41 protein-coding genes and 1 pseudogene (1 of these 42 only partly in view) are annotated in these 57,671 nt (G+C 69.3%); 7 read left to right on the top strand and 35 right to left on the bottom strand.

Annotated elements, in window-relative coordinates:
• The 29 genes and pseudogenes from rplC to ACQG07_RS04170 all read right to left on the bottom strand — a co-directional run.
• On the bottom strand, positions 1-120 hold the beginning of the coding sequence (rplC, locus tag ACQG07_RS04030; RefSeq protein WP_056008154.1) for a 50S ribosomal protein L3. It extends 534 nt beyond the left edge of the window; 120 of the gene's 654 nt are visible here — the first part of the coding sequence; it begins with the start codon at positions 118-120; its stop codon lies off the left edge, out of view.
• A gap of 24 nt (positions 121-144) precedes the next feature.
• Positions 145-453, bottom strand: coding sequence for a 30S ribosomal protein S10 (gene rpsJ, locus ACQG07_RS04035; RefSeq protein ID WP_005050520.1), 309 nt, complete (start codon positions 451-453; stop codon positions 145-147).
• A gap of 469 nt (positions 454-922) precedes the next feature.
• A complete protein-coding gene (locus ACQG07_RS04040) occupies positions 923-2,743 on the bottom strand; it encodes a DUF4012 domain-containing protein (protein WP_426737262.1) in 1,821 nt (606 codons plus the stop codon).
• Between the two features lie 170 nt (positions 2,744-2,913).
• Entirely contained in the window at positions 2,914-4,104 is a 1,191-nt protein-coding gene (gene tuf, locus ACQG07_RS04045; protein WP_064296705.1) for an elongation factor Tu, read from the bottom strand.
• 141 nt (positions 4,105-4,245) lie between these two features.
• Positions 4,246-6,360 carry an elongation factor G gene (gene fusA / locus ACQG07_RS04050; protein ID WP_079705261.1) on the bottom strand — a complete coding sequence of 705 codons (2,115 nt, stop codon included), beginning with the start codon at positions 6,358-6,360 and terminating at the stop codon, positions 4,246-4,248.
• Positions 6,361-6,447: 87 nt separating this feature from the next.
• Positions 6,448-6,918 (bottom strand): 30S ribosomal protein S7, encoded by a 471-nt coding sequence (gene rpsG, locus ACQG07_RS04055; RefSeq protein WP_064296707.1) that lies wholly within the window; start codon positions 6,916-6,918, stop codon positions 6,448-6,450.
• Positions 6,918-7,292, bottom strand: coding sequence for a 30S ribosomal protein S12 (gene rpsL / locus ACQG07_RS04060; RefSeq protein WP_056008169.1), 375 nt, complete (start codon positions 7,290-7,292; stop codon positions 6,918-6,920). The genes rpsG and rpsL overlap by 1 nt, the downstream gene beginning before the upstream one ends.
• A 347-nt stretch (positions 7,293-7,639) precedes the next feature.
• Entirely contained in the window at positions 7,640-9,115 is a 1,476-nt protein-coding gene (locus ACQG07_RS04065) for a hypothetical protein (protein WP_426737266.1), read from the bottom strand.
• A 120-nt stretch (positions 9,116-9,235) separates the two neighbouring features.
• Positions 9,236-9,877: a spermidine/putrescine ABC transporter substrate-binding protein gene (locus ACQG07_RS04070; protein WP_192004665.1), complete on the bottom strand. Its 642-nt coding sequence runs from the start codon at positions 9,875-9,877 to the stop codon at positions 9,236-9,238.
• 37 nt (positions 9,878-9,914) lie between these two features.
• The gene (locus ACQG07_RS04075; protein ID WP_426737268.1) at positions 9,915-12,368 is read right to left on the bottom strand and encodes a transglutaminase domain-containing protein; all 2,454 of its coding nucleotides are present in this window, start codon (positions 12,366-12,368) and stop codon (positions 9,915-9,917) included.
• Positions 12,365-13,744, bottom strand: a complete 1,380-nt coding sequence (locus ACQG07_RS04080; protein WP_426737270.1) for a DUF58 domain-containing protein — start codon at positions 13,742-13,744, stop codon at positions 12,365-12,367. Before ACQG07_RS04080 ends, ACQG07_RS04075 begins: the two co-directional genes overlap by 4 nt.
• On the bottom strand, positions 13,741-14,709 hold the full coding sequence (locus tag ACQG07_RS04085) for an AAA family ATPase (RefSeq protein ID WP_085510244.1): 969 nt from the start codon (positions 14,707-14,709) through the stop codon (positions 13,741-13,743). Before ACQG07_RS04085 ends, ACQG07_RS04080 begins: the two co-directional genes overlap by 4 nt.
• A gap of 50 nt (positions 14,710-14,759) precedes the next feature.
• Complete coding sequence (locus ACQG07_RS04090; protein ID WP_426737272.1) at positions 14,760-20,018, bottom strand: Ig-like domain-containing protein; 5,259 nt, start codon at positions 20,016-20,018, stop codon at positions 14,760-14,762.
• Between the two features lie 102 nt (positions 20,019-20,120).
• Positions 20,121-20,882 carry a hypothetical protein gene (locus tag ACQG07_RS04095; protein WP_079705255.1) on the bottom strand — a complete coding sequence of 254 codons (762 nt, stop codon included), beginning with the start codon at positions 20,880-20,882 and terminating at the stop codon, positions 20,121-20,123.
• Between the two features lie 39 nt (positions 20,883-20,921).
• Positions 20,922-22,565 carry a serine/threonine-protein kinase gene (locus ACQG07_RS04100; RefSeq protein WP_159877943.1) on the bottom strand — a complete coding sequence of 548 codons (1,644 nt, stop codon included), beginning with the start codon at positions 22,563-22,565 and terminating at the stop codon, positions 20,922-20,924.
• Between the two features lies 1 nt (position 22,566).
• On the bottom strand, positions 22,567-23,925 hold the full coding sequence (locus tag ACQG07_RS04105) for an FHA domain-containing protein (RefSeq protein ID WP_426737275.1): 1,359 nt from the start codon (positions 23,923-23,925) through the stop codon (positions 22,567-22,569).
• Between the two features lie 10 nt (positions 23,926-23,935).
• Positions 23,936-24,757 carry a PP2C family protein-serine/threonine phosphatase gene (locus ACQG07_RS04110; RefSeq protein ID WP_192004658.1) on the bottom strand — a complete coding sequence of 274 codons (822 nt, stop codon included), beginning with the start codon at positions 24,755-24,757 and terminating at the stop codon, positions 23,936-23,938.
• Positions 24,754-25,155 (bottom strand): hypothetical protein, encoded by a 402-nt coding sequence (locus ACQG07_RS04115; RefSeq protein ID WP_164486925.1) that lies wholly within the window; start codon positions 25,153-25,155, stop codon positions 24,754-24,756. The genes ACQG07_RS04110 and ACQG07_RS04115 overlap by 4 nt, the downstream gene beginning before the upstream one ends.
• Before the next feature lie 140 nt (positions 25,156-25,295).
• The gene (locus ACQG07_RS04120) at positions 25,296-26,954 is read right to left on the bottom strand and encodes a hypothetical protein (RefSeq protein ID WP_124768807.1); all 1,659 of its coding nucleotides are present in this window, start codon (positions 26,952-26,954) and stop codon (positions 25,296-25,298) included.
• Entirely contained in the window at positions 26,951-27,895 is a 945-nt protein-coding gene (locus ACQG07_RS04125) for a hypothetical protein (protein ID WP_426737279.1), read from the bottom strand. The genes ACQG07_RS04120 and ACQG07_RS04125 overlap by 4 nt, the downstream gene beginning before the upstream one ends.
• A pseudogene (locus ACQG07_RS04130) lies at positions 27,895-28,392 on the bottom strand (putative T7SS-secreted protein); the annotation flags it as partial. The gene ACQG07_RS04125 and the pseudogene ACQG07_RS04130, both read right to left, overlap by 1 nt.
• Before the next feature lie 119 nt (positions 28,393-28,511).
• A complete protein-coding gene (locus tag ACQG07_RS04135; protein ID WP_056008215.1) occupies positions 28,512-28,808 on the bottom strand; it encodes a WXG100 family type VII secretion target in 297 nt (98 codons plus the stop codon).
• A 121-nt stretch (positions 28,809-28,929) separates the two neighbouring features.
• Positions 28,930-33,450, bottom strand: coding sequence for an FtsK/SpoIIIE domain-containing protein (locus tag ACQG07_RS04140; protein ID WP_426737281.1), 4,521 nt, complete (start codon positions 33,448-33,450; stop codon positions 28,930-28,932).
• A gap of 92 nt (positions 33,451-33,542) precedes the next feature.
• Positions 33,543-34,151 (bottom strand): hypothetical protein, encoded by a 609-nt coding sequence (locus ACQG07_RS04145; RefSeq protein ID WP_426737283.1) that lies wholly within the window; start codon positions 34,149-34,151, stop codon positions 33,543-33,545.
• 7 nt (positions 34,152-34,158) lie between these two features.
• Complete coding sequence (locus tag ACQG07_RS04150; protein ID WP_426737285.1) at positions 34,159-36,552, bottom strand: hypothetical protein; 2,394 nt, start codon at positions 36,550-36,552, stop codon at positions 34,159-34,161.
• Entirely contained in the window at positions 36,552-36,830 is a 279-nt protein-coding gene (locus tag ACQG07_RS04155; RefSeq protein ID WP_124768801.1) for a hypothetical protein, read from the bottom strand. Before ACQG07_RS04155 ends, ACQG07_RS04150 begins: the two co-directional genes overlap by 1 nt.
• Before the next feature lie 132 nt (positions 36,831-36,962).
• Positions 36,963-38,291 (bottom strand): FHA domain-containing protein, encoded by a 1,329-nt coding sequence (locus ACQG07_RS04160; protein ID WP_426737286.1) that lies wholly within the window; start codon positions 38,289-38,291, stop codon positions 36,963-36,965.
• 129 nt (positions 38,292-38,420) lie between these two features.
• Positions 38,421-38,909 (bottom strand): DUF6121 family protein, encoded by a 489-nt coding sequence (locus ACQG07_RS04165; RefSeq protein ID WP_124768799.1) that lies wholly within the window; start codon positions 38,907-38,909, stop codon positions 38,421-38,423.
• Between the two features lie 2 nt (positions 38,910-38,911).
• Entirely contained in the window at positions 38,912-39,946 is a 1,035-nt protein-coding gene (locus ACQG07_RS04170) for a hypothetical protein (RefSeq protein ID WP_426737289.1), read from the bottom strand.
• A gap of 259 nt (positions 39,947-40,205) precedes the next feature.
• On the opposite strand from ACQG07_RS04170, the gene ACQG07_RS04175 reads away from it, so the two are divergent.
• On the top strand, positions 40,206-41,201 hold the full coding sequence (locus tag ACQG07_RS04175) for an amidase domain-containing protein (protein ID WP_426737291.1): 996 nt from the start codon (positions 40,206-40,208) through the stop codon (positions 41,199-41,201).
• A 62-nt stretch (positions 41,202-41,263) separates the two neighbouring features.
• Positions 41,264-42,496 (top strand): hypothetical protein, encoded by a 1,233-nt coding sequence (locus ACQG07_RS04180; protein ID WP_426737293.1) that lies wholly within the window; start codon positions 41,264-41,266, stop codon positions 42,494-42,496.
• Between the two features lie 2 nt (positions 42,497-42,498).
• Here the strand turns inward: ACQG07_RS04180 and ACQG07_RS04185 are convergent, their stop codons facing one another.
• The 6 genes from ACQG07_RS04185 to ACQG07_RS04210 all read right to left on the bottom strand — a co-directional run bounded on the left by ACQG07_RS04185 (position 42,499) and on the right by ACQG07_RS04210 (position 53,440).
• On the bottom strand, positions 42,499-43,269 hold the full coding sequence (locus tag ACQG07_RS04185; protein WP_426737295.1) for a hypothetical protein: 771 nt from the start codon (positions 43,267-43,269) through the stop codon (positions 42,499-42,501).
• 172 nt (positions 43,270-43,441) lie between these two features.
• Positions 43,442-47,323: a DNA-directed RNA polymerase subunit beta' gene (locus tag ACQG07_RS04190; RefSeq protein WP_079705238.1), complete on the bottom strand. Its 3,882-nt coding sequence runs from the start codon at positions 47,321-47,323 to the stop codon at positions 43,442-43,444.
• Positions 47,324-47,368: 45 nt separating this feature from the next.
• Positions 47,369-50,860 carry a DNA-directed RNA polymerase subunit beta gene (rpoB, locus tag ACQG07_RS04195; protein ID WP_079705237.1) on the bottom strand — a complete coding sequence of 1,164 codons (3,492 nt, stop codon included), beginning with the start codon at positions 50,858-50,860 and terminating at the stop codon, positions 47,369-47,371.
• Positions 50,861-51,096: 236 nt separating this feature from the next.
• Positions 51,097-51,963 carry a biotin-dependent carboxyltransferase family protein gene (locus tag ACQG07_RS04200; protein WP_426737299.1) on the bottom strand — a complete coding sequence of 289 codons (867 nt, stop codon included), beginning with the start codon at positions 51,961-51,963 and terminating at the stop codon, positions 51,097-51,099.
• On the bottom strand, positions 51,963-52,655 hold the full coding sequence (locus tag ACQG07_RS04205; protein ID WP_426737301.1) for a 5-oxoprolinase subunit B family protein: 693 nt from the start codon (positions 52,653-52,655) through the stop codon (positions 51,963-51,965). Before ACQG07_RS04205 ends, ACQG07_RS04200 begins: the two co-directional genes overlap by 1 nt.
• Positions 52,652-53,440, bottom strand: a complete 789-nt coding sequence (locus ACQG07_RS04210; protein ID WP_426737303.1) for a LamB/YcsF family protein — start codon at positions 53,438-53,440, stop codon at positions 52,652-52,654. Before ACQG07_RS04210 ends, ACQG07_RS04205 begins: the two co-directional genes overlap by 4 nt.
• Positions 53,441-53,496: 56 nt before the next feature.
• Between ACQG07_RS04210 and ACQG07_RS04215 the strand changes: the two genes are divergently transcribed.
• From ACQG07_RS04215 to ACQG07_RS04235, 5 genes are all read left to right on the top strand, one after another.
• Complete coding sequence (locus tag ACQG07_RS04215) at positions 53,497-54,351, top strand: spermidine synthase (RefSeq protein WP_071259566.1); 855 nt, start codon at positions 53,497-53,499, stop codon at positions 54,349-54,351.
• A gap of 2 nt (positions 54,352-54,353) precedes the next feature.
• Positions 54,354-55,586, top strand: coding sequence for a PQQ-dependent sugar dehydrogenase (locus ACQG07_RS04220; RefSeq protein ID WP_426737306.1), 1,233 nt, complete (start codon positions 54,354-54,356; stop codon positions 55,584-55,586).
• Between the two features lie 73 nt (positions 55,587-55,659).
• A complete protein-coding gene (locus tag ACQG07_RS04225; RefSeq protein ID WP_079705233.1) occupies positions 55,660-56,184 on the top strand; it encodes a SprT-like domain-containing protein in 525 nt (174 codons plus the stop codon).
• Positions 56,181-56,747 carry a DUF1697 domain-containing protein gene (locus tag ACQG07_RS04230; RefSeq protein ID WP_274499501.1) on the top strand — a complete coding sequence of 189 codons (567 nt, stop codon included), beginning with the start codon at positions 56,181-56,183 and terminating at the stop codon, positions 56,745-56,747. The genes ACQG07_RS04225 and ACQG07_RS04230 overlap by 4 nt, the downstream gene beginning before the upstream one ends.
• Positions 56,748-56,847: 100 nt before the next feature.
• A complete protein-coding gene (locus tag ACQG07_RS04235) occupies positions 56,848-57,669 on the top strand; it encodes a TspO/MBR family protein (protein WP_426737308.1) in 822 nt (273 codons plus the stop codon).
• The last annotated feature ends 2 nt before the right edge of the window (positions 57,670-57,671 follow it).

A 57,671-nucleotide genomic window follows, 5' to 3' on the forward strand; every position in this document is an offset into this window, starting at 1 on the left:
GACCACGTTGGGCGTGATCTCGATGACGGTGACGGGAACGAGCTTGTTGTTCTCGTCCCACACCTGGGTCATGCCGAGCTTGGTGCCGAGCAGACCCTTGCTGGTCTTCGTGTTAGACATGTCTTCCTTCCGTCTCTACCGAGCTCAGAGCTTGATCTCGATGTTGACGTCCGCCGGCAGGTCGAGACGCATGAGCGAGTCGACGGCCTTCGGGGTCGGGTCGATGATGTCGATCAGACGCTTGTGGGTGCGCATTTCGAAGTGCTCCCGGCTGTCCTTGTACTTGTGCGGCGAACGGATCACGCAGACCACGTTCTTCTCCGTCGGAAGCGGCACGGGGCCGACGACGGTTGCGCCTGCACGGGTGACCGTGTCGACGATCTTGCGCGCCGAAGTATCGATGACCTCATGGTCATACGACTTCAGTCGGATGCGGATCTTCTGTCCCGCCATGTGTGACTCACTCTCTGTCTCGCGTCGTGCGGATCGCTCCGTATTGGACGCATATCGTGCGCTTTGCAACGTTCGGTTGCTCCGCGCCATTGGCACTACTGGTGTCGCACCACTGTTCTGCTGTCAACGACCACTCGTGTCTTGCGACCCTCGTGGTCATCCACCGGCATCCACCCCGACTCGTGGTCGGCGCTGGGCGTAGCACTGCTACGACCTGGATTGCGATGAAGTGATTGGTGTTCTGCTACCCGCGGCCTAGGCTCGATCCCTGTCGCGTTGCCGCGTCTGGGAGCTCCTATGCACTACCTGGCAGTGATCCGCCGGAGCGCGCACGGGCACGCTCGTCCGAAATACTGAACTGGACTAGTTTGCCACGGATCCACCATGCGTGCAACCCGGGCGTGTCGCGCGCGGCGGATGGTCAGGATCCGCCCAGTCTCGGGCGTCGAGAGCACCGAGGCGCTGCTGCTCAGCAGGGCTCGACGACGTTGTCGACCTCGACCGGACGCACCCCCGGGGTGCCCTCGAACCGCACCGCGTCGACCGTCGCGCCGGACACGTCCGCATCGACGTCGAGCGTCACCGTCGCGCCCGGCGCGATCGCCACCACCACGTAGGCCACCGGGCGTCCGTCGTCCGATCCGGCAGTGTACGGGACCTCGACGCCGTCAACCCGGACCGAGCGGATGTCGGCGCCGTCGGGCGAGTAGGCCATGACCCGCAGGCGCATCCAACCACGTGGGAGTCCCTCACGCTCGTGGAACCCCGCGATGTAGTCGAACGCCCCCATGTCGAGGTCCGGCTCCGTGTCGATCGTGTTGGAGAGTTCCGACGTGACCATCACCGTGCGGGCTCCGTCGACGTCGCACGACCCCGCACGGACACGGACCTGCTGTCGGAGGTAGTACTCGAGTTTGGACCCGACCGCGTCCGAGAGGTACAGCCCGAACGGCACCGAACGAGACGAACGCTCGGGCAGGGCGCCGCCGACCCCGGCGAGCACCAGCGCCCGCTCCTCGACGCGGTCGGGACTCCAGGCGAGCAGACGCCGCTCGTCGACCGCCTGGACCCAGCCGTCGATCGCCCGGGGCACCTCCATGGACCCCGCCTGCAGCTGCGACGTGAGCGCCTGCACGACGGCGGTGAAGGTCGCGTCCTGGGCCCGGTTCGCCTCGTCGCTGAGACCGGGGTGGTCTCGGTACACGCTGTTCAGGAGCTCGTCGACCACCGTCTCGCTCGACACCTCCGTGCCGTCGGCCAGCTCCACGGGGCCGGTCGCTCGCAGCAGGTGGGACAACGCGACCGGATCCACGGCCAGCACCAGGTCCGGCACGACGCCCTGGCTCTCCTCCCACAGCCGCGAGGCCACCTGCGCACCGTACGGGAAGTCCGGCCGCGCCGTCACCTCATGGATGGAGGTGCCTGCTGCAGCGTAGCCCTCGGTCCGGTAGAGCGCGTCGGCATCGGCCGGCAGGGGCACCACCGGATCGGCGTGCGACACGAAGTCCGCGCCGCCGAGGGTCCTGGTCACGCTGAGCACCCCCTCCTCGATGTGCACGAGCACCGAAGCTCCTGCGATGCCGCCGAGGGCCCGGCTCTCCGCCGAGTTCTGGAACAGCACGACAACGTCTCGCGGACCCTCCTCCCCCAGGAACCCGGGCAGCGCCCGAAGCACCGGTGCGAGCCGCGCGGCGAGCGATGAGGCCTCGCGCAGCGGTCCGTCGAGTCCACCCAGCGCCGACACCACCTGCGGCAGGAGCACCGAACGGTCGAGACGGTCGAGGCGCGCCACCTGCTCCTCGAGTCGCTCGAGCGCACGCGCCGAGCTCCGGGCAAGTCTCCCCACTCGCTCCGTGTCCAGTCGCCCGTCGACCGCCAGTCCGTCGAGGGACAGGGCGAGGACCGGCTCGACGACCTCGTGGACGACCACGTGCGCCGCCTCGACGGCCGTGCGCACCGCCTCGAAGTTCGCCCCGGAGACGGGCACGCGTTCCGCAAGCCACCAGTCAGGCCGCTGCGTCGACGCCAGTGCCCGCTCGACCGCATCTCCTGCACGCTCCACGGCGGCAGGATCGATCGCGTCGGTGCCGCCGCCATCGCCGCCCGCCCGGATCGTCTCGAGCTCCGGCAGGACCGACTCGAGCTCCTCCCGGACGGACATGGCCTCCACCGCCGCCGACACGGAGGCTCCAGCGATGCCGAGCAGGACGGACAGGGCGACGGCGCTCGGGATCAGGACACGTGGGCGCGACAGACGACGCGGGCGAATGGAGGAACGGGACACGGTCACCTCGGGCGGCTCGATGCTGAATGGGTCGACCGATATCTTACATATGAGTTGCCCGGTTGCCGATCGGCCGACAGCGCGCACGACGAAGGGCCCGGAGCGAAATGCTCCGGGCCCTTCGTGTGGAACCGTGCCGACCCTGAGGTCGATCAGGGGTTCGCGTCAGCGGATGCTTACGCGAGCACCTTGGTGACGGTGCCGGCGCCGACGGTGCGGCCACCCTCGCGGATGGCGTAGCCGAGGCCGACCTCCATGGCGATGGGCTGGATCAGCTCAACGGTCATGTCGGTGGTGTCGCCGGGCATGACCATCTCGGTGCCCTCGGGCAGCGTGATGACGCCGGTGACGTCGGTGGTGCGGAAGTAGAACTGCGGACGGTAGTTCGCGTAGAACGGGTTGTGACGCCCACCCTCATCCTTGGACAGGATGTACGCGGTGCCCTCGAAGTTCGTGTGCGGCGTGACCGAACCCGGCTTCACGACGACCTGGCCGCGCTCGACGTCTTCACGCTTCGTGCCACGGAGCAGGAGACCACAGTTCTCGCCGGCCCATGCCTCGTCGAGCTGCTTGTGGAACATCTCGATACCCGTGACGATCGTCTTCTGCGTCGGGCGGATGCCGACGATCTCGACCTCGGAGTTGATCGCGAGCGTGCCACGCTCGGCGCGGCCCGTGACGACGGTTCCACGACCGGTGATCGTGAAGACGTCCTCGATCGGCATGAGGAAGGGCTTGTCCTTGTCGCGCACGGGGTCGGGGACGTTGGCGTCCACGGCGTCCATGAGGTCGAGGATGCTCTGCACCCACTTCTCGTCGCCCTCGAGCGCCTTGAGGCCCGAGACGCGGACGACCGGTGCGTCCTCAGCGAAGCCCTGCGAGGCGAGGAGCTCGGAGACCTCGAGCTCGACGAGCTCCAGGATCTCCTCGTCGTCGACCATGTCGGACTTGTTCAGCGCGACGAGCAGGTAGGGGACGCCGACCTGCTTGGCGAGCAGCACGTGCTCACGCGTCTGAGCCATCGGGCCGTCAGTGGCGGCGACGACCAGGATCGCGCCGTCCATCTGCGCAGCACCGGTGATCATGTTCTTGATGTAGTCAGCGTGACCGGGGGCGTCGACGTGCGCGTAGTGGCGCTTCGGGGTCTCGTACTCGACGTGCGAGATGTTGATCGTGATACCACGCTGACGCTCTTCCGGCGCGGAGTCGATCGACGCGAAGTCGCGCTGCACGTTGGTCGCGGACGGGAACTTGTCCGCCAGGACCTTCGAGATCGCCGCGGTGAGCGTGGTCTTGCCGTGGTCGACGTGACCGATCGTACCGATGTTGACGTGCGGCTTGGTCCGCTCGAACTTGGCCTTTGCCACTGTGAGTCCTCCTCAGGACGTTGTGCGGGACGCCGGGCACCATTCGATGCCCGACGCACTGCAGGGATGTGTATTCATGTTACGCGATCCGCCCGGGTGTTCGCACACCCGGCCGGACCGCGGTGAAGAGAGAGTGAGTGACTACTCGCCCTTGTTCTTCTGGATGATCTCGTCGGCGACAGCCTTCGGGACCTCCGCGTAGCTCTCGAACGTCATCGAGTACACGGCACGACCAGAGGTCTTCGACCGGAGGTCGCCGATGTAGCCGAACATCTCGGAGAGCGGCACGTTGGCACGGATGACCTTGACGCCGGTGGCGTCGTCCATGGACTGGATCTGTCCACGGCGCGAGTTGAGGTCTCCGATGACGTCGCCCATGTACTCCTCAGGAGTACGCACCTCGACCGCCATGAGCGGCTCGAGGAGGACGGGGTTGGCACGCGAGTAGGCCTCCTTGAGACCCATCGAGCCGGCGATCTTGAACGCCATCTCCGAGGAGTCGACGTCGTGCGCCGCACCATCGGTGATGATCGCCTTGACACCCACGACCGGGTAGCCCGCGAGGCCACCGACCTGCAGGGCGTCCTGGAAACCGGCGTCGATCGACGGGATGTACTCGCGCGGGATGCGACCACCGGTCACGGCGTTCACGAACTCGTAGGTCGTCTCCGGAGTGACGTCCATCGGCTCCAGATCGAACTGGATCTTCGCGAACTGACCCGAACCACCGGTCTGCTTCTTGTGCGTGTAGCCGTACTTCTCGACCTTGCGCTTGATGGTCTCGCGGTAGGCGACCTGCGGCTTGCCGACGTTGGCCTCGACGTTGAACTCGCGCTTCATGCGGTCGACGAGGATGTCGAGGTGGAGCTCGCCCATGCCCTTGATGACCGTCTGGCCGGTCTCGGTGTTCTGCTCGGTGCGGAACGTCGGGTCCTCTTCGGCCAGCTTCTGGATCGCGGTGCCCAGCTTCTCCTGGTCGGCCTTGGTCTTCGGCTCGATCGCGACCTCGATGACGGGCTCCGGGAAGCTCATCGACTCGAGGACGACCTGGTTCTGCGGGTCGGACAGGGTGTCACCGGTGGTGGTGTCCTTCAGGCCGATGACCGCGTAGATGTGACCGGCGGTGACGAAGTCGACCGGGTTCTCCTTGTTGGCGTGCATCTGGAAGATCTTCCCGATGCGCTCCTTCTTGCCCTTGGTCGAGTTGATGATCTGCGCACCGGAGTCGAGACGACCCGAGTAGACGCGGACGTAGGTCAGGCGACCGAAGAACGGGTGCACCGCGACCTTGAACGCGAGCGCGGTGAAGGGCTCGGTCGAGTCGGGGTGACGCTCCACGACCTTCTCCTCGTCGCGCGCGTCGTGGGCCTCGATGGCCGGGACGTCGAGCGGGGAGGGGAGGTAGTCGATGACGGCGTCGAGCATCGGCTGGACGCCGCGGTTCTTGAACGCGGAGCCACAGAGGACCGGGTACATGGTGCTCGTGATGGTGAGGTGACGGATCGCGGCCTTGATCTCCGCGACGGTCAGCTCTTCGCCACCGAAGTACTTTTCCATGAGTGCGTCGTCGGTCTCGGCGACAGCCTCGAGGAGCGCGGTGCGGTACTCGGCCGCCTTCTCCTTGAGGTCTTCCGGGATCTCCTCGATGGCGTACTTGGCGCCCATCTCGACGTCACCCTTGGCGTCTCCGCGCCAGGTGAGCGCACGCATCTCGACGAGGTCGACGACGCCCTCGAAGTTGGACTCGGCACCGATCGGCAGCTGGATGACCAGCGGCTTCGCGCCGAGGCGGCTGATGATCGTGTCGACGGTGAAGTAGAAGTCGGCGCCGAGCTTGTCCATTTTGTTGACGAAGCAGATGCGCGGGACGTCGTACTTGTCGGCCTGACGCCAGACCGTCTCGGACTGGGGCTCGACGCCCTCCTTGCCGTCGAACACCGCGACCGCGCCGTCGAGGACGCGGAGCGAACGCTCGACCTCGACCGTGAAGTCGACGTGGCCGGGGGTGTCGATGATGTTGATCTGGTTCTTGTTCCAGAAACAGGTCGTCGCGGCGGACGTGATGGTGATGCCGCGCTCCTGCTCCTGCGCCATCCAGTCCATCGTCGACGCACCGTCGTGGGTCTCGCCGATCTTGTGGTTGACGCCCGTGTAGAACAGGATGCGCTCGGTGGTGGTGGTCTTGCCGGCATCGATGTGGGCCATGATGCCGATGTTGCGGACCTTGTTCAGGTCGGTGAGCACGTCTTGTGCCACGGGGTCCTCCGGGGATAGGTAGGGGTGAGCTGATTCACTCAGGTGTGCGAGGGCGGGCGGATCGCCCGCCCTCGCATCGGGCGGCGACTACCAGCGGTAGTGCGCGAACGCCTTGTTCGACTCGGCCATCTTGTGCGTGTCTTCACGACGCTTGACAGCTGCACCGAGACCGTTCGATGCGTCGAGGATCTCGTTCTGGAGACGCTCGGTCATCGTCTTCTCGCGGCGGCCCTTCGCGTAGCTCACGAGCCAGCGCAGGGCGAGGGTGTTGGCGCGGTGAGGCTTGACCTCGACCGGCACCTGGTAGGTGGAACCACCGACGCGGCGCGAACGCACCTCGAGGGTCGGGCGGACGTTGTCGAGCGCCTTCTTGAGCGTGACGACGGCGTCGCCCTGGTTCTTGGCGGTGACGCCTTCGAGTGCGTCGTAGACGATGCGCTCAGCGAGGCCCTTCTTGCCGTCCAGCAGGATCTTGTTGACGAGCTGGCTGACGATGGGGGCGCCGTAGACGGGATCGGCGACGACGGGACGCTTCGGAGCTGGACCCTTGCGAGGCATTACTTCTTCTCCATCTTCGCGCCGTAGCGGCTGCGAGCCTGCTTGCGGTTCTTGACGGCCTGCGTGTCGAGGGCGCCACGGACGATCTTGTAACGGACACCCGGGAGGTCCTTCACACGACCACCACGGACCAGGACCAGCGAGTGCTCCTGGAGGTTGTGGCCCTCACCGGGGATGTACGCGGTGACCTCGGTGCCGTTGCGCAGCTTCACGCGGGCGACCTTGCGCATCGCCGAGTTCGGCTTCTTCGGGGTGGTGGTGTACACGCGGGTGCACACGCCGGCCTGCTGGGGGTTGCTCTTCAGGGCGGGCGCCTTGGTCTTGACGACCTTGGGGCTGCGGCCCTTCCGAACCAACTGCTGAATGGTTGGCACTACTTGCTCCTTGATGATGACTGCACGGTGACAGTGGTACTGCAGCATTCGTGGACCGGTCTCCCGGATCACGAGGTCGTATGGACCCACCGGCGCCGCGCGAGTGCGCGTCGCTTTCGTGGTGGGTATGCCGTGGGGGCGATCGGCAACCGGGACCAGCCCGGCGGGGATCAACCCGATGGTGCAAGACTGCTGTCCACTCCCCCGAGCCAGGCTCCGGAGAACGTGGACAGCACGAGAGCGCACGACAGCGCGCACACCCAAACAAGACTAGCCCGCCGACAGGCTGTGGTCAAACGACGACGGCCCCTGGGAGCATCGCTCCCAGGGGCCGTCCAGCTCGGCGTCTACGGGGACGGGACGAAGGTCGCGCCCTCGTCGGTGAAGCCCTCGATCGTGCCGCCGACGACGAAGTCGACGGGGTTGATGCTGTAGCCCGGACCGGTCTGGCCGGTGGCCGGGTCGGTCAGCGTGCAGGTCATCGACATGCGTCCGACGGTCTCGGAGTCGACGGTCCAGCCGCCGCCCGCGAAGTCACCGATCGTGAAGGTCGGGCGCGTGTCGAACTTCCAGGTCACACCGGAGGGGGTGAAGCCGGTGTCGTTGCGGATCTCGAAGGGGCACCCCTCCGGGGCGAGCTCCGTCGCCGCACCGCAGCCGTCGATGTACGCGTTGACGGCCTCCTCGACGGCGGTCGTCCCGGCGTCGGTGAGGGCGACGGCGAGCGTCGCGGGTTCCGCGGCCTGACCGAAGCCCACGGCCGTCGTGGTCGTCGCCTCGGCGGTGTACCAGTCGCTCTCGCTGAGGGCGACGTCGTAGGTGCCCGGGAGGGCGCGCAGCTGGTACGAACCCTCGGCGATCGGTTCGACGTCGGTGAGGTCGACGCCGCCGACCGTCGCGACCGCGTCCTCAGGGGCGACCACGTCGACCTGGACCGTGCTGAGTTCGGGAGCCTCGAGCTTCCACTTGTCGAAGAGCACGGCGTCCTTGCCGACCTTGGTGAGCGTGAACTCCTGGTCGACGCTCTCGCCGCCCTGGGTGAGACGGGCCTCGACGGTCGCGGTGTTCCCGCTGGTCGTCGTCTTCCCGATCGTGTAGCCGGAGACCTTTCCGGACGCCGCCTTGTACGCGTCGTCGGTCAGCAGCACGTCGGCCGCCGACACCTCGGTACCGGAGAGCTTGAGCGCCTGTTCGGCGTCGCCCGACTTGAGGGCGTCGAGGTAGCTCTTGACCGTCACCTCCGGGGCGTGGAGGGCGTTGCCGACGCTGACGCCGACGATGCCACCGACGATGATGAGGAGGAGGGCGCTCCCGCCGGCGATGATGCCGGTGAGCCCCTTCTTCGAGAGCTTCTTCTTGGGCGGCTGCTGGCCGCCGCCGTACCCGCCGGCACCCTGCGCGTAGGGCGCCTGGCCGTACTGCTCGGTGGGCTGCTGGCCGTACTGCCCCGTGGGCTGCTGGCCGTACTGACCGGTTCCCTGCTGACCGAACTGCTCGGTCGGCTGCTGGCCGTACTGCGCCGTCTGACCGTACTGACCGGTCTGCTGGCTGTACTGACCGGTCTGCTGGTCGTACTGGCCCGTCTGCTGGTCCTGCTGGCCGGACGACTGCTCACCGTACTGGCCGGACTGCTGCCCGTACTGCCCAGACGGCTGCGTCGGCGACTGCCCGTACGGCGACTGCTGTCCGTACTGCCCCGTCTGCTGCTGGCCTGAGCCCGACTGCTGCGGGCCGTTGCCCTGCCACCCCTGCTGCGGGTCGGGCTGAGCGGGTGGTCGCTGCCACTGGGGCTGCTGCGGGTTCTGATCTCCGGGATCGGTCATGGTGTTGCGCCCCCAATGAGCATGGATCGTGCTGATGACAAGTGCTCGAAAGTATAGTGACGGGTGTCGGACAGCACGATGGGGAGATCTCCCCTCCTGCCTCCGGGTGAACCCCGACGGCTACCAGGGCGAGGTGGGGGAATCCAGCTCCAGCGCGAGGTCGTCGAGGAGCGCGGTGACCTGCGGTTCGACGTACCGCTCCACGGCGTCGTGGATGGCGAGGCGGTGCCCGACGAGGAGTTCGCAGATGCGGCGCCCGGTCTCGTTCGCGCACTGGTCGGCGAGGGCGATCTCGGTGCGCAGCGCCTCCTTCGCGTCGTCCGACAACGGCGGAGGTGGCGGGACCGTCCTCGCCTGGGATTCGCCGAGCTCCGCGAGGGTGAAGAGGTAGGGCTGCTCGGGATCCGGGTCGGGGTCGAGCTGCAATCCGTCGAACTCCGGGTCGAGCCCCTCCCCCGGGCGGTAGGAGCGCTGCGCCTCGCGCAGGTCCGCCGCGCGCAGTTCGGCGCGGAGGACGGGGAGGTTCCGCTCGGTGTACTCCGCCACCGCGTGGTCGACGATTGCCTTCATCCGGGTGGCCAGGCCGTGCTGCACCTGGTGCGGGACGTCGTCAACGAGACCGGCCGCCCGGAGGATCGGCGACCCAATGCACCGGCGGCAGATCCGGGTGCGTCCACGGTGGGCGGCGGGGTGCCAGCGCGGCAGCCACCGGAGCCAGGCGTCGACGGCCTGGCTCACGCTGGTCTCGAGCGAGCGCTCCATACTCACCGAGGGTAGCGCCTCGGCGGCCGCATCGGCCTCAGCGCCGCCCGGCGGCGCGCTGGTCCCGTGCTGCTCGACGGGCGAGCGCACCGGACGGCTGCAGCCGACTCACGAGACTGCGCTTCGCGCGGTAGCGGAAGCGGCTCCGCTGGCGGGCGAACCAGCCGAGCGCTCCCTGCGCCCGGGAGGCCTCGGCCTCCGACCGCTGCCACAGCTCGTCGGCCGTCGTGTCGTCCACGTCACGACCGGAGAAGACGACATCGTCGGTCGTCCCCGCGAGCGCGGTGAGCGTGGTCGCGCCCTCCGGTTCCTGGGCACCGAGCATGGACGCCGTGGCCGACCGCGTGGCGGCCGGGGGCACCATGTACCCGAGTTCGGCGTAGCGGTCGATCAGCTCGTCCCACGCACCGGCGGCGCTGCGGTCACCACTGCCCGCGCGGCGACGCTTCGTCCGCCGACGCTTCGCGCCGGAGATGGCGAGGAGCGGGATGAAGTACAGCGACACCGGGACACCCACGATCAGCGCGAGCCACCAGACCCACTCCGGGATCACGAGTCCGTCGTTCTTGTCCTTGTCGTCGCCATCGTCGATCGAGGCCTCGGTGAGGAGGCTGTCGTCGAGGTTGTCGCTGCGCGGCGGCTGACGCACCTGCGGCTGCGGCTCGGTCTTGGGCTTCGGGTCCTGGTCCTGCGGGATCTCGGTCTCATCGGGGGTCGGTGAGAACGCCACCCAGCCGTAGCCCTCGAAGGGCACCTCGACCCACGCCGTCACGTCGTCTCCGACGACCTGCACCGAACCCTGGCCCTCGGTCACCTCGGGCGCGAAGCCCATGACGACCCGCGCGGGGTAGCCGAGCGAGCGGGCCATGAGCGCGAACGCCGACGCGTACTGCTCCTCGTCGCCGACCATCGGTGTGCGGGTGAACAGCTCCGACATCCGGTCGGCGCCGTGGCCGGCGCGCGACGGAGAGCTGTCCGAGGCGAGTCCGTGGCTGAGGAACCCGGTGGTGCGGAGCGTCTGCTCGATCCTCCGCAGCTGGGCCATGGGCGTCGTCTCGGTGCCGACGAACTCCGAGGCCTTCGCGACGACGATGTCGGGGATGTTCGTGACGGGCGGCAGCTCGACCGCTGCGGTCGGTGTCGTCGCGAGGGCCGTGTCGCTCGGGACGGCCTGCGTCGTGGTCCGCTCCTCGTAGTCGTCGCCGGTGCCGATCCCCGAGGTGACGACGGCCGCGCCGCTCTCGGCGTTGTAGCGGATGTCCTCGGATCGCTCCGCCGCCTTGCCGTCGAGGGTGAGCGCGCTCGGATATCCGACGCTGGGCACCCAGATGTCGTCGTAGCCGGTGATGTCGATCGACACCCGGCGGTCGCCACCGGCCGTGATGAGCTCCGGTCCGGGCAGCTGGTCGCCGACGAGTTCGAAGGCACCGGAGCCGTCGGTCGCCGTGGACGGTCCCGAGACGGTCCACAGGCGTCCGTCGTAGCTGTCCATGGCCGCCAGACGGATCCGATCCCCCGGCTCGAGGCCGGTGGCGGTGAAGAGCTTCGTCTCGGCGAGGTCCTTCGTGTACTCGCGGAACCCGGCGAGCGGGCTCGGGTACTCCAGGGGGTCGAACGGTGGGGTGACGACCTCGCGGAGGACGAACCGGGAGTCCGTGGGCGGTGAGGCTACCACGGCCGCGCCGCCGCCGACGACGACCGCGACGGCGGCGAGGACGGCCGTGCCGATGATCTTCTTGCGACGGAGGACGGCGGTGGTCGACGCCGCAGCGTTCTCGCCACGACCGGCGCCCGGCCGCCACCCCAGCCAGAGGAGGGCGATCAGCGCGAACGCGATCCCGCGGACGGCCGCCAGGAACGGCGTCTGCGTGCCGAGGAGCACGCCGAGCGCGTACAGCACGGTCGGGCCGACGAGCAGGACGGCGCAGCGCACGGCGACCTGCGGACGGCGCGGCAGCCAGCGGACGGCGAGCACGGCGGAGACCACCCCGACGAGCATCCCCGCGACGTAGGGCAGGGTCATGATGTAGGCGGGCGCGCTCAGCGGGGTCTGCAGGGTGACGAAGTCCTTCCACCCGAACACCGCCCCGATGCTGATCCCACCGAGGGTCCGCAGGTTCGGGAGGACCGCGAACGTCGCGACCGACGGCATCGCCAGGGCACTGCCGAAGACGTAGAAGACGAGGACGGTCGAGAGACCGGTCAGAAGGGCGTTCAGCCGGAGCGCGTGGGAGGCGACACCGACCGCCATGCCGAGCGCGAGACCGCCGAGGCCGGCGAGGAGGAACCCGGTGCCGCTGAGCGCCGCACCGAAGCCGAGCAGACCGAGGGCCGCGAGGACGAAGACGACCGCGAGGTCGATCCAGGAACGGCCGGGCAACGGCCACGGCGCGACGAAGGTCGGGACGATGCCTTGGACGTCGACGTCCGCGGCCGAGCCGGCGGGAACGCGTCCGGGGCGCACGGTCGTGCGCTCGTCGACCCCGCTCACAGGGCCCTCGACATGACCTTGGCGAGGTCGCTCAGTGCCCCGACCGTCATGACGTTCATCCCGGCGACGTCCTTGATGCCGGCCCGTGCACCGCGTTCGACGCGGATGCCGAACACGTTGACGTCGGGACCGAAGAGGCGTTGGATCCCCCGGTACTCCTGCGCCTCGAGCCGTGATCCCGCGACGATGATGACGACGCTCGGTGCTGGCAGGCGCTTCGTGGTCTCCCGGGCGAAGGTCCGTGGCGTGTCGAAGGTGCCCTCGGCGAGCTGCAGCCTGCAGCTGTCGTCGAGGAAGGAGGTCACGGTGTGGGTCCGCAACGCGAGCCGGTCGGTCACAACGCTGATCGGCACCTGGTCGAGGATCACCTGGGTCGCGATCGACGCGGTGAGCGACACGGCCAACTCGAACTCGTCCTCGTCGGCCGCGTAGTAGCGGGAGTCGGTCGTCATCACCATGGTGAGCTGCGACCGCCGCGTCTCCTCGAACTGCCGCACCATGAGCTGGCCCGTCTTCGCGGAGGACTTCCAGTGGATGTAGCGGCGGTCGTCGCCGGGGACGTACCCGCGGAGCGCGTGGAAGGAGATGTCGTTGTTCGTGATGGTCTTCGTGACGAGGCCCTCGAGGTCGCGGATGAGACCGGCGGCCGTCGGGTGGAGCCGCGTGGTCTCAGGGTGCACGAAGAGCTCGACCGGTTCCGTCCAGCGGACCTCGCGGCGCAGCAGACCGAGCTGATCACCACGGACCGACACGGCAGGCCCGGCCGGGATGACGGCTCGCCGGTTCGTCGGGACGGCGAACAGCTCCTCGTGCTCGCCGTCCTTCGGGATCGCCGGGATCGCGAACTCCGCGAGGCCGTAGCCCACGGGGACCTCGAGGCGCGTGGGCGTCGTGGCGCGGTTGCCGGGGTTGGCGATGAGGACCTGCCCGATCGCGCGCTCCCCGACGGTGACGCGGCTGGGGTTCAAGTGGATGGAGATGCGGAAGGTCGACCGCCCGAAGAGGTACGCGACGGAGGCCAGCAACGCGGCCAGCGGCACGAAGCCGAGGAAGACGAGCTCCGCCCACCCCAGGATGAAGCCGGCGACAGTCGCGATGACGCCGATCGCGAGCACGACCCAGCCGAGGCCGCTGACGACAGCGAGCACGGGCTGCGCTGCCGTCCAGACGACCCTGGCCCAGGGCACGACGACAGCACCGACGCCGTCGAGCGCGCTGCGGAACGGGTTCGGCCGTCGGGCGGGAGCCGCCGCACCGTCGACGTGCGCATCGGGGCCGTCTGGGCCCGCCTCGGCAGGCGCGCCGGCCGACGCCGTGCGGACCGGATCGGATCCGTCCGGCGCGGCGGCGGCGCGCTGCTCGAGGGTCTCGCTCATGCTGCGCGGTACGCCGGCGGCGCGATGCTGACGAGGACCCGGGCGACGACGTCCTGCGCGGTCACGCCGGCGAAGTCGGACTCGGGATCGATGATGATGCGGTGCGCGAGGACGGCCTGCGCGAGGTCGTTGACGTCGTCGGGGGTGACATAGGTGCGTCCCTGCGAGATCGCCCAGGTCTTGACGGCGCGCACGAGGGCGAGCGCACCACGCATGCTCACGCCGAGCGCGACGTCCTGGTCGTCCCGCGTCGCCGCGACGACGTCGGCGACGTACTCGAGGATGCTGCCGTCGACGTGCACCTCGGTGGCGAGCTGCGCCATGGTGATGACCGCGCTGGAGGCGATGATCGGCTGCACCTTCGTCGCACGTGCCCGGTTGGAGGCGTCGAGCAACAGGTTCACGGAGGTCTGGCGATCGGGGTAGCCGAGCGTCGTCTTGATGAGGAAGCGGTCGAGCTGCGCCTCGGGCAGCTTGTACGTGCCGGCCTGCTCGATCGGGTTCTGCGTCGCGATGACCATGAAGGGCTGGCCGGCCTCGTAGCTCGTGCCGTCGATCGTGACGATGCCCTCCTCCATGACCTCGAGGAGTGCCGACTGCGTCTTCGGCGAGGCACGGTTGATCTCGTCCGCGAGCACGATGGAGGCGAAGATCGGTCCCTTGTGGAACTCGAAGATCCCCTTGCCCTGGTCGTAGATCGTCACACCGGTGACGTCGGACGGCAGGAGGTCGGGCGTGAACTGGATCCGCGAGCTCGTGCCGTCGAGCGTGTTCGCGAGGGCCTTCGCGAGCACGGTCTTGCCGGTGCCCGGGTAGTCCTCGAGGAGCACGTGGCCCTCCGAGAGCATGGCCGTGACGACGAGCTTGATGACGTGCTCCTTGCCGAGGATGGCCTGCTCGACGTTGCCGACGAGCTTGCCGAACGCGTCGGCGAACCAGGTGGCCTGTTCCTGCGTGACAGTCATGGAGGTGTTGGTTGCTTTCGTGTAGGAGGGAGAGGTGGAAGGTCGAGCCGCTACATCGCGTTCCATGCGGCTGCTGAGGTGGCCCCGATGCTGAACGTCTCGCCCGTCGCCGTGTTCCGGAAGAACGCGGTGATCGTCTCACCGGCGGGGATGACGCCGAGGTGGTTGTTGTGGACGAAACTGCCCGTCCCACTGGCGTTGATGTTCGAGGTCGAACCCACCGCCGAGCCATTGCGCTGGATCTGCACGTCGTAGTTGCCGTTCGGAACGTCGGCGTAGCGGACTCCGACGTCGTAGCAACCGGTACCGCCGCTCTGACACGCGTGCGGTTGACCGGACTTGTACAGCGATCCGCTCGGCTTCGGCGGTGGTGGGTTGTTCACCGTCACCTCGGCCGGCCCGCCTTCGGGTCCGGTACCGCCGGGACCCTCCGCGGAGACGTAGACCTGGTAGGTGCCGGCGCCGATGCCGCCCACCGAGTCGCTGGTGCCACCCGTCGTCCCGGTCTGCACCGTGCTGGAGCCGCTCATGATCCGCCAGTGGTACTTGTCGACCTGTCCGCCGGTGTCGGCGGGAGCGTTCCACCGCATGGTCAACGTTGCCGGCGCATCGCCTGACGACTTCAGTGAGACGTTCTGTGGCGCACTCGGCACGCCGTAGGCGGTCGCAGCGATCTCATTCGAACCGGCACTCGGACCGACGGAGTTCTGCGCATAGGCGGTGAAGGTGTAGTTCTGCCCGTTCGTCACGTCGAAGGTGCAGTCGTTGCCGGGGGCGCACTGCTTCTCGCCGCCGCCGCTCCACTTCACCGCGTGGTACTCGATGGGTGCGCCGTTGCTCGCCGGCGAACCGCCGACGACGACGGTGATCTTGCCGCTCTTCGCACTCTTCAGACTGAGCGACGGTGGATCGGGAACGTCCTTCACGACGACCGTGATGCGACCCTGGACCTTCCGGTTCGGGTCGTTCGTCGCGTCCTGGACCGTGTAGATGACGCTCACGGTCCCGCTCTTCGACGAACCGGGGGTGACCGTGACCGTGCCACCGGAGAACGTGGCCGTCGCCCCACCGGCCGGCGCGCTCTCCACGGTGGCGTCGACGATCTTGAGCGGGGTGTCGGGGAACGGGTTGTAGTCGTTCGCGAGCACGCTGATCGACTCGGCCTTGTTCTTGCGGCCCTCTTCGACGCGGTCGTCGATGGCACGTGGGAGCGGCCTGGTCGAGGAGACGACGCGGACGTTGATCGACCCCGGGACGGAGTACTCCTTGTAGTTCACGGTGAACGTCAGCGTGGCCGAGGTGCCGGGTTGCGTCCCCTGCGGAGCGGAGATCGAGACCTGAGAACCGGAGAGGCTGCCCTGGACGCCCGCGGTCGTGCCGCCGAAGCCCTGGTAGGTGAGCGCGGCGAGGATCTTCGGGTTCGGGTGGTCGCTCGACGCCCGCAGGTCGACGGTCACCGGCGCCTCGCCGGCCTCGATCGTCACCGTCGGCGGGGTGAACGTCGGCGGGACGTCCTCGAGGTTCGGGTCGCCGACCGTGATCGGCAGCGTGAGCAGCTTGCTCTCGCGGCCGTCCGTGGCCTCGAAGCTCACCGAGGCGGGTCCGCGGTAGTCCTTCGCCGGGGTGAACGTGATCGTGGCGTCGTCGACGTAGCTCGAAGTGCCGTTACTGCGGAAGTTGACGACGCTGCCCTCGGAGGCGATCGTGACCGGCTTGCCCGAGGGCGCCTCGGTGATGTCGGAGAGCTTCCAGGTGCGCGTCTCGTTGACCTTGACGATCTGCTCCGGCAACGGACTCTTCATCCGCGGTGGCTCGCCGTCGGTCGCGGCCGGCACGATGATGAACGCGGCGCCGCTCAGCTGCGTGACCGGGTCCGTCAGGCGGTAGGCGATCGCCTGACGTCGGTCGGTGATGGTCACCCGGATGGTGCCACCGTCGCGGACCTCGCCGGAGGCGGCGTTCACACCTTCGAGGCTCGGCTGCAGGTCGTCGATCAGCCCACCGGGGTTCTGCGCGCCGTCGAGCACATCGATGTCGATGGTCTTCTTGCCGACGATGTCTGCGTCCTCGAGGACGTGGTCATCCGCCTCGGGGAACTGCGGCTTCGCGTCCTTCGTGACCTTGACCTGGATGTAGGCGCTGTCGATGCCACCCTTGCCGTTGGTGATCTGGTACCGGACCGTGAAGAACGCCTCCTCCTCCGGCACTTCGATGACGACACGGCTCTTGCTGACCTCGGCGGTGAGGCCGTCGTCCACCGAGAGCAGCTTCGGTTCGAGTTTGAGCTTGTACCCGTTCGGGTCGGAGTCGTTCGAGAGCACCGGCACGGACGCCACCTTGCCCGGCAGGACCTCGATGTAGTCGTCGACCGCGTTCGGCTGGCCGTCGACCTCCGGGCGTCCGATGACCCCGATCTTGATCGTGCCGACGGCGACCGCGCCGTAGGTGTCCTTGACCCGGTACTGGAAGGTGTCGGTCCCGGAGGAGTCCGGAGCCGCCTCATAGACGAACCAGGTGCTCCCCTGCTCGATGACGCGACCGAGCAACGGTGCCGAGGCGATGTCGTCGACGACGACGGAGTCACCGTTCGGGTCCAGGCCGTCGAGCGGGACGTCCACACGGACCGTCGCACCCGCGAACACGCGCGAGGTGAGCAGCTGCGGTACAGGCGGCTGGTTGTTCTTCTTGTCCTCGCCGACCACGTTGAAGGTGACCGTCGCCGTGTCGGCCTCGCCGAAGGTGTCGTACACACGGTACGTCGTCGTGTAGGTGCCCGGTTCGCTCGGCGCCTGGAAGCGGACCTCGTCGTCGTCGACGAAGGCGAGGCCGGCGGTCGGATCGTCGACGAGCTGGCGGTCGACGAGCATGACCGCCGCGTCCGGGTGGTAGTCGTTCTCGAGCACCGCGACGTTGGCGATGTCGCCCGCGCGGACGACGACGGCATCGTCGGTCGCGACCGGTGCCTGATGCTTCGGCAGCGGTGGCACCGGGACGACCGTCACGGCCGCCTGAGCCGACGAGGTGCCGTCGGACACGACGTAGGTGAACTGCAGCTGCTGCTCGATCGGCGCGGAGGAGGACACGCGGATGACCGCGCTGTCGAGGACCTCGACGGACAACGAGGTGGACTCGTCGGGAACGGAGACGGACTGCACGGCGAGCACCTGCCCACCCGGCGACTCGTCGTTCGCGAGGACCGGGATCGTGATCGTCTCGTTCGGACGCAGATAGCCTTCGTCCTTCACGGCGACCGGCGGACGCACGTCGGTCGGCTTCTCGAGGACGTCGACGCGGATGAGCCCGATGCTCGAGGCGATACCGGCGCCGAGCGTGTACTTCAGGTAGTAGGTGCCGGGCTCGTTCGAGGAGACGGTGACCGACTGCTTCTCGAGGCTCGGCGAGGACACGAGACCGCCCTGCAACGCTTCGACGCCGATGAGACCGAGCGGGGCCCCACTCGGTGACTGGTCGTTGGCCAACGGCTGGACGAGCGCGGACTCGCCGACGAAGGTCGAGACGAAGTCGGGTGTGCCGATCGGACTCAAGGCTCCGGCGGGCTGCACGTCCACCTTGAGGGTGCCCTCCGCCGAGTTGACCCCGTCGGACACGACGAACTTGACGTCGCGCGGGCCCATTTCGGGCGAGGCGTGCGTGAACGTGACGAAGCCGTCCGGGGTGAACCGGACGAGGTCGCTGGACGCCGGTGAGGCCGACTGGAGGAAGATGTCGTCGCCGTCGGGATCACGCCAGTCGGCGAGCACGTTGTAGGTGACCGTCTGCCCGGCCTCGACCGACACTGCGGCCTCGCGATGCGACGTCGGCGGCTCGTTGACCTCGGGCGGCTTGATGGCGATGCTCACGTTCGCTTCGGCCACGCCGCCTGGGCGGCCGTCGTTGACGGAGTATCGGAACGACGTCGTCCCGGCCACGAAGCCCTCGGCCGGGGTGAACTGGAGCGCGCGCCCGCCGTCGATGTACTCCAGCTTGCCGGTCTCGGCCGCGACGTCGCTCGTGTTCTGGATCGTCAGGACGTCGCCGTCGGCGTCGGAATCGTTGTCGAGCAGTGGCAGGACGGTCGCGCGACCCGGGCGGACGCCGAACGCGTCGTCGCGGGCGATGGGCGGACGGTTCTCCTCGGTGCGCTCGGCGAGCGTGTCCTCGAAGGACTGCTCGGAGGCCTTCTCATCGCCGTCCTCGCCGTCCTCCTCCTGCGGGGGCGTCACCTCGTCCCAGTTGTCGACGAGACGCATGTTCGCCTGCACGAGCCAGGAGTTGCCGGTCTGGACGTTGTTGAGGGCGATGACCGAGCGGTTGACCCGGAAGACGAGCTGCTGGCCGATGGTCTCCGGGTTGATGTCCTCGATGACGGGCTTCTTGTCGGCGCACTCGGCTGCGTAGCGGCTCGATGAGGCCCAGGCTCCGTGCATGCAGCCGTCGAGGTTGACCGGTGCCGTGACCTCGGCAGCGCTCGTCGCCGCCGTCGTGACATCGGCGTCGAGCACCTCGGGGTCGCCGCCGCCGAGCGGGACGCGGACGAGCGAGTCACCGGTGGCGATGACGGCGGCGTCGTCCGATGCCGACGGCTCTTGGATCTTCAGCGGTTTGCCCGGCAGCTCGACGACGGAGCCGTCCTGCTTCACGAGGTCGCCGGACTTCACGTCGAGGATGACGGCCTGCTCACCGGCCGCACTCAACTGGTAGTCGTCGAGCTTCGGGAGCTTCGACTCGGTCTTCGTGCCGTCGGGCAGAATGCGGTAGAGGCGCCCCTTCGCGGGTGCGACCGCGAGGATGGTGCCCGTCGAGGTGACGACCGCTTGACCGGCCTTGCCGATGGACACGATCGGCTTCGTCTCCGTGGGGTCGAAGCGGAGCTCGCCCGCGGCGTCGACGGACCAGAGCTTGCCGGTCTCCCCCGCCACGACCGAGAGTCGGTCGCCGCCGTAGTGCACCGTCGCACCGGTCGGCAGCGAGACACGCTGGATGAGGCTCGTGAAGGCCGGGTCGATGCGCTCGAGTGAGGACAGCGCCTTGTCCTGGAGGAAGACGTCGTCGCCGTCCTGCAGCACGTCGGCGTTGTTCGACGCCGTCGACACCGCACCGTCGAGTTCGGAGATCTGATCGTTGAGACGCCCCGCGAGGAGCGACTCGCCGTTGGTGACCCAGACGTCGCGGGACTCGAGGTCGACCTCCGTGACCGGGAAGCCCTGGTGGATGAGCGCGGCGGTCACCGGTACGGCGACGAGGACCGACAGGGCCGTGATGGACGCCGCCGTCTTGCGTTCGCGCAGCCAGGCACTCCAGTTGCTCACGGTCCCCCAGGTGATGTTCGGTCAAGCATCGGTCGATGCGCCACGCTGCAAACGCGGAGTCACTCTAACAAAGAACTCCGTCATGGAAAACGGTTGCGAGGGTCAACCACGAACCGGTTGTCCCCCGCCGACGTCCGCCTGATCGGCGTGGTCGAGGAGCGGGAGGTCACTGGCGTCCACGAGTCGGGTCGAGACCGCGTACTCGACCAGCCGTGCACGACGGCCGGTCGCGAGCTTCCCCGGCCCACCGCGGAGCCCCTGCACCCCGAACTTGTCGAGCTTGTCGCAGACGTTGTCGAGCTTGCGGTTGAAGGTGGTCTGGCTCCAGCCGAGGCGGGCGGCAGCGGCGGCCGACGCCGGGATCTCGCCGCGACCGGGCGACGCCTGGCGCAGGACGTCCTCCGCCAGGGCGACGATGAGGAGGCGCTGGCTGCTCGTCAGGTGGATCGGCCCGACCGTCGTGGTCCCGGCGGTGGTCGTCGAGAGCTGCGACGGACTGAAGTACTCGAGGTCCGAGGTGATCGTGAAGTCGTAGGTCGTCGTCCCGGCACTGAACAACACCTGCAGCTCGGGGAACACGATCGGGAGCCGGGCACCGGGCGCGAGCCACGCCTGCACGTTGCCGGTCGTGTCCGTCACCGTCGCGGAGAGGGTGTTCCCGATGTTCGTGAGCCACCAGAGCCCGGCATCGAAGGTGACACTGAGGAAGGTGCGATGCAGGAAGGGGTTCTCGTCGACGACGAGGTCGCCCTCGCGCCCGATCAGGAACGGCTTGCGTGCGTCCACGGCGTACTCCTCGCCGCAGAACTCGACGCGCACCGCCGTCTTCGTCGTCGCCGTGTCCGTCGCCTCGTCCGTGGTCATCGTCTGGTCCCCCTGTGGTCGGTCATCGTCTCGCTCCAGCTACTGCTGCGAGCACATCTCGAGTGGATCGGGTGAGGTGACGCCGCCTCGGACGATCACCACCTCGATGCACAGCTGCGCGCCCGGAGCGCTCGGCTTCAGGTCGACCGCGTACGTCGAGGTCGGTACCTTCGGCGAGTTCTTGCCGCTGCTCGTCACCTGGTAGATGTACGAGTCGCCGTCCTGCGGATCCGGGTTGTCCCAGATGAACGTCACGACGCTGCCGTCCTCGCTGATGTTCACCCCGAACGGCTTCGGCGAGGGGACGTCGCTCAGTTGGATGGGCGCCCCGGTCGCCGCGGCCGTCGGCTTCGGGTCGGCGGCGGCGCCCTGCCAGATGATCCCGGCCGCGATACCGCCGACCGCGAGCACCGCGACGCCGCCCGCGACGAGGAGGCGGGTCAGTCGGCGACGTCTGGCCCGTCCGGCGGCGTCGGCATCGGGATCCTCCGTGGGAACTGCAGCCGCGGTCTCGAGGCGGTCGCGGCGGATCGTCTCGGAGGGCACCGAGGCCGCTCCGACGGTGATCGGCGCCGACGGCTGGATCGGTTGGACGAGCGGCCCGGCCGAGCGCACGACCGTCTCGTCTCCGATGGACGGCTGCACACTCGGCACGCCGGGTCGGGGCTGGGCCTCGACCGTCGGGACCTGCCGGACCCGCGTCTCGTCCGACGCACTGCTGGACGTGTCCGGTCGGGGGGCCTGCGACTGCGGCTGTACGAGGTTCGGGATGTCGATGGGCGTCGGCGCGTAGGCCAGCTCCATCTCGACCCGCTGCAGCGCCCGCGCGAAGTCGACGGCGCTCTCGAAACGGTTGGCGCGGTCCTTCGCGAGGCCCTTCTGCAGCGTCGCGACGAGGGACGCCGGTGCGTCGTCGCGCCCGAGCGGGGTGACGGTCCCGCGCTCGATCCGGCTGATGAGGTCGGCCGCACCGTTCGACTGCCCGGGGATCTCGAACGGCGTGCGTCCGGCGAGCAGCGTGTAGACCGTCGCGGCCAGGGAGAAGACGTCGGATCGGACGTCGGGATGCGGCTCGTCCTCGAACATCTCGGGCGGTGACCAGGGGATGGAGAGACCCACCGTCTGGGTACCCGAGGCGCCTGTCGAGCCGACGTCGCCCGGCCGCCCGGGGCCGGCCGTCGACGGCACCTCGAGTTCGACGGCTTGCGAGATACCGAAGTCGGTCAGCGCCGGCCAGCCGTACGCGTTCGTGAGCACGTTGGCCGGCTTGATGTCGCGGTGGAGGATGCCGGCGGCGTGCGCGGTCGCCACCGCACTGGCCAGGCGGACGCCGGTCCGGAGCGCGTCGGCGACGGCGAATCGCCGCAGCTTCGCCTGCTCGGCGAGGCTCGGCCCCGCGCAGTACTCCATCGCGAGGTACGGTCGGCCGTCCGGGGCGACGTCCGCCGTGTAGATGGTGACGATGTACGGGTGCGCGGAGAGCTGCGCCATGAGGTTCGCCTCGGCGACGAAGGCCTCGCGGGTCTGCTCACTGAGGTGCTCGGCGAGAAGCACCTTGACGGCGACCTGACGCCGCGGCAACTGCTGCTCGTACAGGAAGACGTCGGAGAACCCACCGGCTCCGAGCTGTCGTTCGAACCGCAGCCCGGGGATGGCCGGCGGTTGCGAAGGTGAGCGGCGCACGTCAGCCCTCTCGGACGCGCAGCGCGACGCCGCCGCCGAGGTCGATGACGGTCCCGACGATCACCGGTGTCGGCTCCCCCGGTCGCAGGGACTGCGGCGCCTGACCGGGCAGGACGACCTGCGTGCCGTTCCGCGAGTGGAGGTCGGTGACGACGACCGTGCCGCCCTCGACCGCGACGCGCACGTGGCTCCGCGAGATGTCGTCTCCCGTGAGCGTGACGAGCGTCGGGACGACCGACGCCGGGACCTGCGAGACGCTCGGCGCCCGGCCGAGCACGACGGGTGAGGCGAGCGACTGGCGAGTGCCGCCGGGGAGCTCGAGGTAGGTGAGCGGCGTGGCCGACGGGGTGGTCGACCGAGCAGGCGGGGTCTCGGCCGCGCGACGCGCACGCAATGCGGCGAGATCCTCGGCGAGGATCGTGTGGCCGTCGTGGTCGCCGAGGTCCGAAGGTCCGGCTGCTGCGGGTTCCGGCGCGGCGGCTGCGGTGGGGGCCGCCTGCTGGTGCGCCGACGCCTCGGCCGCCGCGCGTTCGGCGTCGCCGGCCTCGTCGACCGCCGCAGCACCGACCGGACGGAGCACGGTCTGGCCGAACAGGAAGTCGTAGCCCTCGTCGACGGGCTCCTCCGGGGACGTCGGGGTCTCGTCCGGGTCGTCCTCGTCGTGGAAGAACTGGGTGTCGGAGACGGACGGCACGACGTGGAGCGGCTGAACGGGCTCGACGTGGGCCGCCGGGGCCGCCTCATCGCCGTCCGTCCCGTCGTCCGCTTCGTCCGAGGTCGCCGCGGATGCAGCGGGCTCGGCGGGCGCCTGGACGGGCGGGGCCGCGAGCTGCTCCGCCGCGGTCGGCGTGCTCGTGGACGACTCGGTCGTCCGGCGCTCGTCGGTGGTCGGAGTGGCGAGGGAAGCCGTGGCCTCCTCGTCGAGGGTCGCCGTGATGGAGGTCGTCCAGACGGCTCCCGACCCGAGCGGGAGGCGCACGCCGGACGGGTTCGGCTGGTCGCTCCGGAGCGTGACGCTCACCGCGTCGGCGTGGTGTTCCTCGACCCAGGTGGTCGCGCGGGCGCCCAGGACCGTCTCGGTCCCGGCGGCGCTCGTCACGACGGCGGCCGCGAGCCCCCGCACGATGACCGTCGCGCCCGATTCGTCCCAGACGGCCGCGGCGAACGCGGGCGTGTTCGAGAGACCGCCGGCCGCGAGGCGGTCGACGATCAGCGACAGCGACGCGTCGCCCGGGAGGTCCGCGGCGAATGCGGCAGCGGCGGTGTCGTCGCCCTGGGCGTCGACCAGCACCAGCCTGCCGGGCCCCGCCACAGCGAGCCAACGGCGGACCTCGGCCGGTTCCATTTCGTACGAGTACACGGCCACTCCTCTAGCCTCGCGGCATCGTCTCTTCAAGATACCCGAGACCACCCGCGTCATCGTAGCCGGGGCCGCTGGACATCAGCGAGGTCGACACGACGTCGACGACGAGCGCGGTCACGTTGTCCCGTCCGCCGGCGGCCAGCGCGAGCTCCACGAGGCGGTCTGCGGCTCCCTCGAAGCCCTGCGACAGGACCTCGGCGATCAGCTCGTCGGACAGCTCGCCCGTGAGACCGTCGGAGCAGAGGAGGAACCGTTGCCGCCCGGCGACGGGGAGGAGCCAGACGTCCGGGTCGATGCCGGCCTCGACGCCGATCGCCTTCGTCACGATGTTGCGGTCGGGGTGTTCGCGCGCCTCCTCCTCCGTGATGGAACCGGCGTCGACGAGTTCCTGCACGGCCGAGTGGTCGACGGTGATCCGACGGAGTGCGCCATCGGCCCAGGTGTACACGCGAGAGTCGCCGACGTTGAACACCATCCAGTGCAGATCGGTCTGCGGCGACAGCGCCACGAGCGCGAGACCCGCGACGGTCGTGCCGATGACCCCGTTCGGCGTGGGGATGCTCCGGATGACCGCGTTGGCGGCGACGATCGTGGTCACGACCGCCTCGGTCGTCGTCGGCATGCCGATCGGGATGCCGCGTTCGAGCGCCGCCGCGACCTCACGGCTCGCGACCTCGCCGCGTTCGTGCCCGCCCATGCCGTCGGCGACCACGAAGGCGGGCGCGCCGGCGTAGAACGCGTCCTCGTTCAGGCGTCGTACCAGCCCGGTGTCGGTCCGGCCCTCGCTGCGCAGGGTGTGCGTGGACCGCGCGGTCTCGATCGTCGTCATCCCGTGCCTCCGAACGTCGCGGGCAGTTCGGGGACTGCTCCCGGCCAGCTACCGTAGCGCGACTCGAGGTCGGCGAGCTTCAGCGAGACCGACTGCCCCGAGTACGGGATGGCAGAGACACCGATCTGGGCGAGAGCCGCTGTGACGGCGGCCTGGTCACGACCCGCACCCGTGACGCCTAACGTCACGTACTGCTCCGGTGACTCCTCACCCTGCGACCACACCTGTCCCAGAACGAAGTCGAGGAGAGCCGCGTCTCGTGTCTCGCCATCCCCCGCCGCGATCTCCGCGGTGAACGCTTCGTCGAGTTCCACGTTGACCGAGAGGTACCCCCTGGATCCGTCGTTCGCTCGCGCGATGCGAGCAGTCACACCGTCGATGGCCTGGATGGCCTCCACCGACTCGTCTATGGACCGAACCGGACCGGACGGGGACGGATCGCCGGCCGGTGGGCGCTGAGCGCTCGGCATGAACGTGCACCCTGCGAGGAGTCCGCTCAGCAGCACCGATGCGATGAGCGATGCCGTCGTCCTGCGCCTCACTGGCGGGTCCCCCGGTAGTCGACGACGGTCTGATCGCCGCTGAAGAACGGGTCCGCTGAATCGACGAAGGCATCGACACTCGGGTCGCCAGCGCTCGCCACATGATCGGCGAACTCCTCGTACCGATGCGAATTGTGCGAGAACGCGATTCCCGGGCCATCCTCCTCGAGCTCCTGCGTCGCCGGGTCGATCAACCGTGGTGCGTCGCCCTGCACCGTCGTCCAATTGGCCCTGTCCGGATTGTCCCGTCCGTCCAACCGTGCCACTGGGTCCTCTTCGAACTCGAGTGACAGTACCTGGACGTCATCGGGGATGTCGTATCGCGCGACCGGCGAGCCCGCGGTGGCGACATGGGTGATGTTGAAGGGTACCGACGGGTCCGAGGCGATCAACCCGGCCGTGATCCCGCCCAGGCTGAACCCCTCCAGCATGACCGGATCGGTCGATGAGATGCCCGCGGCGCGCATGGCGTCGAGCACCGCGGAGGCCAATGCGGTCTGCTCCCCCTGCATGGCGACGACGTCGGAGGTGGAGTCGTTCGCGGCGGGCCCCGCGTCGGGATTCCACACCTGGGTACTGGGTATCTGCACGATGTACGACTTCGGCGGGCCAGCGCTCTCCACGATCCGGATGTCGCTGAAGTCGTCGCCGCCGATCCGATCGATTTCGCTCGAACCGTTCATGAGATCGCCGAGCCCCCGCACGTCCGTGTCCGGGACGGCATGAGGCTTCGGCTTCCCGTCGGCACCGACCTCGAGAGCGGCGGTGCCATCCTCGAAGAGGCCGAACCGGCCGCCACCGGTGGCGATGGCGTCGATCGCCTGCTCATAGGTGAGCGGCGGCCAGCCCTGGCCGGTCACGACCGACATGAGTCCGTTGAAGCCGGGCAACAACCCGGGGAGGAAGGTGAGGCCGGCCAGCAGGCCTGGAGCGCCGTCCGTGAGGATGTCCTCGATCCACGCGTTGTCGCCCAACCATTCGTTGGCCGCCTGACCTGCGATCGGAGCGAGTTCCTGCAGTCTCGCGAGCGCGTCCGCATACGTCGCGGCGGTCCGGTCGATGACCTCCTGCGGTGAGTAGGCGGCGATCGAGTTGGCGGTGAACAGTCCCGCGACGCCGGCCGGCGAGAGCAGCAGCCAGGGGTTGTCGCCGATCTGGTCCAGCGTCTGCTCGGCGCCCTCGACCAGCGAGTCGACACCCTCGACGACGACGTTGACGCCTGCCACGGTGAGCATCCACGCCCCGCCCACCACCGCCACGCCCGCAGCTGCGACGAGGCCGACCGGCACCGCGAGGACGCCGATGACGAAGGCGACCCCGTTGTGGAGGGCGACGGTCGCTGCGGCGATCAGCTGGTCGGCGGTCTCGTAGGCGACCACGGCGCCTTCGAGGAAGACGGCCGAGACGCCGGTCTCGGTCGCCACGAGGAGCAGGGAACCGGAGGCGAGGACGATGGCGCCTTCCGCAGCCGCCCCCGTCACCGGCGACAGGATCATGGATTCGAGCAGGTCGCCGTCGACCGCTTTCGCAGCGGCCGTGCCCGAACGCCCGATCAGCTCGGTCGACAACGTGGCGAGTTGCTGCGCCTGCAGTCGCATGTCGTCGAGCTTCGCGCCGACTCCTCCGGCTCCACCGGAGACCGTGATGCCGCTCATGCCCGTGCTCCCTGGATGGTCGCGGCGATCGCCAACACCTCGGCGACGATGTCCGCGCGACGGACGGCCCGGAGCGAGACCCGGGTCCCCTCGGCGACGGTGGACGGGTCCATACCCGCCGCTTCGACGTCCGGAGTGTCGACCGACACGGCGACCCAGCCGTCGGCACCACGGAGCCACGTGTCGGTCCACCGTCTCATGGGCTCCCCGCTCCGGGAGAGTGCGTCGAGCCGGAAGCCGCCGTCGATCCGCTGGGCGACGCCGCCGAGGAGCACTGCGGCCTGCGGGCTGTGGAGCTGTTCGACGACCGCGCCGACGACGTCCGGTCGGTCCTGTCGGAGCGCGAGGACGAGCGCCTCGGCGTCCGCGAGCGGGAGGACGACCACCTCGGTCGAACGACCCCGCGTGTCGGGGACGTCGTGGAGCGCGGAGAGGGGTCGCAGGAGTTGCTGCGCCAGGCCGGCGGCGTCGAAGGCGCGGATCTCGACGGCGTCCTCGTCGCGCGCGGCCGTGCCGTGCTCGGCGACGGACGCGTCCGAGTGGTCGACCCGCTGCGTCCGCAACAGCGCCAGAGCGTGCGCGCCGATCACGGAGACGGACTGGATCGCCGTCCGGTCGAGGGTCCAGCAGGAGGCGTCGACGGCCGCCGTCGCGAACTGCGGCATCGACAGGAAGGCGGCGAAATCGGGATCGACGTCAGCGGTGAGGTCGTCCGGGAGGCTGTCGTCGCCGCCGGCGAGGAGTCGCCGCTCCCGGAGCCGCGCGACGGCTCGCTGCTCGCGCTCACGGACTTCGGCGGGCTGCACGTCCGAACCCCATTCGGTGTGGAAGGCGGGTGGCAGCACGATGTGCGGGGTGCGGTGCTCCAGGACGTGGAGTTCGTCAGCGGTCAGCAGGAAGGCTGCCGCTGCCGGAGCCGGGCGGGTACGGGTCATGGGCATCAGGAGGTCCATCCTCGGCTGCGGTAGAGGTCTGCCAGGTCCAGCCAGCTGCGGTCACCGGGTGTCGGAAGCGATGGCGTGGAGGCGACGATGTCCTTGGCCTGGTGCACGAGGAAGTCCGGGACCTCCTGGCCGAAGAACTCGAACACCTTCGCGGCACCGTCCTTGACGGTCTCGACCGCGCCGGAGACGAGGTTCACCGCGTCGTTCCAGCGGTCGCCCACCCAACGCGCGGCATCTTCGATGAGCTGCTTCACGTGTTCGACGGCGGTCGCGTGCGCGTCGAGCTTGTCGGCCGCGTCGTCGAGCTGCGTCGCCGATTTCTCGAGCGAGACCGCGCGGGTGCCGAGCTGCTCGATGAAGGTCTCCGCCGCGGTGGAGGTCCACGCGAGCTCGGCGGCCGAGCGGAGGTCTCCGGCACGGCTACGGACCCCGGTCGCGAGGGTTCGTAGCTCCGTCGCGCGGAGGCGGATCTGTTGGGTGTCGCCGTACACTGCTCGCTCCTCGTCGGGTGATGCTGCGTCGCTGTCGCCGTGGGTCGACTTCGCCGGAAAACCCGCGCGCCCTCACCGACACGTGGTCGGGAGGGCGCGCAGAGCGAAGCCGACGGTGGTGACTACTGGCCGGCGCCGGCAGCGAGCGCTGCGTCGGTCTGCTCGAGCGTGGTCACAGCGTTGTTGAGGTAGCCCGACAGCTTGTCGAGGTGCTGGATCGTGACCGTCGCGCTCTGCGTGAAGGCCGTGTAGGTCTCGTTGAAGGTGCCGGACGCGGTGTCGGTCTGGAACCCGGAGGACACGAGGTTGTTGATGAGGGTCTGGAGGCGGTTGAGCGTGGTCTCGACCTCGCCCTTACCCGTCGTCAGGTTGACGGCGGCCTGCTTGATCTCGCTGTAGTTGACGTTGATGTTGGCCATGAGTCTTGCTCCTTCGTTGTGGTCACCGGCACCGTCGGTGCCTTCATCATGTAACCACAACGCCTCGCGGGAGCACATGGGGAGCACTCCCCATGCAGTCCCCACCCAGGGACGACGCCGCTCAGGCGACGGGGAACTCGGGCGCGATCGGCAGCTGCACGCGCGACAGTGCACCGCGGTTCGCGTAGATCCCGCGCCCCTGCGGGAAGTCCTTGCGCGCGAGCCTGGGGAAGGTCGTCCGGAGGACGAGGTCGCCCTCCATCTGCTCCGGCTGCAGCAGGATGCCCCGCCTGGCGCTCTTGATCTCGCCCATGAGCGGCCAGGACGACGACCAGCCCGACACCTCGTTCTCGGCGATCACGAGATGGTCGCTGCGTTTGATGGCCTTGATGAGCTCCACGAGCGGCGGGTCGGCGATGCCGTTGAGGTAGTCCGACAGCGTCTCGATGACGACGACCGTCCGGCCGGTCACCGTCTCGGCCGCGATCGCGGCGGACAGCGCCTTCGCCTGCTCGGCGATCGTCTCGGGGGTGACGGCCGACTCGTCGAAGCGCAGCTCCCGCAGCAGTTCCGAGCGCTTGGAGCCGAAGTAGACGAAGCGCGTCGCCGGATCGAAGCGTCGCATGGCGCCGACCAGGGATGCGACGGCGTTCGTCCGACCGCTGCCGGGAGGGCCGCCGACGAGGAACGCGCCGGACGGGTCGAACCCGATCGGTGCGAGGTCGGCGTCGCCGATGCCGAGTACGGGGCGGTCGCCGACCCGCTCGGGCAGTTCGCGCGCCTCGATCTCCTTCGGCAGTGCGCCGATCGGCGGGGCCGTGATCGTGGCTCCCGCGCGGGACATGGCCTCCGCGAGCCGGACTGTCGCGACAGACTGGTCCGAGAGCACCGGCGAACCACCGAGGATCGCGACCTGGACCTCGAGTCCGTCGACGATCGCCCGGCCGGCGGGCGACTCTGGGCCGAGGATGTCCTTCGGCACGCCGAGGAGCTGGTAGCCGGTCTCGTCCGCGAGGCGCAGCACCACGCGTCGCTGCACACCGGAGCTGATGTTCGTCGGGACGGAGCCCGGGCGGTCGGCCGAGAACGCGATGTTCACGCCGAGCTGCCGGCCGTCGGTGATGAGCTGCTGGAACAGCGTGTACCACGAGGACAGGCCGAGCGTCGTCTCGTACTCCTGCCGGAAGGACTGGAAGCCGTCGACGAGCAACAGGATGCGGCGCTCGTCGTTGCGACCCGAGACGCGGCGGTAGTCGGTGATGGACGACGCGTTCGCCTCGGCGTACCGGACGCTGCGCTCGTCGACGATCTCCTTGATCCGGCGGAGCAGTCGGATGACGCGCTCCTGGTCGTCGCCGGGGATGATCGAGCCGACGTGCGGCAAGGCCTCGAGCATGCGGAGGCTGCCCGCGCCGAAGTCGAGGCCGTACACCTCGACCGGACCGCCACGCGGCGTGATGCCCGCCGCGGTGGCGAGGGTCCGCAGGACGGTGCTCTTGCCCGATCCGCCGGTGCCGAACACGGCGATGTGGCCGTCGACGTCAGGCCGGAAGTAGACCGGGCGCTGCTCCTGCGAGTCCGGGAGGTCGGCGACACCGATGAGCAGTTCGGCGTCGGACCGTTGACGGAGCTTGCTGAGGTCGTAGACGGGCGCCAGCTCGTCGAGCCAGGGCCGTCGCGGCGCCGGGATGGATGCGCGGTCGGCTGCGGCGATGATGCTCGCGACGAGCCGCTGCTGGTCGGTGGGGCCGAGGTCGCGCTCCTCCTCGGCGTCGGCCGCGCGGGGCTCCTCCCAGCGCGTCTCACCGCCGAACCGCAGCTCCCGGACCTCGATGTCGGAACGCTTGGGCTCGTCGCTCGTCCAGCCGCCCGCATAGCCGGACTGGAAGATGCTCAGGCGACCGGGACCGGTCTTCGCGATGCCGCGGCCGGGGACGCCCGGGTCGAAGTGCGCCGCGTCCTTGACGCCGACCACGTCCTGGCTGTCGGACTCGTCGGCCATGCGCAGCGCGACGCGGAGGTTGGTGTTCGCGCGCAGGTTGTCCTTGATGACACCGGCGGGTCGCTGGGTCGCCATGATGAGGTGGATCCCGAGCGAGCGACCGCGCTGGGCGATGTCGACGACGCCGTCGACGAACTCCGGGACCTCGCCGACGAGCGCCGCGAACTCGTCGATGACGAGGACCAGGGCGGGTGGTGAATCGGGGTCGCCCCGCTTCTCGAGCTCGAGGAGGTCCTTGGCCTTCTTCCGGTTGAGCAGGTGCTCGCGGAAGTGCAGCTCGGCGCGGAGGCTCGTGAGCGCCCGGCGGACGAGGTGCGGGCTGAGGTCGGTGACGAGTCCGACGCAGTGCGGGAGCGTCACGCAGTCCGCGAAGGCCGAGCCGCCCTTGTAGTCGACGAAGAGGAACGAGACGCGGTCGGGGCTGTACTCGGCCGCCATCCCGAGCACCCAGGCCTGCAGGAACTCGCTCTTACCGGCACCCGTCGTCCCGCCCACGAGGGCGTGGGGGCCCTGGGCGCGGAGGTCGAGGTGCATGGCGTCGACACCGCCCGATCCGACGGTCGCGCGCAGCTGGCCGGCCCGTCGGGGCTTCGGCGGGAGCCCGGGCGTGCGGTCGTGGATCGAGGAGTTCTGCCGCCAGCGGTCGACCACGGCGTCGCTCGAGGTCGTGAGCTCCGGCCCGAGCAGCGTCACCATCGACACCGACCGCGGGAGGTCGCTCGAGTCCTCGACGAGGGCGCCGGCGTCGATCACGGACGCCATGCGTCGCGCGTAGTCGAGGGCCGTCACCGGGTCGACGAACTCCGGGCGGGCGTCGTCGACGGAGTAGCCGAGGCGGACCATGCCGACCGTCGCCGGCGCGTCGACGCCGGCCCCGGCCTCCGGGACCTGCAGGAAGGTGCGGCAGGCGGCGGGGAGCGAGACGACGTCGTCGGCGATCCAGATCGGGAAGACCCCCGCGTCCGCCGCGATCTCGGCGAGCTGGACGAGGCGTGCGCGGTCGACGCCGACGTCGTCGGAGATGAGCAGGACGATCGCGGGGATCGGGGACTTCGTGCCGGTGTCGTTGGAACTCTTCGTCCCGATCTCCGCGCCGCGCTCCTGGGCTGCCTGCTTCTCGGAGATGGCTCCGCGTCGGGCGTCGCCGGCCCGGGCTGCCTGCAGGCGGGTCTGGACGAGCTCCTCGATCGCGGCCAGCAGCAGGTTGCCGCTCGACACGCTGTCGGCGAGGTGGCCGACGTCGAGCGGGCTGTTCGGCGAGGACGCGTGCGGGAGCCACTTGACCCACGAGAGGGCGTTCGACCACGCGGGCGAGACGATCGCCGAGACGACGACCTCGGCCGGCGAGTGGAGGGCGGTGAGCTGGACGAGGATGCCGTTCACCGCGCCCCCGGCCGTCTGCGGTGAACCGGCGATGCCGAGCGCGCCGGCGTCGTAGAGGTTGTCGATGATCGGCACGTCGGCGACGGTCACGTACTGGTCCTTGAGCTTCTCGAGTCGTTCCTGGAACTCCGGCAGGAAGCTGTCGCGGGCCTTCGCCGAGACCTCGTTGCGCGACGGCATCGTGCCGACGCCGAGTCGGAGGTTCAGGAAGGACCAGTGCTCGGGGCGCCTGGTCCACAGCAGCGGCCCCCGTGTGAGCGCGTGCTTGAGCGCCTCGGAGGTGGACGGTGCCTCACGCATGCGGACGTCGTGCTCGATCTCCCGCTCGGCCGCGAGCTGCTTGCCGAGGGACTCGAGCCGCTCGTCGAAGATCTTGATCTGCTGCTTGAGCTTGCGCTTGTTGCGCCCGCGACCGGTGAAGTAGTTGCCGATGAGCATGAGCGGCGTCATGGCGATGAAGATCAGGGACAGCGGGTTCTTCGTGAAGAAGTACATCGCGCCACCGAGGAGCATGGGCGTGAGCATGCCGAGGAGCGGGAACGGCTGGTTCTCGCGCTCGGTCGGCGGCTCGGGAGCGGGGAAGGTCTCCCCCGCGTAGCGCTGTTCGACGCGCGGCGAGCGGTTGAAGTACACCGGCCCGGCCTTCGGGACGACACCCGCGCGACCGACGGTCCCGGCGAAGCCGATCTCGACCTCGGTGTCGCCGATGAGCACGCGCTCCGGCTCGATGACCTTGAGTCGAGGCACGATGCCGCCGTCGACGACGATGCCGTTGGCCGCGCCGAGGTCGACGAGTTCGATCTCGCCGCCGACCTCGAGGCGTGCGTGACGCTTCGAGACGAGCGGGTCGTCGAGGACGATGTCGCAGCTCGCCTCACGTCCGATGGTCCAGCTGCCGGCCGGCAGGGTGAACTCACGGCCGGCGTCGTCGCCGGAGAGGACCCGCACGACGGCGACGGCGGGCGCCTGGCCGGTGCGCGCCGCGGAGTAGTACACCCCCGCGTCGGCGAGCTCGATGACGGCACCCGAACCGACCCACGCCTCGCCGATGGGGGCCTCGGGCGGGAGCGGCAAGGTCTCGGTGGATCCCGGCAAGCGCGCGTGCAGCGTGAAGTCGGCGTTCGCGGAGTCCGGCCCCTGCGGGTCGACGCGCGCGATGGTCGACGCGACCTCCGCGATGCTCGCCGCCGCGTCCGTCGTCACGACGATGTCGGCGGACGACCCCGACGGCCTGGTCAACGTCAGCTTGATGCGCATGCAGGATCCCCTTGGAAGTGCGGGCCGCTCGACGCGACCTCGATCAGCCTAGCGACGGAAGCGGTACCGGCCTCGATCTCGGACCGGCCGGATCAGTCTCGGGTCGGCCGGATGATCCGCTCGACGTCGTCGACGGTGGACGGTTCCGGTGCGGGGTCGAACAGGGCGACGGGCGGGTCGACGGTCGAGCAGTCGAGGTCCGGGACGTTGACCGTCGACGTGACGGTCCTGGACCCGTCCTCCTGGGCGAGCCGGTACTCGATTCCGCGCGCACCGGGCACGGCCGGCGGGGTGCCGCCCTCGCTCGCCCATTGCTCGGCGACGCACCCGCGGACGGACGCGGTCGCGTCCTCCGGGACGCCGGTCACCTCGACAGGGGCGAACGGGAGTGGTCCGGGCAGGATCTCGGTGCTCCCACTGCTGGTCACCTGGTCACGGGCGGCGCTGTAGAGCCTCGACCGCAGGTCGTAGGAGGTCGTCTCCGTGAGCGACGCCAGCGAGAAGTCGTTGCGGTTCACGGCGATCGCCTGCGCCTCCAGGGATGCGCGGACGGTCTCCACCCACGGGTCGCCTTCGAGGGGACCCTCCGGTGCCGCGGACGTCCAGACGGTCGTCGGCATGGGCGCCGGTCCGTTGTCCGTCGGCGTGCAGGCCACCAGCGAGCCGAGGACCAGGGTTGCGAGGGCGACCGGACCGATCACCCGCACATCAACCCTCCGCATCCGCCTGATACGCGTCGAAGGCGTTCGAGGCGTTCGTGGCGATGGAGGCGAGGGTGCGGGTGCTCCCGGAAGCCGGGTCGATGATGTCGTCGAGCGCATCCCGGTTGTCCTGCACCCAGTCCCACCAGACCTCGGCGTCGTTCGTGGTCGGCGGGACGAGACCCTCCGGCGGCGAGAGCTCCATGAGCGTCTGGGCGACACCGATCTGCGTCGCACGCAGACGGGCGTCACCGCCGTCCTCGAGCTGGGTGAGCAGATCGTCGTGCGAGCCGGCCCAGGCGTCGCCGGCCGCGCCGGTCGCCGCGTCCGTCAACTGCCCGCGCACGTAGCCGATCCCCTCGCTCGCGATTTTCTCGGCGACAGCGTCACCGAGCGTCCCGACCAGCTTGTCGAGCCCCGGGATCGGGAGCATCCCGACGCCGGTCTCGACGACACCGATGGCCGACTGGACGGCCTCGTCGTGACGCGTGGCCTCGCCGAGGTCGACACCGGCCGTGCTGCCGTCGAGCACGGACTGCAGCATGGAGACACGGGTGGCCGCGTCCACAGGGCTGTACAGGCCGAGCTCCGCTGCGCCGAGGACCGTGTTCTGGTAGTCGGTGACGACGGCCTGCAACGCTTCGGCACCGCCGCCGTTGCTCCCTGCGATCCCGAGGATCCGAGCGAGCGCCTCGGGTGAGAGGTTGGCGTAGACGCGCGGATCGCCCTCGACGCCGTACGGATCGATCGACGTCGTGGGGTCGGAGGCCCCATCCGGGTTCTGGCCCACCATCGGGTGCTCGACGAGCCCCGGGATCTGCGGCGCCAGGGCGTCGACCAGCTTGACGCTCCCCAAGTCGCTGATGTTCTCACTCGTGAAGTGCGGGTTGCCAGCGACGTAGCCCTCGGCGTCCTCGGTGGCACGCGGCTCGCCGATGAGCCGCGAGATGACGTCGTGGCTGAGGGTCGACGCACGGTCCCAGGCTTCGGGGCTGTACGCGGTGCCGTCGGTCGGCCCGCCCGGGATGGACTGGGCACCGTCCCAGAGGGCGAGGACGCCCTCGAACCCGTCGAGGCCCGAGTCCCGGCGTCCGTACCAGTACTCGATCCGGTTCGCACCCAGGTCGTCCGAGGCGTACGGCTCGTCCGGATACATGGGGGCGTCACGGTACGGGTCATCCTCGGTGGAGGTCAGCCAGTCCATCGCCGCCTCGGGATACTCCCCGAGGGTGCTGAAGACGCGCGAAGTCCAGTCACCGAGCCGGTTGACGTCGTACCCGGCCTGCTCGGCCTCGGCGAGACTCAGGAACCCGCCCGGGCCCATGACGCCCTGGCCCGGGCCGTATAGGCCCTCGCTGGCGCCCGGGAACCCTCGTTCCATCTCGTCGGCGATGTTCGCCAGGCCGACCGTCGTCGACTCGCCGATCGGGCTGTCTTGCTCATCGCCGAAGAGGAACGCAAGGCTGGTCCAGCTGTCGGTACCGTGGACGGAGGCGGAGCCGTTGTACAGCTCCTGGGCGAACCCCTGCCCCACCCCGTCTGTCCACCGCTGCGACCCGACGGACAGACCACTCCGCACGGACTGCGCGAGGAGGAGGGCTGCACCGGCCTCCATCCAGCCGTTTGCTCCAGCGTCGTCGATCCGGCTGATGAGCGAGATGAGGTCCTCGCCGCCGAGAGCGAGGTTCATCTGCGCCATCACCGACGGGTCGTTGCCGTAGAGGGCGTACAGCGACTGGAGCTGCGTCGCCAGTTCGGATTCGAACGTGCCGTTGCCGAGCTCGGAGGCCATCTCGGCCATGCCCTGCGCGATCGCGGTCGGCGTGAGGTCGCCGGCCGAGGTGATGCCGATCGCGGCGAGTGCGGCCTGCTGCCGATCCCAGTTGTCGCCACCGGGCGAGGACAGCGCGGAGACGAGCGCGGCGTCGGCGGCTTCGCGTTCCTCGGACAGCGCGTCGAGGAGCCGCTGCGCGCTCGCGCGGTCGGAGACGGCCGTCTGGTGCACCTGATCGCGCTGGGCCTGCTCGAGTGGGCTGGGGCCGCCCTGGGGGTCCAGGTACTGCTGGTTCGCGGTGATGTTGGCCTGGAAGATCATCTCCGTGTAGATCGCCGCACGCGACTTGATGCCGTCCACGGTCGTCGTGTACGTCGAGATCGCCGCACGAACCGCCGCCAGCTCCGGCACGACCGCATCGATCTTCCCCATCGGCGTCGACAGGGAGGACACCCACGTGGCCGCGGCGTCGCCCGTCCAGATCGCGTCCGTGATCCCGCCCTGCGCGGCGAGCGCAACGGCGCGTGCATCGGTCAGGGCCGTCTCCGTCGTCTGGATGGTGGTCGCGGTGGTGCCGAGCGCACCCGAATCGATCCGCCCGGGATCATCTGCAGTCCAGTTCGCCATCAGCCCTGTGCCTCCTCCGCGATCGCCGCTTCCGTCTGCTGCCAGACGCTCACCGTCTCACTTGCGACCCGACCGGCCTCCACCATCGCTCCGCCGGCGAGGGAGACGTGCACGGACACCCACATCGCGAAGCTCTCCGCGGCCGTCGTCACCGCGCTGCTGCAGCTGCCGGAGAAGTCGAGGGGGACGTTCTGTGGAAGCCCGGATCCGCTGGGTGTCAGTGGCGCGGCGACGGCCAGGATCTGGTCCCCGTCGACGACGAGTGGTTGCTCGCTCATCATTCCCCTTCGTAGCCTCGGCACCGGTGGTCTGCACCGCAGTACCGGACAGTGGTCCGGCGTGTACGTCGTTCAGCGTAACCGAGCGAGGACGACGCGACGATGGGGAGCACTCCCCATGCGCGAAGTGGGTCAGCCCGCGACCACCCGGATCGGGAACTCGCCGATCCCGATCGTGGAACCGGCCTCCACGACGTAGGCCTCGCCCGGTTGGCACACGGTGACGGCGCCGGACGCGTCCGTGATCGTCGTGCCGTTCGTGGAGTGCAGATCCGTCACGCGGAGCGATCGCCGACCGGGTACGACCACGGTGTGCGTCTTCGAGACGGACATGCGCGGGTCGACGAGTGCACGCAGCTCGGCGTCGGGCTGTTCCGGCCGCGCCGAGGGGTTTCGCCCGAGTAGGACCGGCCCGCTGAGCGGGATCCGCTCGCCGCCGGGGAGCTCGAGGGCGAAGTCCCCCGCACGCAGCGACGACGAGACGACCGTGGCTCCCACATCCTCCGCTTGGACCGCGACGCCGTCGGTCGGCCGGACCGGTTCGGGCGTGGCCGGTCGGGGACCCGCCGGAGCACCGGCGATCAAGCCGGGCGGGACGGTGATCTGCAGCTCCGGCGGCACCGAGGACGTCGACGCCGCGGGAGCGTGCGTGTGGGCGAGGGCCGTCGGAGGCTCACGGAACTGTGGCGGGGATGCGGGAGTTGCGGACGCTGGAGGTGCAGCGACAACCGACGCGACCACGGGAGCCGGTTCAGACGGGCCGGCATGCGGCTCGGCCGCCGGAACCTCGGCCGCCGGAACCTCGGAAGCCTGAGCCTCGGTCCACGGCTCGGAAGCTGCTCCCGTGACCGGGGGTCCTGACACCGGAGTCGACGCGGCGGAGTTCTGGGCGGGGATCTCCGCAGGGTGCGCCGGTACCGGGGCCTGCTCCTCGACGGCCGCTGGCACCCAGCTCTGGATGGCCGGTGCCCCTGTGACCGGCGCACTCGCCGGTGCCGTCTCAGGGACGGCCGGCTCGCTTCCGGTCGACACCGCTGCGCGCGGAGCCAGGACCGTGCGGACACCCTGCACGCGCAAGGTTGCGGACGCGCCGGGATCGGCATCGGAGACGAGCCCGGCGAGGGCCTGCAGGAAGCCGAGGAACGGCTCCTGCCCGAGCAACGAGCGCTGACGCCGACGCTTCTGGACGCCGTGCTGCATGATGAACGTCGCGGCGGCCGTTCCCCGTGCGGACGGGGCGGTCGTGATCGCGAACGCGAGCAGCGGAGCCGGATCGTCGACCGAGACGACCCGCAGGCGGATGTCCGCGCTCGTCCCACCGTCGATCGCGACGTAATGCCTGGTCTGCTGCGCATCCTCACCGGAGGCGGCGACCGCACGTTGGACGAGCGCGACGACGTCGTCAGCGGTCCCCGCGAGGTCGAGATCCAGACCGGTGTCGGTCAGGTCGGGTGATCTCATCGGTGGTTCCTCCCCAAGCGCCGTCGGCCGACGACGGCAACGGATCGATTATCGCCTACGCCGTCGCCCTCGTGGGGAGGGTCGAGCAGCGCACCGCGCGGGCGGGCCCGGGGTGGACGTCGCATCGGCTCACCGCGCGTCGTGCTCCCACGGCCAGCGCGGGGTCGGACGCCGCCCGGTCGACGACGTGGCGACGGCGGCGGCCGCGAGGACGATGACGAGCGCCAGCACACCGACGGTGACCGAGAACGGCCCGGTCAGTGTCGTCACGGCGAAGGCGGCGGCGTCCGCTCCGTCCCGGCTGGCGATCGCGTCGAACACGCCGCCGCTCACGCCGTACGCGAGCCAGGCGAGGAGCCCTGCGAGGACCGCGGAGCCGACCGAGACGCGCAGCGGGGTGCGGCGCGTCTCACGGATGATCCCCCAGAGGACCACGATCGTTGCGACCACGACCATGAGCGGACCGGTCAGTGGGCCGGCGTCGGGGTCGGTCACGACGTCGAGGTCTGCCAGCAGGCTGATGAACCCGAAGGCGCAGACGACGAGTGCCACGTAGGTGACCGCTGCGAACGGGGCGATCCACCAGGGACCGCGTTCTCCGTCCGCGTCACCGGTCATGCTCAGCGGGCGGTCGTCGGTCCGGCTTCGAGGACGCGCTCGTACTCGGCACGCGCCTCGAGGTTCGCCTCGCGCACCTTGCGTCCGCGGGCGGCGATCCAGCCACCGAACCAGACGGGGATCTCGCGGGCGACGACGAAGGCGAGGACCGGCCCGAACGTGAAGGCGACTCCGGTGACCTCGGCGAGGATCTCGTCGATGCTGAGCGTCCAAGCGCGCTCCTGGATCAGGAACCCACCGACCCACGCGAGGAAGACGACCAGGCCGATGATGAAACCGCCGAGCACCCAGTGCACCCAGCCGGAACGGTTCACGATGGTCGCGGTCACGACCCAGGCCAGGAAGAAGCCTGCGGCGGCCATGAGGAACGGCCAGCTGGTGGCGATCTGGATGAGGTTCTCGACGAACGTACCGTCGCCTTCCAGCACCAGCTGGAGGCCCGCGACGGCCGCCGCGTAGAGGCCGGCGAAGATGATGGTGCCGAGGAGACCGATGAGGATGCCGAAGCCGCGGTTGCCGCGGACCTCCGGCTCGGAGGGTGCCTGGACGTACAGCGGGAAGGCCTGCTGCTGTTCGGTCTCGGCGGCGGTGGCGGTCTCGGTCGCGCCGGAGCGGGCGACCGGCTCGTAGGCCGCGGCGGGGTACGGGTGGGCACCGGTGTCGGCCTGCCGGGTGGCCGCCGTCGACGTCGGGGTGCCGGCGGTGTCGTCGTCGTCGAAGTCGATGTTCGAGTACGCGCGCTGCGGCGTGTGCGGCTGGTACGGACGCGTCTCGCGCACCCCGGCGTCCGAGGCCGTGTCGGCGCGGTCTGCGACCCGACGGTCGTCGACGACCGGGTCCGCGCCGACGCCGTCCGCCGTGGTGATGGTGTCCTGCTGCACCGTGTCCTCGGAGAGGATGTCCCGCTCAGCCACGGGCCTCTCGGACGCGGGCTGCTCGGACGCGGTCGTGGGACGCGCGGAGCCAGACGCGGTCTGGGCAGCCGCCGGAGTGCTCGGGTCGGTCGGCGATCCGGGCTCGGGGTTCTGGGTGCTCATCGCGTACTCCTTCGGCGGAAGCCAGTTCAGGAGCGCCCTCACGGCACTCCGCTCGCCACGGTAGCAAGCCGGGGCACGGATGCTCGGCAACCTCGCCGGGACTCGCTCACTCCCGTCGACCCGATTCAGGTCTGATTCATATCCGGAGGAAACGGTCTCCTCAGCTCCGCGCGGTTGAGTGGGAGTTCTAACAGATCTGTCGGATCACTGCCGATCCCGCGACGCCGAGCCCCCACGGCGCATCCCCCGGAAAGGCCCCATGCCCGAGCAACTCCCCCACACCAGTCACGCCGACGCCCGTTCCCCGTTCGGTCGGCTCTCCGCTCGCTACCGCGTTCTCCCCCTGCGCGGGCGACGCGTGGTCGCCGGTACCGCTGCCGGAGCCGTCCTGCTCCTCGCCACCGCGGTCATCACCCCGATCGCGCTGCAACAGCCCGACACGACCGCATCCGCACCGGCCGCGCAGGCGGTGGACGACACGACGTCCACGGTCCCGGCCTCCACGGTCAACGCCACGGCGGTCACCGCGATCTCCGCGACGACCGGGTCCGTCGCGGGTGGCAGCACCCTCACCGTGAGCGGTGTCGACGTCGACGGCGTGACCCGCGTCGTCTTCGGTGAGCAGGAAGCCCGGATCCTGTCGGCGACGAGCACCGAGGTGACCGTCGCCGTACCGGCAGCCACCGGCTTCTCCCCCGCCGACGTCGGTATCGCCGTCTACGCGGACGAGCTCCGGGTCGACGGTGACGCGCTGAGCTACAGCTACGACATCACGAGCCCCGTCGACGCGCAGATGGCCTACGTGTTCACGCACTGGAACGACTACAACCTGGCTGAATACGGCTCACTGGTCGACACCGACTGCGCGAACTTCGCCAGCCAGAGTCTGCTGGAACGCGGGTGGACGATGGACGAGGACTGGTGGGCCGAGGGAACCGGCGACGACTTCGACTTCTCGAAGGCCTGGGTCAGCTCGACGTTCTTCATGAACTACGTCGAGGAGCACCCCGAGCTCGCCACTGCCCTGGACGACACCCAGCGCGACCAGGTGAAGGTCGGCGACATCGTGCAGTTCGACTGGGACAACAGCGGCGACCGCGACCACACGGGCATCGTGTCCAAGGTCGAGACCACGGACGCCGGCACCCAGGTGTACTACGCGGGGCACACCGACGACACCGACTACCGAACCGTCGACGAGGCGATCACCGTCATCCACCCCGGCGCCTCCGTGTACTACTGGAGCATCGCCTAGCCCGCTGTTCGGCCGTCTGCCGTCAACGCGCTGCAGCTCGTTCGCGCGCTACGCTGCGAAACATGCCCCCAGAGCCAGCGCGGATCGCCCTCCCCGACGATTGGGGGCTCTTTCTCCTGCCGCCCGTCTTCGCCGAGCATGTCGATGCGCTGGTCGCACGCTGCTTGGAGCTGCGGATCCCTGCGGCCATCTCAGCACCGCTGACAGCGGGGTCTCACGTCCTGCTCCGGGTACCCGTCGGCGACACCGGCCGGGTGCTCGCACTCACAGACGAGGCCGGCCCCGACCTGTCCTTCGTCGAGACCGGGCCCGGCCAGTTCCCGGGCCATCTGCGTTCGATCGTTCCGGGGTGCGCGTTGGATGAGCTCGATCCGTTTGCGGAACCCGCGGTGCACGCCGTCGCGTGGACGGCTCCCGCGGACACGGCCGCGATGCGGTTCGGCGCGGCGCAGCGGTCGATCACGCTCGCAACCGCCACGGCCGAGGACGGTCGGTCGGTGGTGTTCCCGACGGGCGATCCGGCGGCCTGCTTCTCGTCGGGGATCTGGGGCGGTGCCGACCTGACGCTCACCCGCTTCGAGGATCATCTCGTCGCCAGGACGACGTTCCGCAGGCGCCCCCTGGTGTTCGCGTGGACGCCCGGTTGGCGACTCGTCGACCCGAGTCGTCCGGACCAGCTGCTGATCACTGAGCAGACGGTCGCGGACGAACTCGACCACCTCGTCGGCGAGTGGTCGTCTCCGCAGGAGTGGGCCGACCGGTTCCGTCTCGACCCGAGCCGGTCCGAGCGCCTGCGCATCCTGATGCGTCTCCCGTCGAGGTCATCGACGGCGCACGAGCTGGCCGACATCCTCGGGCTGCCCGCGGAGCTCGCCCTCGCCGTCGCTCCGGGTGCATCAGTGCTGGACCTGCCGAACGTGCTTGTCCTGCACCCGGCGAAGGCCCGCGATGTGCTTTCCGAAGCGTGGCACGCCGCTCCGTCGAGCCGGCTGGAGACCCGGCTGCAGGAGTTGTCGGAACGGTTGGAACGGGCTGACGCTCGCAGCTCCTGGACCCGGTTCGGCGAGAGCCGCCCGCGCCTCCGCTTCGCCCTCATGCTGTGCCTCGCCGCGGCGAGTGCCGCGCTGTCGATCAGCGGCTTCGTGGCCGGTCGTGGGACAGCGTTCCTCCCGGCGGTCGCAGCGTGCTTCTGGACCGTCCTGGCCGGAGTCGACCTCGCCACGCTGCGCACGCGGATCCGCGGTCTCGGTCCCGCAGCCGGACCGGGAGTCGACCCCGAATCGGACCGCAGGTAGCCTCAGGCGGGGAAGAGCGTCGAGACGATCGCCTGGGTCCAGCCGCTGATGGTCGTGTTCGACCAGCGCGTGGCGATCCAGGTACCGTCCCGCACGAAGTGACGTTCGCCGTATGTACCGGCGTCCTCGGAGACCTCGGTGAAGCACATCGTTCCGCTGGTCTCCTCGGAGCAGGTGAAGCCTGCCTCGTTCATCCGCGCGATCACCGACGTCTGGGTCGCAGCGTCGATGGAGAGGACGTTGGTGGTGATGCCGACGTCGCCGCCACCGCTCGCCTTCACCAGGGCACAGTTCAGACGGTCGGTGTTCGACGAGATCACTGCCACGAGGGCGCTGTCGTTCGAACCGAAGAAGTCGGTGGCGAGTTCCGGCAGTGACCATTCCGGGTTCAAGGCGAGGAAGCCGTCTGCGGTGAGTGAGTCGATGTAGCCGGCGGGGAAGAGCTGCGTGCATTCGGTCGGACGCACCGGTGCGGCAGGGGTCTCAGCGGTGTCCGTCGTGGTCGGAGCAGGAGTGAAGCCGGCGGTCGCCGTCGCACTCGGTGCACGGGTCGAGTCGGCGGCGGGCATGCCGCCCGGGCCGACGACCAGGAGCCCGATGACGACGATGAGCGCGATCGCCAGCACGCCGGCGAGCACGCTCAAGCCGATCACGACCGGATTGCGCTTCCGCTTGGGTGCCGGAGCGCCGTAGCGGACGTCTGGCTGCACCGGGGTCGCGTCCGGCTCCAGCGGCTGGAACTGGCCGGTGGGCTGCTCGGGCTGATCACTCATCGGACCAGCATGTCGTGCAGAGACCCGCCACACAACTCACCAATGCCCGATTCGTTCGCCCATTCCGGGGCGAACGGGCATTCGCTCGCCCAGGAATGGGCGAACGAACGACGGAGGGCCCGTCCCGATCGAGAAACGATCGGGACGGGCCCTCCGGGTGAGTCGTTCAGCCCTAGTTGTAGTTACCGGGGGTGAAGTCGTCGGAGCTGAAGCTGTCGAAGTCGACGAAGCTCAGGTCGGACTCGTTGAACGCGCCGTCCTCACCGAAGATGCGGTTCGGGTAACGCTCCGCCTTCGCCTCCTCGGTCGCCTCGACCGTCACGTTGCGGTAGCGCGCCAGGCCGGTACCGGCCGGGATGAGCTTACCGATGATGACGTTCTCCTTGAGGCCGACCAGCGGGTCGCTCTTGCCTTCCATGGCGGCCTGCGTGAGGACACGCGTGGTCTCCTGGAAGGAAGCGGCCGACAGCCACGACTCGGTCGCGAGGGACGCCTTGGTGATACCCATGACCTCCTGGCGAGCCGATGCGGTGCGACGACCCTCCGACACGGCCGAGCGGTTGAGCTCGGCGTAGCGCAGGCGGTCGACGAGCTCACCAGGCAGCAGGTCGGTGTCGCCGTGGTCGACGACGGTCACCTTCCGCAGCATCTGGCGCACGATGACCTCGATGTGCTTGTCGTGGATCGGGACACCCTGCGAGCGGTACACGCCCTGGACGCCACCGACGAGGTGCTTCTGGACCTCGCGGACGCCCTGCACGCGCAGGACCTCCTTGGGGTCGACCGCACCGACGTGGATCTTCTGACCGAGCTCGACGTGCTGTCCGTCCTCGACGAGGAGGACCGCACGCTTCAGCACCGGGTAGACGACCGGCTCGTCGCCGTTGTCGGGCGTCAGGATGACCTTACGAGCCTTGTCGTTCTCGTCGATCGTGATGCGACCGGCGGCCTCGGCGATCGGGGTCGCACCCTTGGGGGTACGAGCCTCGAACAGCTCCTGCACGCGGGGCAGACCCTGCGTGATGTCGTCCGCCGATGCCGAACCACCCGTGTGGAAGGTACGCATCGTCAGCTGGGTACCGGGCTCACCGATCGACTGGGCCGCGATGATGCCGACGGCCTCGCCGATGTCGACGAGCTTGCCCGTGGCGAGCGAGCGGCCGTAGCAGGCTGCACACACACCAACGGTCGACTCGCAGGTCAGGACCGAGCGCACCTTGATGTTCTCGACACCCGCGGAGACGAGCTTGTCGATGAGCACGTCACCGACGTCCTCGCCGGCCTCGGCGACGACCTCACCCTTCGGGTTGACCGCGGCAGCGGCCAGCGAACGGGCGAACACGGAGTTCTCCACGTTCGGGTCGCGCACGAGCTCACCCGAGCTGTCGGCGTTCGCGATCGCGAGCTCGAGACCCTTGGTCGTGCCGCAGTCGTCTTCGCGGATGATGACATCCTGCGAGACGTCGACGAGACGACGCGTGAGGTATCCCGAGTCGGCGGTACGGAGCGCCGTGTCGGCCAGACCCTTACGAGCACCGTGGGTCGCGATGAAGTACTCCGCGACCGACAGGCCCTCACGGTAGGAGGAGATGATCGGGCGAGGGATGATCTCACCCTTCGGGTTGTTCACCAGGCCTCGCATACCCGCGATGTTGCGGATCTGCAGCCAGTTACCACGAGCACCCGACGACACCATGCGGTTGATGGTGTTGTCCGCCGGGAAGTTCGCGCGCATGGCCTCGGCGACCTTCTCGGTGGCCTCCGTCCAGATCTTGATGAGCTCCTGACGACGCTCGGCATCCGTGGTCAGACCCTTGTCGAACTGGCTCTGGACCTTGGCGGCCTGCTTCTCGTAGCCCTGCACGATCTCGCGCTTGTTCGGCGGGGTCAGGACGTCGCTGAGCGCAACGGTCACACCGGAACGCGTCGCCCAGTGGAAACCGGCGTCCTTGATGTTGTCGAGCGTGGCGGCGACGACCGTCTTCGGGTACCGCTCCGCGAGGTCGTTGACGATCGAGGACAGCTTGCCCTTGTCCGCCACGTCTTCCACGTAGGGGTAGTCCGCCGGCAGCGCCTCGTTGAAGAGTGCGCGACCGAGGGTCGTCTCGACGAGTGCGACACCCGAGCCCTCGTAGCCCTCGGGACCCGTGCCCTCGGCGAACGTCACGTCGGTCAGACGGATGCGCACCTTGGCGTTGAGGTCGAGCGAGCCCTGGTCCTTCGCGAGGATGGCCTCGGCGACGGACGAGAAGGCACGGCCCTCACCCTCGACACCCTCCTTGAGGGTGGTCAGGTGGTGGAGGCCGATGATCATGTCCTGCGTGGGCAGGGTGACCGGGCGGCCGTCGGACGGCTTCAGGATGTTGTTCGACGCGAGCATCAGGATGCGCGCCTCGGCCTGGGCCTCGACGGAGAGCGGGAGGTGGACAGCCATCTGGTCACCGTCGAAGTCCGCGTTGAACGCGGCACAGACGAGCGGGTGCAGCTGGATGGCCTTGCCCTCGACGAGCTGAGGCTCGAACGCCTGGATGCCGAGACGGTGCAGCGTTGGCGCACGGTTCAGCAGCACGGGACGCTCGCGGATGATCTCCTCCAGCACGTCCCAGACCTCGGGACGGCTGCGCTCGACCATGCGCTTCGCGGCCTTGATGTTCTGAGCGTGGCTCAGGTCGATCAGGCGCTTGATGACGAACGGCTTGAAGAGCTCCAGCGCCATCTGCTTGGGCAGACCACACTGGTGCAGCTTCAGCTGCGGGCCGACGATGATGACCGAACGGCCCGAGTAGTCGACGCGCTTGCCGAGCAGGTTCTGGCGGAATCGACCCTGCTTCCCCTTCAGCATGTCGCTGAGGGACTTCAGGGCACGGTTGCCGGTACCGGTGACGGGGCGACCACGACGACCGTTGTCGAACAGTGCGTCGACGGCCTCCTGCAGCATCCGCTTCTCGTTGTTGACGATGATCTCGGGAGCCCCGAGGTCGAGCAGACGACGCAGACGGTTGTTGCGGTTGATCACACGACGGTAGAGGTCGTTGAGGTCGGAGGTCGCGAAGCGGCCACCGTCGAGCTGCACCATCGGGCGGAGCTCCGGCGGGATGACCGGGACCACGTCGAGGACCATCGCGGCCGGCGAGTTGCCGGTGATGAGGAACGAGTTGACCACGCGCAGACGCTTGATGGCGCGGATCTTCTTCTGACCCTTGCCCTCCGCGATCTGGTGGTGGAGCAGCTCGGACTCGGCCGCGAGGTCGAAGGACAGCAGGCGCTTCTTGACCGCCTCGGCACCCATGTAGGCCTCGAAGTACAGGCCGAAGCGGTCCTGCAGCTCGTGGAATACGGAGTCCTCGGGCTTGAGGTCGCCGACCTTGAGGTTGCGGAAGTCCTCCCAGACTCGCTCGAGGTGAGCGATCTGCTCGTCGTAGGACTTGCGGGTCTGGCTCATCTCCTTCTCAGCGGCGTCCTTGGTGCGACGCTTCTGCTCGCTCTTGGCGCCTTCCTCCTCGAGGGCGACGAGGTCGTCCTCGAGCTTCTTCAGGCGGTCTGCGATGCGCGAGTCGCGCTGGTCGCCGAGCGTCTTGATCTCGAGACGGAGCTCGTTCTCAAGGCCGGGCATGTCCTGGTGACGTGCGTCCTCGTCCACATCGATGACCATGTAGGCCGCGAAGTAGATGACCTTCTCGAGGTCCTTGGGCGCCATGTCCAGCAGGTAGCCGAGGCGCGAGGGGACACCCTTGAAGTACCAGATGTGCGTGACCGGGGCGGCGAGTTCGATGTGGCCCATGCGCTCACGGCGCACCGACGACTTCGTGACCTCGACACCGCAGCGCTCGCACACGATGCCCTTGAAGCGGACCCGCTTGTACTTGCCGCAGGCGCACTCCCAGTCGCGGGAAGGACCGAAGATCTGCTCACCGAACAGACCGTCCTTCTCGGGCTTGAGGGTGCGGTAGTTGATGGTCTCGGGCTTCTTGACCTCTCCGTGCGACCAGGCACGGATGTCGTCTGCGGTGGCCAGACCAATGCGAAGCTCGTCAAAAGTTGTGACGTCGAGCAATGTATCTCCTATGAAAGGTTTCGTCAGTCTCTACAGTGGTCAGGCTTAGATCTCGTCGATGGACGACGACTCGAACCTGGAGGAAATGTTGATCCCGAGCTCCTCGGCGGCGCGGAACGCGTCGTCGTCGGTGTCGCGCAGGCTCACCGCGGTGCCGTCGGCCGAGAGGACCTCGACGTTCAAGCACAGCGACTGCATCTCCTTGATGAGCACCTTGAAGCTCTCGGGGATACCCGGCTCCTGGATGTTCTCGCCCTTGACGATGGCCTCGTACACCTTGACGCGGCCGAGGATGTCGTCGGACTTGATGGTCAGGAGCTCCTGGAGCGCGTACGCGGCTCCATAGGCCTCGAGGGCCCAGACCTCCATCTCACCGAAGCGCTGTCCACCGAACTGAGCCTTACCACCGAGCGGCTGCTGCGTGATCATCGAGTACGGACCCGTCGAACGCGCGTGGATCTTGTCGTCCACGAGGTGGTGCAGCTTGAGGATGTACATGTAGCCGACCGAGACCGGTGCCGGGAACGGCTCGCCGGAGCGGCCGTCGAACAGACGGGCCTTTCCGGAGGAACCGATGAGGCGGTCGCCGTCGCGGGTGACGTTGGTCGAGTCGAGCAGACCGGCGATTTCCTCCTCGGAGGCGCCGTCGAACACCGGGGTCGCGACCTTGGTGTTCGGCTCGGCCGAGTGCGCGGCAGCCGGGAGCTTCTTGGCCCAGCTGGGCTTGCCCTCGACGTTCCAGCCCTGCTTCGCGATCCACCCCAGGTGGATCTCGAGGACCTGACCGAAGTTCATTCGACCGGGGATACCGAGCGGGTTGAGGATGACGTCGACCGGCGTGCCGTCCTCGAGGAACGGCATGTCCTCGACGGGCAGGATCTTCGCGATGACACCCTTGTTGCCGTGACGGCCGGCGAGCTTGTCGCCCTCGGTGATCTTGCGCTTCTGGGCGATGTAGACGACCACACGCTGGTTGACGCCCGAGCCGAGCTCGTCGTCGCCGTCCTGTGCGTCGAACACCTTGACGGCGATGATCGTGCCGGCTTCACCGTGGGGAACCTTCAGCGAGGTGTCGCGGACTTCGCGGCTCTTCTCGTTGAAGATGGCGCGGAGCAGGCGCTCCTCGGCGGAGAGCTCGGTCTCACCCTTCGGCGTGACCTTGCCGACGAGGATGTCGCCGGGGCGGACCTCGGCACCGATGCGGATGATGCCGCGCTCGTCGAGGTCCTTGAGCAGCTCCGGGCTGACGTTCGGGAGATCACGGGTGATCTCCTCCTTGCCGAGCTTGGTGTCGCGGGCGTCGACCTCGTACTCCTCGATGTGGATCGAGGAGAGGACGTCGTCCTTCACCAGGTTCTGGCTGAGGATGATCGCGTCCTCGAAGTTGTGACCCTCCCACGTCATGAAGGCGACGAGGAGGTTCTTGCCGAGCGCGAGCTCGCCGTTCTCCGTGGCGGGGCCGTCGGCGATGACCTCGCCGGCCTCGATGCGTGCACCCTCGGAGACGATGACGCGGTTGTTGTAGCTCGTGCCCTGGTTGGAGCGGTCGAACTTGCGCAGGTAGTAGGTCTGCGTGCCACCCTCGTCGAGCTGGATGGTGACGGACTCTGCCGACACCTCCTGGACGACGCCGGCCTTGTCGGCGGTGACGACGTCACCCGCGTCGATGGCTGCGTAGCCCTCCATACCGGTACCGACGAGCGGCGAGTCCGACATGAGGAGCGGGACGGCCTGACGCTGCATGTTGGCACCCATGAGTGCGCGGTTCGCGTCGTCGTGCTCGAGGAACGGGATGAGGGAGGTCGCGACCGACACCATCTGGCGCGGGGAGACGTCCATGTAGCCGATCTCCTCGGACGGGATGAGGTCGACCTCGCCGCCCTTCTTCCGGGCGAGGACGCGGTCCTCCTGGAAGTGGCCGTCGCTCTTCAGCGGAGCGTTGGCCTGCGCGACGATGTAGTTGTCCTCTTCCATCGCGGTCAGGTAGTCGATGTCCTCGGTGACCCGGCCGTCGACGACGCGACGGTACGGGGTCTCGATGAACCCGAACGAGTTGATCCGCGCGAACGATGCGAGCGAACCGATCAGGCCGATGTTCGGGCCTTCCGGAGTCTCGATCGGGCACATGCGGCCGTAGTGCGACGGGTGGACGTCTCGCACCTCGACGCCTGCACGCTCACGCGACAGACCACCGGGGCCGAGCGCCGAGAGGCGACGCTTGTGGGTCAGGCCCGCGAGCGGGTTGTTCTGGTCCATGAACTGCGACAGCTGCGAGGTCCCGAAGAACTCCTTGATCGCGGCGACGACGGGGCGCACGTTGATCAGGGTCTGCGGCGTGATGGCCTCGATGTCCTGCGTGGTCATGCGCTCGCGGACGACGCGCTCCATGCGGGACAGACCGGTGCGGACCTGGTTCTGGATGAGCTCGCCGACGGCGCGGATGCGACGGTTGCCGAAGTTGTCGATGTCGTCCGTGTCGAGACGGAGGTCGACGGGCTTGCCGTTGCGGACACCCGGGAGGGTGGCCGTGCCGCGGTGCAGGGCGACGAGGTACTTGATCGTGGCGACGATGTCGTCGGTCGTCAGGACGGAGTCGCTGAGCGGCTTGTCGAGACCGAGCTTGTTGTTGATCTTGTACCGGCCGACCTTCGCGAGGTCGTAGCGCTTCGAGTTGAAGTAGAAGTTGTCGAGGAGCGCACGCGCGGCCTCGGCTGCGACCTGCTCGCCCGGACGGAGCTTGCGGTAGATGTCGCGGAGCGCGTCCTCCTTGGTGAGGATCGTGTCCTTCTCGAGGGTGAGCTCGATCGACTCGTAGCCCTTGAACTCCTCGAGGATCTCCTCGCTCGTCATGCCGAGCGCCTTGAGGAACACGGTGACGGACTGCTTGCGCTTGCGGTCGATGCGGACGCCGACCTGGTCGCGCTTGTCGATCTCGAACTCGAGCCAGGCACCGCGGCTCGGGATGACGCGAGCGGAGAAGATGTCCTTGTCGGAGGTCTTCTCCTGAGCCGACTCGAAGTACACGCCCGGGCTGCGGACGAGCTGCGAGACGACGACACGCTCGGTGCCGTTGATGATGAAGGTACCGCGCTCGGTCATGAGCGGGAAGTCGCCCATGAAGACCGTCTGGGTCTTGATCTCACCGGTGAGGTGGTTCATGAACTCGGCCTCGACGTAGAGCGGGGCCGCGTACGTCTTGCCGCGCTCCTTGCACTCGTCGATGGAGTACTTCTCGGGCTCGAGGTACGGGTTGGCGAAGGAGAGCTGCATCGTCTCGCCGAGGTCCTCGATGGGCGAGATCTCCTCGAAGATCTCGTCGAGGCCGCTCTTCGTGGGCAGGTCCTGTCGGCCGGCCTGGGTGGCTTCTTCGACGCGTGCCTTCCACACGTCGTTGCCGACCAGCCAGTCGAAGCTCTCGGTCTGCAGAGCCAGGAGGTCTGGAACCGTGAGCGTGTCGGTGATCTTCGCGAACGAGAGGCGGGATGCTCCGCGGCCGTTCTTGGGTGAGTTGGTGGTTGCGTTGCGCGCAGCAGCCAAGGGGATAACCTCCGGAGGCCTGTTGGGGGCCGAGTTACTGGTCGTCAGTGGAGTTACTCACCAGAAAGGAACATGTGGCGGGTTGGACCCGCACACCAGCCGACCGCAATATGAAGGCATAGAGATTCTGGGAGCGCAAAGAACAACTATATGCCGGAATCTGCGGCGTGTCTACTCTTTCCTTGACGAGTTTTCGACTTTCCGGTATAACCGCCGCGTCGCCCCCGGTGTTCCCGTCAACCCGCGCCGAACCGCAGGCGCTGACCGGGCCGGAGTTGCGCCAGGAGGTCGCGGTCCGCGGCGCGCACGACCGCGATGACCGGATACCCGCCGGTGACGGGGTGGTCGGCCGACAGGATCGTCGGCAGACCGCTCGGCGGCACCTGGACCGCCCCGGCGACCATGCCCTCACTCGGCAGTTCACGACCGGGATCGAGTCGCTCGAGCGGCGTCCCGTCGAGGCGCATCCCGATGCGGTCGGCGTCGGCCGTCACGCTCCACGACTGCTCGACGAGACGCCGCAGGGAGGCGGCGTCGAACCAGTCCCGGCGGGGTCCGGGCGAGACCCGTACGAGCCGCTCCCCGGCGTCCGGCCGCGTCCAGGGGGCGATGTCGAGCGGAGGGACGCGGCGGCGCGGGGTGGGGAGGACGACGAGTCGATCGCCGCCGACGATCGGTGCCGGGCCGAGGCCGGCCAGGGTGTCGGTCGACCGCGAGCCGAGGAGCTGCGGGCCGTCGAAGCCGCCGCGGACGGCGAGGACGTACCGGAGCCCGTGGGTCGCCGCGCCGAGTTCGAGCCGGGAGCCGGCCGTCACGCGGACGGCGTGGTGTCCGTCGACCGGTCGGCCGTCGACGGTGATCGCACCCCACGCGCCGGTCACGGCGATCCAGAGGTCGACGTCGGGGACGGCCACGAACGGGCCGAGGACGACCTCGAGCGCCGCACGGCCCTCCGGGTTGCCGACGAGACGGTTGGCGAGGCGCAGGGCTCCGCGGTCGAGCGCGCCGGACGGGCTGACCCCGAGGGCCGCGGCGCCCGGTCGACCCAGGTCCTGCACGGTGGCCGCCGGTCCAGCAGCCTCCACGAACAGCGTCCCGCCCATCACGCGGGGACCTGCGCGAACCGGACCCGACCGCCGGGGACGAGGAGGGCGGGTGGATCCGCTGCGTCGTCCCACAGCACGGCGTCCGTCGTCCCGATGATGCGCCACCCGCCCGGGGAGGCTCGCGGGTAGACGCCGCTGAACGTCCCGGCGAGCGCCACCGAACCGGCGGGGACGGTCGTCCGCGGCACGCTCAGACGCGGGATCTCGAGCGGCGGGCCGATCGTCTCGTCCTCCCACTCCGGCACGAGGTAGGCGAACCCCGGCGCGAAGCCGCTGAAGGCGACGGTCCACGCTCGACCGGTGTGCCAGGCGATGAGACCGTCGGCGTCCATGCCGAGCAGCGCCGCGGTCTCAGCGAGGTCCTGGCCGTCGTAGCGGACCTGGATGACGGTGTCCGACCGTCTCCCCGCCTCGTCGACAGCGCCGGTCGAGCCTCCCACGCCGGGTGCGAGCGCCCGTTCCGCGGTGGCGAGCAACCATGCTCCCACCGCGGCGAGCGCCGGGCCCCGCACGTCCGTCACGGCGAGCACGGTCCGGGCGGCCGGGACGAGGTCGACCAGCCCCGCCGGGCGCGAGGCGGCCAGGGCCCGGTGCACGAGCAGGACGTCCTCGAGCGATGCGAGTTCGAGGAGTACGGCCTCCTCCCCCATCGCTCGGAGCACGGGTCCGGTGGAGGTGTCCGCGGTCACCACGGCGCGACCAGTTCGACGCCGGCGTCCAGCAGGGCGGCCCTGACCGCCGTGGCGAGCGACACGGCCCCAGGGGTGTCGCCGTGCACGCAGAGCGAGACCGCGTCGAGTTCGACGTCGGCACCGTCGACGCTGCTGATGCGTCGGTCGAGGGCAAGGGAGACGGCCCGGCGGGCGGCGGCCGTCTCATCGGCGACCAGTGCCCCAGGGGCATCGCGCGGGACGAGCGAACCGTCGGAGCGGTAGCCGCGGTCGACGAAGGCCTCAGCGACGAAGCGGAGTCCGGCGGCGAGGGTCTCCTGTTCGATCACGGAGCCGGGCATCCCGAGGACGGGAAGTGGTCGCCCGAGCTCCTCGGAGGCCGTGACCACCGCCCGGACGACTGCCCGCGCCTGCACCCGGTCGTGCGCGATCCGGTTGTAGAGGGCGCCATGCGGCTTCACATAGGCGAGCCGCGCACCGACCCCGTCGGCCTCGCCGACCTCGTCGACCGCGCCCTGCAGGGCACGGAGTTGCTCCAGGACCTCGGCCTCGAGCACCTCGGCCGGTACGTCCTGGTCGCGGCGCCCGAAGCCCGCCTCATCCCGGTAGGACGGATGGGCGCCGAGCGACACCCCGTGGGCCGTCGAGCGGCGGACGGCGTCGCGCATGGATACGGCGTCCCCGGCGTGGAAGCCGCAAGCGATGTTCGCGCTCGTGATCAGGGCGAACATGGCGTCGTCGTCGGCGGTCGGCACACCGCGCCAGACCTCGCCGAGGTCGCTGTTGAGGTCCACCTGCGCCACGGCCGCACCCCTTCCGCTCCGCCTCCCGCCACTGCGGGAAAGTCTAGGGTGGGGGTATGGACGAGGCACAGGTACGACTCGGCGTCAGCGGATACCTGGCCAGGATCGAGGCCGACCGCTTCGTGCCGGGCACCTATCAGCTGGTGGTCGACGGCACGCCGCAGTCGCACGTCAACCTCGATCAGCCCGAGGAGCTCTTCTTCGAGTACATCCAGCGGATCGGTCACATCATCGACGAGATCGCCGACCCCGGTCAGCCGATCACGGCGGTGCACCTCGGTGCCGGCGCGCTCACCCTCCCCCGCTACGTGGAGGCGACGAGGCCGGGCTCGCGGCAGCAGGTCGTCGAACTCGAGCGCGAACTCATCGATCTCGTGCGCGAGCACCTCCCCTGGTCGAAGCGCGCCCAGATCCGCGTCCGCTACGGCGACGCCCGCGAGATCGTGGCGAAGCTACCGCCCGGCCTCCGCGGCACCGTCGACCTCGTCGTCGTCGACATCTTCAGCGGCGCCAACACGCCGGCCCATGTCACGAGCACGGAGTTCTACGCCTCGGCGGTCGAGCTGCTGTCGCCGACCGGCGTCATCGTCGTGAACGTCGCCGACGGCCGCGGGCTCGCGTTCGCCCGCGGACAGGCCGCGACGCTCGCCGACTCCGTGTCGCACGTCGCCGCCCTCGCGGAGACGCAGATCCTCAAGGGCCGCCGCTTCGGCAACGTCGTCCTCGTCGGTTCGAACACCGCCCTCCCACTCGACTTCCTGCCGAGGCTCCTCGCGGCCGGACCCCACCCCGCCAAGGCGGTGGCGGGCGCCGAGCTGCGCGCCTTCATCGCGGGGGCACAGGTCGTCACGGACACGACCGCCGTCCCCTCCCCGAACCCCGCCCAGGGCATCTTCCAGACGAAGGGCTGACCATGGCCACCACGCAGACGCCGCGTCGACGGGGCCTGCGTGCGCCCGCCTCGCTCACCACCCTGCTCGCCGCCACCGCCCTGGCGCTCGTGGCCTGCACCGACGGGGAGCCACGATCACCGGGTACGGCCTCCCTTTCACCTTCCCCCGCGCCGAGCGCGTCCGCGTCGACGGCTACATCCGCGGTCCCCGCCGGACCGGTCGCCCCGACCGGTGAGGCCACCACGGTCGTCGGCGGCCTCGACGCGCCCTGGTCGATGGTCCGACTCGCCTCGGGCAGCACGCTGGTGAGCCAGCGCGACGCGGGCGACGTCCTCGAGGTCGTCAGCGGCGGCGCGGTGCGGCAGGTCGGCGTGGTCCCCGGGGTGGCCGCGGGAGGCGAGGGCGGGCTGCTCGGGCTCGCCGTCCTCACGCCGGCGGGATCGGAGCCCGCGGGAACCTGGCTCTACGCCTACCTGACGACGTCGTCCGACAACCGCATCGTGCGGTTCCCGCTCACGGGAGCGGCCGGGTCGTACGCGCTCGGCGGCGTCGAGGAGATCCTCGTCGACATCCCCCGGGCCGGGAACCACAACGGCGGACGCATCGCGTTCGGACCGGACGGCATGCTCTACGCCACCGCGGGCGACGCCGGCGACCGCAGCCTGGCTCAGGACGTGGACAGCCTCGGCGGGAAGATCCTGCGGCTCACACCCGACGGCGCAGTGCCGGGCGACAACCCCTTCCCTGGGTCGCCCGTCTTCTCCCTCGGCCATCGCAACCCGCAGGGCATCGCGTGGGATCGCGACGGCGGCCTGTGGGCGAGCGAGTTCGGGCAGAACACCTGGGACGAGCTCAACCGGATCACCCCCGGTGGCAACTACGGCTGGCCGGTCGCCGAGGGCATCGCCGGAGCCCAGGGCATGATCGACCCGGTCGCGCAGTGGGCCACGGAGGACGCGAGCCCGAGCGGTCTGGCGATCGTCGACGACACGATCTTCATGGCCTCGCTCCGCGGCGAGCGCCTGTACGGCATCACCGACGGCGTGCACGTCCCGGCGGGGAGCAGCGTGCTCGTGGGCGTGATCGACGCGGTGCCCTACCTCGTCGGCGAGTTCGGACGGATCCGCGACGTCGTGGCCGGCCCGCCGGGGACCGCCTGGATCCTCACGAACAACACCGACGGCCGCGGTTCGCCCGGAACCGAGGACGACCGGATCGTCGAACTCCCGCTCGCCCCGCTCGCGGCCCGCTGAGGACTCACCGCCACACCTGTGGGTCATCCCGCGCCTGCGGTCCGGTGTCGGTCGCCGGGAGTACCATCCAGGCATGGCAGAACTCAGTCGGGTCACGGCGTGGGCACAGGCGCTCATCGTGCTGCACCTCGACCCGACGGTCTGGACCTTCGGCTTCGACAACGCCAAGCGACGCGCCGGCCTGTGCAACTTCACGACGAAGCGCATCACCGTCTCGCGCTATCTCGCGGCACGCTACGACGACGACGAGATCCACCAGATCCTGCTCCACGAGGTCGCGCACGCCCTCGCCGGGGCGCGCGCCGGGCACGGACCCAAGTGGCGCAAGGTCGCCGAGGAGATCGGCTACGAGGGCTCGCGGCTCCACGAGGGCCAGACGGCCGACGAACTCGCCCCGTGGGTCGGCACCTGCCCCTCGGGCCATGTCCTCTACCGGCACCGGCGCCCGAGCCGGGCGACCTCCTGCGGCAAGTGCTCGCGCTCGTGGGACGAACGCTTCCTCCTCAGCTGGGTGCACCGGGAGGTCACGCCGGCCATGCGGCGTCGGGCGGCCGCGTTCGACGGCTCCACCTCGCCTGAGCCAGGCATCGGGTCATGACCGGCGGCGCGGTTCCCGCCGGCAGCTGGATCGCACTCCTGCGCGGGGTCAACGTCGGCGGCGTCACGATCCGCTCCGCCGACCTCGCCGAGGTGTTCCGATCGGCCGGGTTCTCGGGAGTCCGCACCGTCCTCGCGAGCGGCAACGTCGTCTTCGACGACCCAGAGCACCAGCCTGGCGAGACCGCGGACGATGCACGTGGTGCGCTGAAACGGCGCATCGAGCGGTCGCTCGCAGAGGCCTTCGCCTACGAGGCGTGGATCGTGCTCACGCATCAGCACGCACTCGCCGACGTCATCGAGGCCTACCCTTGGCCGGAGGCCGAGCAGGTCCAGCCGTACGTCATGTTCTCCTCCGAACAGACCTCCCTCGACGCCCTCCTTGCGTTCTCGGCGGCAGCCGGGGAGCAGCCCGACCGCGTCGCATCCGGCGACGGCGTCCTCTACTGGGAGGTCCCGAAGGGGTCGAGCACCGACACCCCCTTCGCGAAGGAGTCCTCGAAGGCCCGGTTCAAGCCGCACCTCACCACACGCAACCTGCGGACGCTGCGCAAGCTCCTCTGAGCAGGCTGTTCCGCGGCACCGGCGCAAGCCCCTGCGAGGTGCCCCACGGTGGCGTACGCTGAATTGATCAGCTAGCTGCACAATTCTGGAGGCATGCGTCATGACCGGCACCGATTCACCCACCACCGCGGACCGCGTCCGGCAGATCGCCGTCGCCGTCAGCGCGGTCCTCGCGATCATCGGCTCCTACATCGGGTCGGGAGCCGCCGGGGGCACGCAGGTCCAGAACGCGGCGAACGGCGCGTTGAGCGCCTCGTCGACGCCGATCGCACCGGACGGGCCCGCGTTCTCCATCTGGAGCGTCATCTACCTCGGGCTCGTCGCCTACGCGGTCTGGCAGTTCCTGCCCTCGCAGACGACCCGTGAGCGCCACCGTCGTCTCGGCTACTGGGTCGTGGCGAGCCTGCTGCTGAACGCGGCGTGGATCCTCGTGGTGCAGGCGGGCTTCCTGATCCTGAGCGTGTTCGTGATCATCGCCCTCCTCGGTGTCCTGGCCCGCATCTTCGTGATCGTGCTCCGGACCAAGCCGTCCGGCGTGGTCGACGCGATCATCACGGACGGCACGATGGGCCTCTACCTCGGATGGGTGTGCGTCGCGACGGCGGCGAACATCACCGCTGCGCTCGTCGGATCCGGGATCGGGAGCGCGGACGGACCGGCCGCCGGTGTCTGGGCGATCATCGTCCTCGCGGTCGCCGGAGCGGTCGGGATCCTGCTCGCGGTCGTCGGCCGCGGACGGATCGCCCCCACGCTGTCGCTCTGCTGGGGGCTCGCGTGGGTGGCCGTGGGCCGATTCACCGGCGAACTGCTCTCGACCGAAGCCGGGGTCACGGCGCTGATCGTCGCGGTCGTGGTGGCCGTCGTCACCGTGGTCGTCCGCGTCTCGCGGGGACGCGACCGAGCGGCGCTCGTCGGCGCCTGACG

It is taken from the genome of Plantibacter sp. 2H11-2 (assembly GCF_050031945.1).
GTDB lineage: Bacteria > Actinomycetota > Actinomycetes > Actinomycetales > Microbacteriaceae > Plantibacter > Plantibacter auratus.

Bases quoted from the DNA above. Each gene is read 5' to 3' on its own strand.
- ACQG07_RS04220 (WP_426737306.1), top strand. From the start codon at position 54,354: ATGGCCACCACGCAGACGCCGCGTCGACGGGGCCTGCGTGCGCCCGCC.
- ACQG07_RS04110 (WP_192004658.1), bottom strand. From the start codon at position 24,757: ATGACGACGATCGAGACCGCGCGGTCCACGCACACCCTGCGCAGCGAG.
- ACQG07_RS04140 (WP_426737281.1), bottom strand. From the start codon at position 33,450: ATGCGCATCAAGCTGACGTTGACCAGGCCGTCGGGGTCGTCCGCCGAC.
- ACQG07_RS04185 (WP_426737295.1), bottom strand. From the start codon at position 43,269: ATGAGTGATCAGCCCGAGCAGCCCACCGGCCAGTTCCAGCCGCTGGAG.
- ACQG07_RS04175 (WP_426737291.1), top strand. From the start codon at position 40,206: ATGCCCGAGCAACTCCCCCACACCAGTCACGCCGACGCCCGTTCCCCG.
- ACQG07_RS04160 (WP_426737286.1), bottom strand. From the start codon at position 38,291: ATGAGATCACCCGACCTGACCGACACCGGTCTGGATCTCGACCTCGCG.
- ACQG07_RS04200 (WP_426737299.1), bottom strand. From the start codon at position 51,963: ATGGGCGGGACGCTGTTCGTGGAGGCTGCTGGACCGGCGGCCACCGTG.
- ACQG07_RS04080 (WP_426737270.1), bottom strand. From the start codon at position 13,744: ATGAGCGAGACCCTCGAGCAGCGCGCCGCCGCCGCGCCGGACGGATCC.
- ACQG07_RS04135 (WP_056008215.1), bottom strand. From the start codon at position 28,808: ATGGCCAACATCAACGTCAACTACAGCGAGATCAAGCAGGCCGCCGTC.
- ACQG07_RS04150 (WP_426737285.1), bottom strand. From the start codon at position 36,552: ATGGCGAACTGGACTGCAGATGATCCCGGGCGGATCGATTCGGGTGCG.
- ACQG07_RS04165 (WP_124768799.1), bottom strand. From the start codon at position 38,909: ATGACCGGTGACGCGGACGGAGAACGCGGTCCCTGGTGGATCGCCCCG.
- ACQG07_RS04120 (WP_124768807.1), bottom strand. From the start codon at position 26,954: ATGAGCGGCATCACGGTCTCCGGTGGAGCCGGAGGAGTCGGCGCGAAG.
- ACQG07_RS04180 (WP_426737293.1), top strand. From the start codon at position 41,264: ATGCCCCCAGAGCCAGCGCGGATCGCCCTCCCCGACGATTGGGGGCTC.
- ACQG07_RS04230 (WP_274499501.1), top strand. From the start codon at position 56,181: ATGACCGGCGGCGCGGTTCCCGCCGGCAGCTGGATCGCACTCCTGCGC.
- ACQG07_RS04070 (WP_192004665.1), bottom strand. From the start codon at position 9,877: ATGGAGCGCTCGCTCGAGACCAGCGTGAGCCAGGCCGTCGACGCCTGG.
- ACQG07_RS04125 (WP_426737279.1), bottom strand. From the start codon at position 27,895: ATGCCCATGACCCGTACCCGCCCGGCTCCGGCAGCGGCAGCCTTCCTG.
- rpsG (WP_064296707.1), bottom strand. From the start codon at position 6,918: ATGCCTCGCAAGGGTCCAGCTCCGAAGCGTCCCGTCGTCGCCGATCCC.
- rpsJ (WP_005050520.1), bottom strand. From the start codon at position 453: ATGGCGGGACAGAAGATCCGCATCCGACTGAAGTCGTATGACCATGAG.
- ACQG07_RS04065 (WP_426737266.1), bottom strand. From the start codon at position 9,115: ATGACCGATCCCGGAGATCAGAACCCGCAGCAGCCCCAGTGGCAGCGA.
- ACQG07_RS04095 (WP_079705255.1), bottom strand. From the start codon at position 20,882: ATGACCACGGACGAGGCGACGGACACGGCGACGACGAAGACGGCGGTG.
- ACQG07_RS04225 (WP_079705233.1), top strand. From the start codon at position 55,660: ATGGCAGAACTCAGTCGGGTCACGGCGTGGGCACAGGCGCTCATCGTG.
- ACQG07_RS04155 (WP_124768801.1), bottom strand. From the start codon at position 36,830: ATGAGCGAGCAACCACTCGTCGTCGACGGGGACCAGATCCTGGCCGTC.
- ACQG07_RS04085 (WP_085510244.1), bottom strand. From the start codon at position 14,709: ATGACTGTCACGCAGGAACAGGCCACCTGGTTCGCCGACGCGTTCGGC.
- ACQG07_RS04235 (WP_426737308.1), top strand. From the start codon at position 56,848: ATGACCGGCACCGATTCACCCACCACCGCGGACCGCGTCCGGCAGATC.
- ACQG07_RS04170 (WP_426737289.1), bottom strand. From the start codon at position 39,946: ATGAGCACCCAGAACCCCGAGCCCGGATCGCCGACCGACCCGAGCACT.
- ACQG07_RS04215 (WP_071259566.1), top strand. From the start codon at position 53,497: ATGGACGAGGCACAGGTACGACTCGGCGTCAGCGGATACCTGGCCAGG.